This is a genomic window from Paenibacillus sp. CH40, assembly GCF_024213605.1.
GTDB lineage: Bacteria > Bacillota > Bacilli > Paenibacillales > Paenibacillaceae > Paenibacillus > Paenibacillus polymyxa_B.
In genome coordinates, this window is the sequence record NZ_JANAVQ010000009.1 from 115,343 (window position 1) to 173,013 (window position 57,671).

The following is a 57,671-nucleotide window of genomic DNA, read 5'->3' on the forward strand; positions in this document are numbered from 1 at the left end:
TAAAACAGTGCAGTTTATTACTTATTTACTGCACCTACAGGATATTGCCGCCGAGACGGGCATCCGCTCCAGTTCGCTGCTGATTTGCCCAACTTCGGTGCTGGGCAACTGGCAAAAGGAACTCAGCCGCTTCGCCCCTTCGCTGAAGGTGATGCTGCACTATGGAAGCAAGCGGGAGCAGGGAGACTTGTTCCGCGAAGAAGTCGAGCAGGCCGATGTCATCCTGACCTCCTTCGCTACGGCAACCCTGGATCAAGAGCTGCTGCAAAGCATGACTTGGGATTCAGTCTGCCTGGATGAAGCGCAAAACATTAAAAATGCGCAAACCAAGCAATCCACAGCCGTGCGCAGCTTTCCTGCACGTCATCGGATCGCTTTGACCGGGACACCTATTGAAAATCGCTTGTCCGAGCTATGGTCCATTTATGATTTTATCAATCCAGGTTATCTGGGCAGTTCACGCGCCTTTAGCAATCGCTTCATTAATGCTATTGAGAAGGAACATAACGAGCAGCGCACGTTAGATTTGCAAAAGCTGGTTCAGCCTTTCATGCTGCGACGCAAGAAGAAGGACCCAGCTATACAGCTTGATTTGCCTGACAAGAATGAGATGAAAACGTACATTCATCTGACCTCTGAGCAGGGCGCGCTCTATGACCAGATTGTCAAAGAGTTGATGGAACGGATGCAGAAGCTGGAAGGGATTGAACGGAAAGGAGCCATTTTATCCGCCCTTACCCAGTTGAAGCAGCTTTGTGACCATCCTGCCCTCTTAACCAAGGAGGCACTCCCGAATGCTGCGGATTCCGGTTATAGTCAGTCCGATCTTGAAGCGGTCATTAGCCGTTCATCCAAGCTGGAGCGCATTCTGGCTATGGTCAAGGAACTGCGGGAGGAGGGCGAGCGCTGCCTTATTTTCACACAGTATATTGGTATGGGACAGATGCTTCAGCGGGTACTCGCTCAGGAGCTGCAAGAGCCTGTGCTCTATCTGAACGGTAGCACATCCAAAACTGCGCGTGACCGAATGATTGATCAATTCCAATCTCACACGCTCCCCTCTGCCGAGCAGCCGTCCGTGTTTATTTTGTCTCTCAAAGCCGGGGGGGTAGGCCTGAATCTAACGGCTGCCAACCATGTCTTTCACTTTGATCGCTGGTGGAATCCAGCTGTTGAAAATCAGGCCACAGACCGAGCCTACCGGATGGGACAAACGAAGGATGTACAGGTCCACAAATTTATCTCGTTGGGCACGCTGGAGGAACGCATTGATGAAATGCTGGAAAGCAAGCAGCAGCTTAGCGACCAAATCATAACCAGTACCGAGGGCTGGATTACTGAGCTGTCTACAGACGCGTTAAAAGACCTCTTTACGCTACGACGCGATTGGGCATGATAAGGACCCAAATCGAACGATAATGTACATGGAGTGTCATTTTGAGTTCGGTATATACCTATTTATAAGAAGTCGTAGTTTATAACACAATCCAAAACTCCTTTGTGTGCATTTACTATCTCATCACAACAAAGGAGTTGATTTGAAGTGGCCATTCGTCCTCCGCAAACATTGAAATCTACGGGCAGAAAGGTTCCTGTTACGAGATATCGCAATGTGAGCCCTACACAAACTCTGCGCCGTTTTACAGTCATTTGGGCTAACAATGATGGTGTGCCTTTTAACACGTCTGGATTTTTCGCAACACTGCGCCGTTTAGATGGAACCTTTGTGCAAGCTGCAGGCTTCGACCGCTTTGGTACTGCCCGATTCAGCAGAGTCCGCACACCTACGAACCAGCCTTATATTCTGCGTACTTTTAGAGATGATGGAGTATTATTCCGCGTTAGATCCGTACCTGCTGGCGTATCCTCGTTTGTCGTTATTGGTTAAGTTCGTACCGAACGCAGCCTAGACGTAGTTAACAAAAAAAGCAGCCAGCAACAGAGCTTATCTGTACTGGCTGCTTTTTTATATGGCCTACCTATTCGGAATCTTCTTCCACTATTGCATTTTTCGTAACGGACGTATTGTACACCGTTTTGAGCCAGTTTTCACTCGACCAGTTCAGCTTACCTGCACCCGCTCCATCCTTGGCCTGCAATTGAGCAACCAGATTGGCAGGGTCTTCGGTTGTATAGCTGTATGGCAACGTTGTGAACCCATTCCAAGAGAAGTCCTTGGTCTTGGCAGGATAAGGGGCTAACGGGCTATTCGCATCGTCACTGCCTCCTCTGAATACGGTACCGTTGTTCGAAAAGATAACGTCCTCGGCTTTGATTTTACCTGTGTAATCCGCTTTGTTAGGATCTTTTTGATTATTACGCACTGGAGAAAATACATCAATTAAATACGATTTTTCTAGCAACACCGCGCCGTTTTCTGTTGAAATTGCACCATTACCCACGACATCAAAATGGTATCCTTTTGCAGCAATTGCTTTAGCCATATCAGAAGTAATTCTTTTTTTGGCTCTGGCCAATCCGGCATCGTCCATAACGATGTTATATGCATGAGCATTACCACCACGCAGACGAGGCATGCGATCCTGGATATCCAGATAGTAATTATGATGCAGCGTCACCTCCAGGTCTGCATTGTCGGAAGCCATTTCCGTAGCACCGATTAGATGAGCCTTCTTTTGTCCTGCTGCAATATCAATGATATCTTCTTTACTCATGCCTACTGCACTGCTTCTCAGATACGCGTACATAGGATAGGAAGACTTGTCTGCTTCCATCGCGTTGACTTGTTGGGTTACCCAGCTGTTGGAGCTGCGGTCATCTCCTTTGAACAAAGACCAGGAAATCGTAACTCCGTTACTACCTTTTTTCACATCTACCAAACCATCATAGGCTTTGTTAAATGTACAGTGGTCGATCCATACCTTGGAACTTGTACCTTCGATGGTAACATAATCCCAGTCATTCTTATCATAGTTCCCTTTGGTTGCTTCATCCCACTCCCAAAGCTCATCAAATTCGAGGTTACGGAAAATCAAATTAGAGCTTCTTTTGATGACAAAGCCAGCATGTTTGATTTTCGCACCATTGGCAGAGAAAATCGTAACCCCATTCATATTTTCGATATAGACTTTGCTCACACCTGTCTTTTTCAGAACAGGATGCGTCTGTACAGGGTTGTTGGCACTAAAAGGCATTACTTTGGCAGCACTAGGAATTTCATTCCAACCGAGATCAAGATCGTTCATAATCTCAATCACTTTGACTTTGCTGCCTTTCTTCAGTGCTTCGTTGAGATCTACAGCATTGTATACCTTTTTGTAGTTGGCATCGGTATCCGCAATATTGCCACCACCGGTGTTACCATACGAAAATCCCGTCAAATTATAGTTATTTTTGGAGGTTACATCAGGGTCCACCCCAGGAGTCGGTTGTGCTGTATCTGGTGTCGGATTCACAGGCGGTGTTCCTGGATCTACCTCAGAAGAAGCACCGGATACCATCACATTATCGAATTGGGCAGCTGCTTTGGAGGTTACCAAGCCAATGGCTCCAGCAGTGAGGCTGGTGTCTGTTGCGGACAGCTCCAGTTGATCATTGACATACATTTTGATTTCTGAACCGGATAGTTCCAGCTTAACTCTGTACCATGTATTCGTATCCAGTTTGTATTTTTTATGGGTAGCCAATGTCTTCATAGAACCTTTGACTTTTTTTCGAATCTCAAGAGCTCCGTCTTTTTTGTTGTACAACGAAGCTGCATAGAAGTTGTTGGAATCTGTGTATCTACCTGCAACGTAGACTCGATTGGAGCCATTAAAATCATTTACATATACATCTGCTTGCACGCTATAGTTCGTCCATGAGGCATTACCTTTGACGGAATGGCTTTCGCTTCGACTAGATTGTTGGTATGTAGATCCATTCCCATCCTTGACCACAGACCAGTTCCCCGATCCTGCGGTCCAGCCTTGAGCTTCCCCTTGTTCAAAATCATCACTTATCTGTAAATTCCCATCCGCATGTGCATGACCCAGCAACGGTAATGATAAAGACAGTACCAACGTACTGCTTAACATTACACTTGCACATTTTTTTAACAAACTCGACTTCATATAACAGTCTCCTTCTCGATTAGATTCATGAATACTAAAGCAAAGGTTGCACCGTTTATCGGACATGACATGCCCAACGGTATATAACGTACTGATGAAGGGAATAATATTCCAACACCAATGAGGGCCCTAAGCGCTATACTCCAATAATTATAGACACTTAAATAAATATTAAAATATGTCTAATTACTTATCTTTTGTCTTAATTTCTCTATTAATTTTGCATCCTGTTTCGTGAACACGCTAAATGCTATTTCATAAAATCACAAAAAACGATATTTTTTTATTTTTGAATAAGACATACGGTTGTCATATTGGGAATGGTACATATAAAGGGTGAGTATCATCCATATCATTTAAAGGAGCGATGAGATGTCCAGTTACGAATACGCCTCCAAATCAGAGTTAAAGGAAGCCATTCATACTTCCTACTTACGATTTGACGGTGAGTTCCAGGAGATCGACGAGAGCCAAAAGGATATTCGTATCCCTGAAGTAGATAAAACACCCGCAGAAATGATTGCCTACCAGCTCGGATGGCTTCATCTTGTCATGACATGGGACAGGGACGAACGGGAAGGAAAAACCGTGATCATGCCCACCCCCAATTATAAGTGGAATAGACTAGGTGAACTATATCAATCATTTTACAAGACCTACTCCCACCAATCTTTACGTGAATTACGCGATATGTTCAAGTTGGCTGAGCAAAAGTGGCTGGATTGGATCGACACACTTAGTCATGAAGAGCTCTTCACTCAAGGCGTTCACAACTGGACAGGGACTAATCCGAACTGGCCCATGGTAAGATGGATTCATATCAACTCGGTGGCACCGTTTAAAACATTCAGAGCCAAGATACGGAAATGGAAGAAATACAAAGTCCAACAGTGATGAAAAAAAGTGTGCATTGTGCTACAATACTTGAGTTGTATCGGGATACATTTAGGGAAGGGTAAGTGAAACGCCATGCTTATTATTGGTATTGCCGGCGGTACAGGTTCCGGTAAATCGACGGTAGCACGCGCCGTCGTTGAGCGTCTGGGATCTAATAAAGTGACTTTCATATCTCAGGATAACTATTATAAAGACCATTCACATCTGAGCTATGATGAACGTGCTTTGGTCAATTATGATCATCCGTTTGCCTTTGACAACGAATTGCTTATTGAGCATCTCCACTGTCTGAAAAAAGGACAAGCGACACAAGCGCCAGTGTATGACTTTACAGTTCATGCCCGCTCCACGGACGAGACGGTAGAGCTTCTGCCAAATCATATCGTTATGTTGGAAGGTCTGCACGTACTGTCAGACGAAAAACTCCGCAGCCTGCTTGACATCAAAGTATTTGTGGATACTGACCCTGATGTGCGCATTCTCCGTCGGGTTCTTCGCGATATTGAGGAACGCGGCCGCACCATCCATTCGATCCACGATCACTATTTGACTACCGTTAAGCCGATGCATGAGGCATTTATTGAGCCTTCCAAGAAATACGCTGACCTGATCCTTCCTGAGGGAGGACACAATGAGGTTGGTATTCAACTGCTGTCTATTTTGACTGAGAAATATTTAGCAGGAGATCGGACATGGGGTACTGTTTAAATTGAGAGATCGAGTACCCTTGTCGAGGACGCGCGTATTTGAGCAGGGAAGTCATCATGCCCTGCTTGTGCGAGCCTCTCGTTGGTTCAATGATATATTATATCGTTGTAACTTGCAGAAAGGTGCGATGCAATCCATATTTAATATCGTTCAAGATAATATTCGCCACTTCCTTCGGGGCAGTGTTTGGTGAATATTCATACCACCATTTGACTGTTGTCATTGCGGACGATGCAAACAAGCGAGCTAATAATTCTTGCTTTTCTAAAAGTCCCTTGTTCGTAGACTCTTTTTCAATGCTATTTCCGCAAAAGCATTCCCTCGCTCTCTTTTCAAACAAGCGCACCATATCTTCATAGACATATAGCTCCAGGTTCTCATTCCATAATAAAAGATACCAATCTTTATGATTATACATAAATTGAAGCTGTTTTTGTAAAGCATTCAAGGCTTCATCCATTTTGTTATTTTCCAGATTAAGAGAGGTTAAGTTAATGTTTTCTGAAAGTTCTTCCAATGTTGATTTCACTAACAGCTCTCTCAATCGGTATTTATCCTCATAATACTTGTAAAAGGTGGAGCGATTAATCCTTGCCGCAGTTATGATATCTTTTACAGAAACAGATGAAAAGGGCTTCTGACGAATACAGAAAGAGAACCCATATTTTATATTTTCGAGTGTTTTAATCACACGCAAATCAGTTGTTTTTAGCTCATTCAATATTGCTCACACTCCAATTCATTAATTTGGCTCTGATTTAAGCAACAAAAGCTAAAGTATTGTTGTTTAAACAACATTCGGCATAAAACTTAGTGATATTTTTCACTCTTTTTCTTTCATATAATATTTAGTATAAGACACTGGCTCTAGCACATCAAAACGGCTTCGAGTGTCTATGTATATAATGATGAAAAGAGGAATCTTTGATGTCTAACAATTCTTTATGTAAAGTTTTGGGAATTGAAAAGCCAATTATTCAAGGACCTATGGCTTGGGTTTCAACAGCTCCATTAGTTGCCGCGGTTTCTGAAAGCGGAGGTCTTGGTGTACTGGGAGTAGGTTTTGCCCCCTTAGATTTTATAAGAGACCAGATTATTGCTACAAGAAATATGACTAGTAAACCATTTGCGATCAATGTAATTATGAATCATACCTTATTAGATCATGTAACAAAGGTTGCCTCAGAGGAAAAGCCTCCTGTAATTTATGCAGATACCTTAGTAGGTCTTGATTTGGAATTATCTCAAAAATACTTTTCTATATGGAATGAATTAGGAATAAAAATAATCGTAAAAGCCAGTACCATTCAAGATGCAATTACTGCCGAGAAAGCCGGTGCGGATGCAGTTATTGTAAAAGGCTGGGAAGGCGGCGGGCATACTACTTATGAAGCAACAACGGTTCTTGTTCCGCAAGCAGCGAACTGCTTAACTGTACCCGTGGTAGCCTCTGGCGGTATTGCAGATGGAAGAGGAATGGCAGCAGCTATCGCCCTCGGTGCTGACGGCATTGAAATGGGAAGCATTTTTATGTGCGCAGAGGAAACAACAGTACATCCAAATGTAAAACACGCTATGTTAAAAGCTGGTGATATGGAGACTGTAATCACAGGATATTCTACAGATGAGCCATGCAGACAATTGAAGAACAAGCTTTCAGTGGAAATGACTGAGATTGAAAACAATTATAGCAAAAAAGAGGCGGCAGTAAAACTAAAAGAAGTTGCCGAAAGTTCTTTGAAAAAGGCAATGCTGGAAGGCGATGTTGAAGAAAAGGGCGCTGTTATGGTGGGACAAATCGTACCCTTAATAACTGAGATTAAGAGCGTAAAAGACATCATAAGTAGTGTATTAACAGGATATCATGAGACAATAGCGAAGATAAATAAATTTGAAGTTTGATTGAAAAATGAAGGAAGCGGAAAGGCATGTATGCTTTTCCGTTTCCTTCATTTTTCATGTCAGGATTTTGCAAAATCCCCATGTATATAGCGCCTTCTCCATGTAATACTCATCGGGGCTTCAACCGATATGTTATATGAAAGGATGAGTTTGAGATATCCTTGGAATCCCCGTGTGGTTTATGTTAGCATGTAAAGATTAAATGCTTTAGATTTAAGTTAAGTTGGAAGCGTTGTCAAATATGTGCCTCAGATGATATGACGTCCACGTGATGGAGGTCTTTTTTGAATTAGGATTTTTGCAAAATCCTCGAATAGGTATAATTACGGAGAGTGCTGCCATGAATGAGCTATGCAACATTTTGATTGTGGATGATGAGATATTGGTACGGCAAGGGATTAAACACCACTTGTCGTGGGAACAGTATGGATTTCGAATTGTAGGTGAAGCTTCTAACGGTAAAGAAGCATTGGAGCTAATTGAAACCTTGCGCCCTCATATAGTCATTACAGATATCGTAATGCCGATCATGGATGGCGAGGAGCTGACGCGCATAGTCAGACAGAACTATCCAGATATCGAAGTCATTGTACTTAGCAGTTACGGCGAGTTTAATTACGTGCGATCCACCTTTCAGCAAGGGGTTGCTGACTATATTTTAAAGCCCAAGCTAGACACGGATGAGCTGCTCCAGGTGCTCCAGAGAACCGCTCGCAAAATTCCATCCATTCAATATCAAGCAGATGCCGGGAATAGTCAAATTACGATAGATCATGTGATCGAAAAGCTGATCTCCGGGTATAGCATGGACTATGACGCCGAGCTGCTCAAGCAAGCATTTCCTTATGCCCGTTTTGCGCTCATAGGTATAGAACAGCTGGAACAGCAGGATAAAGGGCGCTCCATCTCTGCCTCGGACCTATTTTCCAAGCTTACGGATCGAGTATCCTCTGCCTGTGAGTACATCGTACTGCGACAACTGCCATCTGATCTCTATGCGGCTATGTTTTTAGCCAATCTTGATCCACGGGAAGTAGACGCCTGGATGGCTGCGGTTAGGGAAGTTGCTCAGGAGACAAAGCGGGTGGATCCACAGACAGGCTGGGCAGTTAGCCATTTATTTGATGACTTCAATCAGATTAGTGACGTCTATCAGAATGAACTGCCAAAACTGCTGAGTTACCGCTTTTATTTTCCAGGAACAGCGCTGCTAATAGAAGACGAACTCCCTCCGCCTGTACAGGTGAACAGCTCGTTCAACTTAAAACAATTTACAGAAGAGATGAAGCGTGAGCATTTTGATACAGCTTTTCAGGATTTGAGATCCTATGTAGCTGCCATGTCCGGTAACTATACCTCTACCGCTTTTGAATTCAAATCGCTTCTCGGAAATATCGTGTTCAACATTACGATTTTGCTCGGGAATCAGGGGTATGATATGAAGGAGCTGGATGCGGCGAAATATTCCTATTTCAAAACAATTAATGATGCCCCTCATGTACATGAAGCCGTGCGCCTTCTGGAGACTTTTTTGGAGGAAGCGAACAGACAGATCATGGCTAAAACACAGCAAGGAAGTAGTGCAAGCATGAAAAAACTGCTGGAGTATATTGAGGAGCATCATGCTGAAACGCTCAATTTGACGACACTTGGGCAATATTTTCACTTTAACCCTTCCTACTTGTCCAGTTATTTTACGGCACACCATACAGAAGGTTTTAGCGAGTATCTCAACAAAATTAGGGTTGAAAAAGCCGCGGAGTTACTACGGTCGGGGACGATGTCCATTTCGGATATTAGCAGCACGGTAGGCTATTCGGACCCCAGCTATTTTACCAAAGTGTTCAAAAAAGTGAAGGGTTACTCGCCCAGTCAGTACCGCCGGGAGCATCTCTATTAGAGAGTAAGCCACATCTGCCAGTAGAAAAGAGATTGCATATGAAAAGATATATCCATAAGATCAAATATCAAGGTCTGTTCTTCAAAATCTTTATTGTTATGGTGGTCAGCATCACTGCGGTGTCCTTGCTGACCTCTTTGGTGACGATTCGGATGTCTGAACGACTTTTTGCTGAGACATTCAGTATTACAAATGCCAAGGTACTCAGCCAGATTCAATCCAGCTTTGAATCCTTCAATGATTCTATCGTGAATGCCGTAACCCATGCTTCGGAAAATGGAACGGTCAAGAACTATCTGACTGGCGGTCAATCTGACTCGATTAACTCGGCGAGGATTTACTTCGGAATGGCACAGCAAATGAAGCAAATTAAATCGAACGTCGATGCCTATGATGTCGGTGTCGCTGTAACAGGTCTGAATGGCCGGAGCTTTTACTCCGACTCGTCCTATTGGCCTGTAACTGCGGAAGAGCTTAAGAGCAGTGCTATTACAGCCCGAAGTGTAGCACGACCGGCACAGCTTATGTATCAATTGGATACTGAATTGTTGCAGCAACAAATGAATAGTACCCCGCAAAAGCCAACACCCTATATCATCGCCTCCAAACCATTTATGGAGCGGACCAGCGGCACCCTGTACGGCATGATCTACATCGCTATCCGAGAGCCTGAATTTCGCCGTTTCTATAACAATTTCACGAGCAACGGCAATGATGTGCTTATTTTGGACAAGTCGGGACTGATTGTATCGAGCAACCGCCAGGATCTGATCGGACAACGCTCCAGTGAGCTGCTAGGCTATGCCACAAAAATCAACGAACAGGGACTTAACTACATTAATGCGGATGTGATGAGTAAGGAGAGTATCCTCCTTTCCAACTATATCCCTTCATTTGATTTTTATCTGGTGAACATGATTGACAGACAAGCCGCCATTGGGCAAATTATTGACGTTAAATCCGTTGTATGGATCTGCATTGCCATCGTACTGATTGCTTTGGTGATCGTTTTTCTGATATCCCGTCGACTGATTCGTTCGCTGACTCGACTGGTGAAGCAAATGTCGACCATACGCGAGAAAAATTTCGATAATTATATCCCGGTAACGGGCAGCTATGAGGTTAGACAATTAAGTCATGCTTACAACTACATGCTGGATGAACTAAATGACTATATCCGTAAGCTTTTAGAGACGCAAAAGGGTCAACGGAACGCAGAGCTTGCTGCACTACAACGGCAGATCAATCCGCATTTTCTGTACAATACACTGGCTTCGATCAAAATGCTGGTGCTCAAAGGAAACAAGGAGACAGCCGCCGAGACGATCAATGCGCTCATTTCCTTACTGCAAAATACAATCAGCAATGTGAGTGAAACGATCACCATCGAGCAGGAAATGGCCAACATGCAAAATTATGTGTTCATTAACCATGTACGCTACGGGCAGCGGGTACAAGTGAATTATTTTGTATCACCCGATTGTCTGGAGCACCATGTGCCCAAGCTCATCATTCAGCCTTTTATCGAAAACTCTTTTTTCCATGCGTTTAATGAAAAAAATGTAGGCCACATCTATATATTGGTGTCCAAAACGGAGGATACATTGATCTGTGAGGTGGTCGATGATGGAGACGGTATGGAATTGGACGGGCATACGGCGCAGGACGGACTGCCGAATCCCAAGAGCAAGCGCCAACTGTTCACAGGCATCGGCATCCAGAATGTACACAACCGCATTACCCTTTTATATGGAGAAGAATACGGCGTGACCATCTCCAGTAAAAAAGGCGAGGGCACCAAAGTCAGAATGACCCTGCCATTGATCGTAAAACCCGCCCCTCCTACCCCATAAAAAATATAGGCTGAACTAAACAAAGAAGGTGGAACAAGAACGGAGTGGGCGGAATGGTGCTGTACAAGCGTAGCGGTCGCCTTTGTATCCGGATTTCAACCTTATATAATTTGAATAAAGAAATCTGGATACAACAGCGATGGGAAGCACCATCCGGCCGCGCAGTGGCGCTTCGTGAACAACTTTAGTTCAACCTAAAAAAAGTACCTAAACCAAAACAAAATACAAATGTAAGCGGTACCTTTTTTGATAAATCATAATAATAAGACCAATCCGTATAAAGATATTCCTAACACCAACAAAGTATGGATGGTACACTAGATTTATAAATAAGGTAACCGCTTTCATTTGAGAGGTTTAGAACTAGCAAGCAACATATAAAAAAAGAGTAGGGGTTGAACAAAATGAAAAAAATGACTTTCCTTCTGCTGATTGCAAGCTTGATCTTGCTATCCGCGTGCTCCAGCAATTCCGAGAAAGCAGCTACTACCACAGATTCAGGCAAAAAAGAAATCACCGTCTGGGCTTGGGACCCGAACTTTAATATCGCAGCCCTGAAGCTGGCAAAAGATCGCTACGTTGCCAAACATCCAGATGTAACCGTAAACATTGTTGAATATGCCCAAAACGATATCGTACAAAAAATGAATGCCGGTCTTAACTCTGGTTCTACCAAAGGACTGCCGAACGTGGTTCTGATCGAGGATTATCGGGCACAGAACTTCCTGCAAGCCTATCCCGATTCTTTCCATGATATGAGCAGCACGATCAAAGCATCCGACTTCGCTGATTATAAAATCGGACCGACTAGCTACAACGGCAAGCAATACGGTGTTCCATTCGACTCCGGTGTTATGGGACTGTATGTAAGAACGGATTATTTGGAACAAGCCGGCTACAAAGTAGCAGACCTGACCAATATTGATTGGGACAAATTTATTGAAATTGGTAAAGCCGTAAAACAAAAAACAGGCAAAGAAATGCTGACTCAAGATCCGAATGACCTCGGTCTGATCCGTGGTATGATCCAAACCGCAGGTTCATGGTACCTGAAAGAAGACGGTAAAACACCAAACCTGGCTGGTAATCCAGCGCTGAAAGAAGCGCTCTTGACGTACAAATCCTTGTTCGACGCCAACATTGTTAAAATGAATGCCGACTGGAGTCAGTTCCTGGCCGCATTCAACAGCGGTGCAGTTGCTTCCGTACCTACAGGTAACTGGATTACACCTTCGATCAAAGCAGAAGCTTCGCAATCGGGTAAATGGGCCGTTGTTCCTTTCCCTAAGCTGAAAAATATACCTGAATCCGTGAATGCTTCCAGCCTCGGCGGCAGCTCCTGGTATGTCCTTAACTCGGACGGTCAAGATACCGCTGCTGATTTCCTAAAAGAGACATTCGGAACAGATCCAGAGCTGTATCAAGATATGCTGAGCAAAATTGGAATTGTTGGTTCATTGAACGCAGCTTCCAGTGGTAAAGCTTATGACGTGGAAGATCCGTACTTCGGTGGGGACAAAGTATACAAGAAATTTGCAGAATGGACTAAACAAGTTCCAAAAGTCAATTATGGCCTGCACACGTATGCCATTGAGGATATCATGACCGTTGAAATTCAAAACTATCTGAACGGAAAAGATGTAGACGCAGTTCTGAAAGATGCTCAAGGACAGGCGGAAGCACAGCTTAAATAAGACATTCCATCTAGCCAAGGCTAAACAATAAAACGATAAGCACTTAAAACCTTGGGCTTGCGAGTTCAAGGTTTTATTGCTGCACAGGGAGTTGACATGGTATGAAGACAGCCGCGCCCAAAATAACTACAACACGTCTCAAAGCAGGTATGACAGGATGGTTGTTCATATCCATCGCAGTGATCATGATCGCCGCTTTTTATTTCTATCCGATGATTCAGGCGCTTATCTTGTCCTTTAAGACAGGTACAGGGTCTAATCTGAGCTTTAACGGCATTGATAACTACAAGCGACTGTTCACCGATAAAATGTTTATAACCGCCGTAAAGAATACGTTTATCTATTTAATTTTCCAAGTACCTTTGATGGTCATCCTGGCTCTGTTCATTTCGGTATTGTTGAATGATAAAAACCTGAAATTCAAGGGCTTTTTCCGCACAGCCATCTTCTTGCCGTGTATCACATCCCTTGTAGCATATTCGGTTGTCTTCAAGTACCTGTTCTCGTCCGACGGTCTGGTAAACTCCTTATTGCTGAATCTGCACGTGATTGGCACGCCCATCCAATGGATTACAGATCCTTTCTGGGCCAAGGTTACGATTATTATCGCGATCACATGGCGCTGGACTGGTTATAATATGATCTTTTACCTGTCCGGTCTTCAGAACATTGACAATTCCATCTACGAAGCGGCCCGTATTGACGGAGCTTCTCCGATCCGACAGTTTTTCAGCATTACGGTTCCACTGCTTAAGCCGATTATCCTGTTCACTTCGATTACATCAACGATTGGTACACTTCAACTCTTCGATGAAATTATGAATATTACCAAGGGTGGGCCAGGGAACGCAACATCTTCAATTTCGCAATATATTTACAATTTGTCCTTCAAATATTCATCCGACTTTGGTTATGCGGCGACCGTATCTTATTCCATCGTCATTATGATCATTATCTTGTCGATTATCCAGTTCAAAGTGGCAGGTGAGAAAAAATGATGAAAACAAAAAGAGCATTTACGTACGCCTTTCTGATCATTGTGTCGTTCGTTTCGATTTTCCCGTTCCTCTGGATGCTATCCAGTTCCACGAACCTGTCGGTCGATGTGACCAAAGGCAAGCTTCTGCCTGGCTCCCATTTGATGGATAACATGCACAATCTGCTCGAAAAAGTAGACATCGTTACCGCACTAAGTAACTCTGCAAAAGTCTCTATCTCAACTACGCTGCTGGCTATGCTAATCGCATCACTGGCCGGTTATGGCTTTGAAATTTACAGAAGTAAAGCGAAAGACGTTGTCTTCAATATCCTGCTGATGTCTATGATGATTCCGTTTGCGGCGATCATGATCCCGCTCTATCGGATGTTCGGCAGCATTTCTAATGTCATACCATGGATCGGTATTGATACACTCTCTTCTGTCGTCATTCCGACCGTAACTACGGCATTTCTGATCTTCTTTTTCCGTCAAAGCACCAAGATGTTTCCAAAGGATCTACTGGAAGCAGGTCGTATGGATGGATTATCCGAGCTGGGTCTGTTCTTCCGGGTGTATATGCCTACGATGAAAACAACCTATGCCGCTGCCGCGATCATCACATTCATGTCCAGCTGGAACAACTACCTCTGGCCTCTGATTGTGCTGCAAACGCCGGAGAATCAAACGATTCCGCTGTTGATCTCGAACCTCGGCTCCAGCTATGCACCGGATTACGGTGTCATCATGATCGCCATTGTCCTGTCCACACTGCCGACTGCACTGGTATTCTTCCTGATGCAGAAACACTTTGTAGCGGGCATGGTGGGTTCGGTAAAATAACAGATTTCTGTGTACGTTCTTCATTTCATTTTAAAAATAAGGAGTGTTCGCCTTGACCATGCATACCCCTAGTCTGGACTGGCTGACCGACGTAACCAAATTTGCTGTACATCGGCTGCCCGCCTATTCCGATCACAAATATTACGCTACGCTTCAGGAAGCGGAGCAGCAAGCTGATATGGCTTGGCGTCATAGCCTGAATGGGAGCTGGAAGTTTAACTATGCAACGAATCCAGCCAGCCGTCCGGTAAAATTCTATACCCCAGGCTTTGAGTACGGCGGCTGGAGCGATATTCAGGTGCCGGGTCACATTCAGACGCAAGGCTTTGGCCAAATGCAGTACGTGAATACGATGTATCCGTGGGACGGACATTCGGACGTTCGCCCACCCCATATTCCGGAGGATCACAACCCAGTCGGGAGCTATATCAAAAGCTTTGTTTTGCCGGAAAATATGGCTTCCGACGCGCAGCCTGTGTTCATTTCTTTCCAAGGCGTTGAGTCGGCTTTCTATGTATGGTTGAACGGACAATTTGTCGGTTACAGCGAGGACAGCTTTACACCGTCTGATTTTGAACTGACACCGTTCCTGCAAGCAGGCGAAAACAAGCTGGCAGTAGAGGTATATCAAAGAAGTACGGGAGCGTGGCTAGAGGATCAAGACTTTTGGCGTTTTTCCGGTATTTTCAGAGACGTATATCTCTATACCATCCCTACGGTTCACGTACGTGACCTGCATGCCAAGGCGGATCTGGATGCTTCCTACACACAGGGTCTTCTGGAACTGAAATTGACCTTGGAAAAGCCGGCAACGGCCTATGCAACTGTCGATGTGAAAGATGCTGCCGGCCATGTTGTAGCTTCTTTAAAAGCTGACTTTACGGATGGCACAGCTTCGCTGTCAGCAACCTTGGAGCAAGTGCAGCGTTGGAGTGCCGAGAAACCCTATTTATACACGTTGTTCATTCAAATTTATGATGCCAGTGGATCGCTCGTGGAAGTCATTCCACAAAAAATTGGCTTCCGTAAATTTGAGCTGATCAACAAGGTCATGCATTTGAACGGCAAACGCATCGTCTTTAAAGGTGTGAACCGCCATGAATTTAACGCTCGCACCGGACGTGCGATTTCCCGTGAAGATATGCTGTGGGATATCCGGACGCTCAAGCAGAACAATATGAACGCTGTTCGCACCTCTCATTATCCAAATCAGACTCTGTGGTATGAGCTATGCGATGAGTACGGAGTCTATGTAATTGATGAAATGAACTTGGAAACACACGGTTCCTGGCAAAAACTCGGCGCCGTCGAGCCATCGTGGAATATTCCCGCCAATCTGCCTGAATGGCAGGATATCGTCATGGATCGCGCCATTTCCATGCTGGAACGGGACAAAAACCATGCATCCATTCTAATCTGGTCCTGCGGCAATGAGTCGTATGCAGGTGAAGTGCTGCGCAATGTCGCCAACTATTTCCGAGCCACCGACCCGAGCCGTTTGGTGCACTACGAAGGCGTGTTTCACAACCGTACGTACGATGATACCAGCGATATGGAGAGCCGGATGTACGCCAAACCCGCAGATATCGAGCAATATCTGAACGACAATCCGCAAAAGCCGTATATCAGTTGCGAATACATGCATGCGATGGGCAATTCCGTAGGCGGCATGCACAAGTATACAGAGCTGGAGAACAAATACGAGCTGTATCAGGGCGGTTTTATTTGGGATTATATTGATCAGGCTGTTATGAAAAAAGATCGCTACGGACGCGAGTACCTCGCGATCGGCGGCGACTTTGACGACCGTGCTACAGACTATGGCTTCTGTACGGACGGAATTGTCTATGCAGACCGGAAGGTTTCGCCGAAGATGCAGGAGGTCAAATTCCTGTATCAAAATCTGAAGCTCACCCCGGATCGCAGCGGTGTAACCCTGCGCAATGAAAACCTGTTCGAGGGAACAGGCGACTATGAGTTAGTATATAGCCTGCTGCATGAAGGCCAAGAAATCGCACATAATGCCATTCATGTAGATGTAGCGGCTCAGACCGAAGCCTATATTCCACTAACGTTCCCTAATACGGATGGAAAGCCTGGTGAGTACGTTATTCACACCGCTCTGGTTTTGAAGGAAGCGACGCTTTGGGCTGAGGCTGGACACGAAGTGGCCTTCGGACAACATATTTTCATCGTGGAAGATCCAAATCCACTGAAGATCCCTACGGTCGGTGCCTTACGAGTGGTGTATGGCGATGTTAACATTGGTGTTCACGGTGCAGATTTCAGTATGATGTTCTCCAAAGGAGCAGGCAGCCTGACTTCACTTCGCTACGCCGGACGTGAGATGATCGCCATGCCTCCTGCCCCGCTGTTCTGGCGAGCGACCACAGACAATGATCGGGGAACCGCACTAGGCTTTGAAGCCGGTGGCTGGTTCGCTGCAAGTCTGACACGTAAATGTGTGGGCATCGAGGTCACGGAAGAGCAGACAGACCGTGTAACCGTTACATTCCGCTACACGCTGAGCATTCATGCAGACGTACAGGTAACGGTAGTCTACACCGTCTTCGCCGACGGTAGCCTGAACGTAAAATCCACCTATGAAGGTGTATCAGGACTGCCTAACCTACCGATCTTTGCCCTTTCGTTCAAGGTTCCGGCAGACTATCGCCATCTGGACTGGTATGCGATGGGACCGGAGGAGAATTACATTGACCGGGCCTATGGCGCTAGACTTGGCGTATTCCGTAACGAAGCTGCGGATAACGTGTCCGGGTATGTTGTACCACAGGAATCCGGCAATCGTACAGGCGTGCGCCGTGTCGATATTACTGATGATTCCCAGCGGGGCATTCGCATTACCGCACCTGCCACCGCACCGGTGGAATGCAACATTTCGCCGTATACAGCATTTGAGCTGGAAAGTGCATACCATCTGTATGAGCTGCCGAACGTGTATTACACCGTTGTCACCGTAGCTGGCAAGCAAATGGGTGTAGGCGGCGATGACAGCTGGGGAGCTCCAGTACATGAAGAATACCAAATTGCAGCCGATCAAAAGCTGGAATTCGAATTTACCGTGCAACGAGTATAAATAAGCACGCTCACTGTATAGACAAGTAGATATAACAAAAGCCCTTCCGCTGCTTCCCTCATGGAAAGCCGGAAGGGCTTTAGCATTTTATCATTCCAATCATACTGTCAGCAGAAAATAATGTCCTAGGTTGTCGTTGTTTCATTGAATCAACGTTTCCCGTTAGTTCATGGATTAATATCAAACTAAAATCCAAACTCTGTTACTCTTTCAAGCCACTCACGCATAAGTGACTCAAATAATAGAGCCTGTTCAATCTGAAGATTATGCCCTGCTCGATCTAAAACAGCGAAGGTTGCTCTAGGATAATTATCTAAAATTCTAAAAGCATCTATGTAACCAACGACTGCATCTTGTCGCCCAAGAGTAAATACTGTTGGTTTATCAAAAACTAATTTATCTATATTGGTGGAAAACCCATAGTTTCTTTGAATCTTGCTAAGAAAATCGTAGTCAGCGATCTTACAACCTGCCACTATCTCTTCAGAATACCTTTTCCAATTATATTCATTGAGAACGACTTGATTTGCGCTAAAATCACTTATTTGCTCTTCACTTAAGGTGCCCATAAACTCGCGATCACAATGAACAACAAAATGCTCGGGCAGTATTCTTCTTTTGTGTTCAGGAATAATTAATGGACAAATCAGAGCAGCTCCACCAATACGATCTTTATGTCTATTAATTATTCCCCTTGTAATATATCCACCGTACGATTCGCCTGCTATGAGATAATCTTCGTTTGGGACAAGAGTTTCAATAAAATTTATAACTGCTTCTAGCATATCATCTGAATTACATATTTGATCGTAATCCTTTGTTTGTCCCATTCCAGGCAGGTCAAGATAGATACGACGCCAATCAGAATTACCTTCAAATATCGGTTCCATGCACCCACTCATTAACCGATGGTCTGGTGTAAAACCATGGATCATTATAATCGGTTTGCCTTTACCAATTTCCTCGTAATATATATTGGCATTCTTGACTTTACAATATGGCATATAGACCCTCCAAAATTGAGTTATTTATAATATTCTTACACCAAAGAAGAATTTACATTGTTTTATCAAGCAAACCAGATCTCCGGTTCGTTTTGATTATATACTCATATATAACACATGTAAAGAACGCTTGTTCCCTTTTCTTGTTGCTGGAGTTAAACTAACCTGCCCGTGAGCTTAATGAAGCAACGTCCCTTTAATACTTTATTTTCCCAGTCTAGAACTTTAGCTAGCTCGTAGCAAGATTGACATATGTCTTCGAGAAATCAAGGTTCTTCAAGTCTCTTTGATCGATCAAAAATTCCAAATACCCTGCGTCCCACCAGCACATACCGACCTCGTCCAAAGAAGATACCGAGAGCAGAACATGCCAATTTTCCGAAGCCTGATCGTGCTTTTCCCGATTCGTCTGATATTCTTGCAGCTGAGGCAACACCTCGGATCGTAAATGCTCCGCATAATCCGTACTCCCCCTATGCATAGCTTGCTCGATTTCCTTATGAATCTGACTCTCACTCTTATGCCAGTTAAACAGAAGACCCTCCAGCCCGTTTCGGCGTAGATAAGCATCCCGCCGGGTATTCCCGGCAAAAGATTGATGCTGCCCCCACACCGTGTCGCTATGTTCATATAGAAGCTCATAAAGCTCTTCGTACTGATCTACAAGAATATCTCCTAGCTCACCCTCCGATGGTAGCGTCAGGATCGGATGAAAAGAAATTGCATACGCGGTGAAACCCCGTTGCTCCGCCAACACCTCTACGCGCCCAGTGGGCGGTAATGTTTTCTGCAAAACGCTGCTGTCACCGTTATAGTAAAAGATTTTATGGTCAATATCATAGGCGGGCTCATCCAGCCCAAGAAAAAAGTAAAGTATGCCCTGATGAGGCAATCCCTCAAATGGTGAAAAAGGTAGCTCGCCCAAATTAATTTGAGCAATAAATGTATAATATTCCCCGTCTGAATTACAAGGCCACTCTATTGTGGGTGGCAGATCTGGATAGCCGGCGATCCGACTATTGCCAATGTGTTCGTAGTTTTCCTCATGCTCCACATGAAATTGTATAGCAACTTGAGCTTCCTGATGAATCTCTTCTTTTAAATCTTCATCCAGTGAATGCCCTTCCAGTATTCGAGTCAGTTCATCCTTTAATGGTGGTTGTAGCATCTCGCTCGCCCCTTTTTCATGAAGTATTATGTATTGCTTGCTCTCATTTGATCTCTTATATCAGATTACCAAATTACAGTCTGACAAGCTATTTCTCTGGTGACAGGTTGGTCAGTCCTCGGTCAAATCATCGATCTTCGCTGCAAGTGAATGGTGGATATATTCAGCTCTGCCTTTACGATCCAAGCGGAAATGCACTAGACATTGTTCATAAATGTTTTGTGATAGGCATTCCGGTATTGGGAAGGAGTCATATGGGCTCTCTTTTTGAACAAACGCATAAAATACTTCTCATCGCTATATCCTGCCTCTTCGGCAACCTGTTTAATGCTCATATCTGTACGGGAAATCAACTCTTTGGCTTTGTTAATACGAATACTGTGTATGAACTCCAAGGGGCGCATGCCTGTATTTTGCTTGAACAAACGAGAGATATAATCCTTGTTGTAATTGAATTTTCGAGCTAAATCCGTCACGGTCAGCGGCTCTTCGGCATGAATACGGGTCCACTCAATAATTTTGTTAAAACTCACATTCCCCTGTGAACTGACAGGATTGGAAAGCAAGCGGCTGAGCGCCAGTTCAGATATCTCGATCAGTAGCGAGGTGAACAAATAATTTGCGCTGTGATACGTAAGATAATGTGAGTTGGCTACATGCAAAATCTGATTGACAATAATATGAATCCGATCTCCGTTGTCTGCCTGTACACATTGCGGTAAATAGATATCACGCATCACACCATGTCGCTGCAAACGTCCATCCAAAGCACTTGTTTCCTGCTTCATTTCCTCATTAGATAATACATTCGGGGTTATGGGAACATCGAAATGAAACCAATAAAATTTCACGCCTGGCAATGACTCCCTATATCCTTTATGCGTACGACCGGGGTACAGCAATAGAATATCTCCCTCGCCTACTTCAAAATCTTCCCGTTCCTCCCGTATATATACCGTCTCTTGGACGCCTAGAATCAGCTCAAAATTCTCAATGGAACGACTCATATGCTTCCAAGGCACCTCGGAAACAAACTCGCCTGCCGAGATCAGTTGGACCGGAGCATCTACATTTACTTTCAGATAGGTCATGTTATCGCCTCTTTAGATTCATGTTCGGATTTGTCCACCCATTGTATGGTTAAGCTACTGACATACCGCGATTGCAATGCTAATGTAGTGGAGAAATATACACTTTCATCTTAGCTAAGGAGCGATGATTTTGAAAGCTAAAGCTTTTGACTTGCATAAAGTAAGAATTGATTCCGGTCCACTTTTACATGCGATGGAACTGAATACGGCCTATCTGCTGAGTTTGGAACCCGACCGTTTATTATCGCGCTTTCGTGAATATGCGGGACTGAAGCCCAAAGCGGCTCACTATGAAGGCTGGGAGGCGCGTGGCATCAGCGGGCATACACTCGGTCACTACCTGTCCGGCTGTGCGCTGATGTTTGCCTCCACAGGCGACGAAAGACTGCTGGAACGCGTGGACTATGTGGTCGACGAACTGGAAATATGCCAAAACAGTCATGGAAACGGATACATTTCCGGCATTCCACGTGGGAAAGAGATTTTTGAGGAAGTAAAAGCCGGAGATATCCGCTCCCAGGGCTTTGATCTGAACGGCGGTTGGGTGCCACTATATACCATGCACAAACTTTTTGCGGGCTTGCGTGATGCACATCTGCTGGCGCATCATCCCAAGGCCCTGTCTATAGAAATCAAACTCGGCAACTGGCTGGAGGATGTACTCCAAGGGCTGGACGATGATCAGGTGCAGCAGGTGCTGCATTGCGAGTTTGGCGGTATGAATGAAGTTCTAACGGATTTGGCGGAACATTCGGGAGAAGAACGCTTTCTGAGCCTGGCGGAACGCTTTTATCACGGAGAGGTGCTAAATGATCTCGCGGATAGCCAAGATACGTTGGCAGGGCGACATGCCAATACGCAAATCCCCAAAATCATTGGCGCTGCACGGCAATATGAAATGACGGGCAAACCGCAATATGCGGACCTGTCTCGCTTTTTCTGGGATCGGGTTGTTCACAAGCATTCCTACGTGATCGGCGGCAATAGTTATAATGAACATTTTGGTGAACCCGGGAAGCTGAATGACCGTTTGGGCGAAGGTACCTGTGAAACTTGTAACACCTACAATATGCTGAAATTAACAAGACATATGTTCGAGTGGGATGCCTATGCAGCCTATGCCGACTACTATGAACGAGCGATGTTCAATCATATCCTGGCTTCACAGCAGCCTGTAGATGGACGTGTGTGCTATTTTGTATCGCTGGAAATGGGAGGACACAAGTCCTTTAATTCTCAATATGAGGATTTTACATGCTGTGTCGGGTCCGGTATGGAAAGTCACTCCATGTACGGCACTGCGATTTATTTTCACACGCCAGAAACGATCTATGTCAATCAATATGTCCCTTCTACCGTGACATGGGACGAGATGGGCGTGCAGCTCAAACAAGACACTCTCTTTCCGCAAAATGGACGGGGAACGCTACGCGTCATCAGCAAGGAGCCCAAATCCTTCGCGATCAAGCTAAGATGCCCGCATTGGGCGGAGCAAGGGATGATAATTAAAATCAACGGGGAAGAGTACGTCACAGAGGCTTGTCCTACCAGCTACGTTGTAATTGAACGGAAATGGAACAATGGGGATACGATCGAGTACGACATTCCTATGACCGTGAGAGTCGAGGAAATGCCGGACAATCCGCGCCGAATTGCATTTATGTACGGCCCGCTTGTACTGGCTGGGGACCTTGGCCCTGTTGAACAGGAGTCCAACGAGGAACGTCTGCTTGCGTCTGTTCTGATCGGATCGGCCGATTCCCTGACAACGAAGCTGATTGCTGACGGGAACGAGCCTAATACGTTCCATATGACCGACTTAGGCTATATCGGAGACTTGGAGCTTCGTCCGTTTTATCAGATGTATGATCGTTCATATACCGTCTATTGGGATCTCTTTTCCCAGGAGGAATGGGCAGCAACAGAGGCAGAATATCGTACCGCGTTAGCGTATCAGCTAAAGCTGGAACGACTTACAGTGGACGTTGTGCAGCCTGCCGAAATGCAGCCTGAACGGGATCATGCCTTTACTGGCGAGCATGTAGGTCTGGGGTCCATCTATAACCGCAAATATCGCGATACCTGGCCAGGGGGCTGGTTCTCTTTTGTCATGAAGGTGCTTCCGGATGAGCCTGTCCAATTGGCGGTCACTTATTTGAAGGACTTGAGCCGTCCCCATAGTGACTTTGACATTACTGCGGATGGTCAGATTTTAGGGGAAGGCAAGCTGGCGTCCGAGGAAATGAATAAATTCGAGACATTTGCTTATGAGCTTCCTCTATCTGTGACAAACCACAAGAATGAAGTGACGATTCAATTCAAAGCCCATCCACAAGGTAAGGTGGCGAAAGTGGCTGGATTGCGGATAATCAGACATTCTATTGTATGATCAAATTATCTATATAAATCTACTATAGCGCCACTACGCAGTCGGATGGGGCTTTCCATCGCCACCCCCCGGATTTCTGGAATAAAACCCTTCATCGGTGGAAATCCGGGGGTGGTGATGCTTCCGAAGCGAGCTTTCCTACGGAAAAAGCTTTGAAAGCAACCGCTTCGCTTGTACAACACCATTCCGCCTACTCCGTTTTAATTGTTCATTTTTTAAAGTAAGCTTATATAACAACAAGCAGACGCTCCTATAAGCTGTCTGCTTGTTCCGCTTACCGCCTTATAACTTCGAATCATCGTTATTGCTTCATGTTCACTTCACAGCATGTTCATTTCACGGAAACTGTCTCTAATCTTGCGTAGCTCTTGCTGTGCCCTGCTGTATCGCGAAGCGTAGGTCCAGGCAAGAACCTGATGATAATGCGAAGGTGTTTCAATCGTGGTCACGTTATACATAATTGGAGTACCTTCCACTTCCCCTTTCAGGGTAAATTCGATGGCAGGGTATCCATTTACCTCGATGTCGGAAGGGTTCCCCAATTCAGGGGCCATAATTCCTGATACCAAATGATCCTCAATGATTCCTTTATAATCTTGAAGAGTCATACTACTGTCAAAGTCGCTTTTTGGTTCTGACAATACAATTAAATATCTTTCGGTAAATTCATTTTTAATGGAGATGTCCGCGTCCTCATTAATCCTATCATCTCGTGACCAATTCCACGGAGCCGTAACCGCAAACTGACTATCCTTACTGGTAAATACCTCAGGCTTCACGATTTGAGTAATGAGCGTAGTAATTAAAGATACAGCAAAGACAATCGAAATGATCGTCATCAGGATGATTACCCCGGACAAAATTCCGGTTTTTTTTCTGCTCACTGTCCCCAAATCCCGTACCTTAACCACATATGTATTCGCAGCCATATCTCCAATCCGTTGTTTCCGAGGTGTCACCAGCACACATATACCAGCGGGCAGCCCGAAGAAAAGTAGCGGATTCGTATCCACCAAATGTATAAGGGTACGGATCAAGGATTTCACAATGCCCGGCGGTTTCCCTTCTCCATTTACGACCTGAATGCGAAGTACAAACTTACCCAGCGTATAGCCTGTAAGTCCTTCCGGCAATAAATAATAGCAGAAGGAGCCCATCAGGAAGAGCATCACTACCATGCCCATATTTGGGGTCCCTACTTCAGATACTTTTTTCGCTGTAAAATAAACCAGCCCTCCATACCCAAAGACGATAAGAATGAAGTCAATCATCCAGGCCGCCCATCTTCTGAAGAAGATAGAGGCTCCGTATGTTTCTGATAATACCGCCATCTTATCCGGTTCTCGTCGATGGTAGTTGCCATTCGTCGCATATGGTCCCGGAGCTACTGTAGATGGATTGTTCGTTACATCTTGTTCTTCCAAATGATACACCCCTGATGTCAATTTAATCCCAGTTAAGTATAACATCCTTTTTCATCCAGCGGAGCAAGCCTGACAGTGCACTGGAGTAAATCGAATCCCGCCGATGAACAAACCACACCTCTAATTTGCGATATTTTTCAGGTAAACGATGGGAAGCAATACTTCCCGCCTCCTCTGCCTTTGCAATCGACGATTGTGGCAGCATGGACACTCCCAGGCCAGAGGCTACACCACCCAAAATGACTTCCAACGTTCCGAACTCCATAACCTGATACGCAGCCACACCTGCTTCGCTCAGAAAGCTTTCCGCTCTTGTACGATGCGTGCACCCTACGTCGAAAAACAGCATAGGCTTGGCAAGCAGCTCGTTCATGTCCTTTTTCCCTGGTTCCGAGATGAGCACCAATTCCTCTTCAAAAGCTGCAACATACTCTATATGCGGATCATCGACGGGGCCATAGACGAACGCTCCATCTAATTCGTAATTCAATACCTTTTGTACGAGATCATGGGTGCTGCCTGTCATAAGCGATAGATGGACATCAGGATATTGAGCGTGATACTCCGTCAATAAAGAAGTCAGATGCGTAACCGCCGCCGTCTCAATTGATCCCAGTCGCAAAGGTCCCGCAGGCTGGTCTGAATATTGAGTGGACTTTACAGCCTCGTCCAGCAAGGTCAGTATGGTATCCGCGTATTTCAGCAGGTTCTCTCCTGCCGGCGTTAACGTCATTCCCCGATTAGATCGACGAAATAGCGGTACGTTCAGTTGTGCCTCAAGCTGCTGAATCCGCGAGGTCACATTGGACTGTACATAATTCAAAACTTGCGCAGCCTTCGTGATACTGCCCTTGCGAGCGACAGCCTGAAAAATTTTCAAATCACTGCTTTCCATGTATACGTCACCTGCTTGGTATGATCATTTATGATACTCACATTCGATTTTGTTCATTTTACCGGACGCTTGCCGCTCTGTACAATTCAATGTACATGCAAATACATCTAAACTCGAACCACGGGAGGTTTTAAAATGAAAGCCGTAATTCATGCCAGCAAAAGCGGCCCTGAGGGCCTGACATATAGAGATATTACGGACAGACAGCCGGGACACAACGAAGTGAAGGTAAAACTCAAAGCCGCAGGCTTGAATCATCGGGATCTGTTCCTCATGGCGGATCGAACAGCCAACGATGCTCCACTCATTCTGGGGTCGGATGGAGCAGGCGTGATCGAGGCTGTGGGTGATGGTGTCCCAACCTCGCTAGTAGGTACTGATGTAATTATCAATCCATGTATCGGATGGGAGAATACGCATCATGTTCCCTTGGTTCCAGCCATTCTGGGCGGACCTTCAGACGGAACATTCGCTGAATCGGTTATCATCCCCGTCCAAAATGCGGTCAGCAAGCCAGCATACCTTTCATGGGAAGAAGCAGGGGTGCTGCCTTTGCCTGCTTTGACCGCTTACCGCGCGCTCTTCACAAGAGGCCAATTACAGCAGGGTGAGCACGTCCTTATTCCCGGTATTGGCGGTGGTGTAGCCACGTATGCCATGCGTATGGCTTTAGCGGCAGGCGCGCGGGTCACCGTCACGTCACGCAGCGAAGCAAAAAGGCAGGCTGCCCTCGCTCATGGCGCTAATCATGCATTCGACAGCCATAGCGAATGGAAAGAAAGTATGAACGGAGACACCGTGGATCTGGTCCTTGACAGTATCGGTCCTGCTACGTTCGATAAATATTTGGATATCCTCAAGCCGAACGGTCGGATTGTTACATTTGGCGCAAGCTCAGGAGATCAAGTAGAGATTCCGCTGCGGTCTATATTTTTCCCTCAAATCAGCATCATCGGCACCTCTATGGGCAGTGGCGAGGAATTCGCAGCTATGCTTCAGTTCATGGATCGCCATGCACTCCATCCGATTATAGATAGCGTATTTTCTTTACAAGACACAGCACAAGCCTTCCACCGTATGCAGCAGGGAGCGCAGTTAGGCAATATAGGGATCAGGATAGAGTAAGGAGTCTGAACGAAGTAAGAAAGAAAAAAAATCCACTACCGTAAAATGCCTTCTCCCAGAAGTAAATTTATGGTAGTGGACCTATTCAGTCGATTAAACGATGCTGGACCCATTTGTTGCCGCGGAAGCGCCAAAGGAAAACGAGTCCCCGCACGCCCCATTCAATATCCATGGCCAGCCAGACACCAACAATCCCCAGGTTGAACACAATGCCCAAAATATACCCGAGCACCACCCGGCACAACCACATGGATAGCATTGAGGTGAGGGACGTAAATTTTGAATCACCTGCTGCCCTTAGTGCAGAGGGTGTAATAAAGGCAATGGACCAGAGCGGAATCTGGGCCAACGTATTAATCAGTATGACAACAAAAATGTCATCTACGATTTCAGCAGGCGGATGAAACAGCCCCACCATCGGCTCAAACAAAGGCATCAGTATGAGCCCCATTACAATAAACGAACAAGACGACAGCCAAATAAACGATTTGGTAAACTTCCGGGCATCCTCGACATTTCGACGTCCCATACATTGACCGACCACGGTTACAATCGTAAGAGCCAAAGCATTCGCAGGGATTTGGAACACGTTAGCTAGGGATGAGCAAATGGCATTCGTCGCCAATGCATTGGTCCCCAGACTCACAATGAAAATTTGGGTTAAAATTTTGCCCCCATTAAAAAACATCTGTTCCGCTGCAAAGGGAAGTCCGATAAACAGAATCTTTTTAAGCATAGCCAGATTAAAATAAAGCATATCTCTAAGCTGCACACGCAAGTCGTCATCTACTCTGACCAAATAAATCAATGCGCACACTGCCCCTGCATATCTGGACACATTGACGGCAATCGTCATGCCCAGCACACCCATATCTAATACATTAATGAATACCACATTGAGGAGCACGTACGAGAGGTTCATGATGAGCGAAAGAGCCAGCGATGCCCTCGTCTTCCCGATCCCTCTCAGCGCTCCACACACCGCCTCAACGATTGCAATCCCCACAAAAGACATACAGCTTCCCAGCAGATATACCTTACCGTTGGCTAATACATCAGGCGAGGCGGAACCAAACAGAACACTTAAAATCGGATTGTACAAAACGATCATAAACAAACTGATACATAAGGCCAACAAGGAAACGGAGGAAATGGTGCCGGATGCGGCTTTAGAGACCATGAGGTCGTTACCGCTCCCCTTATACTGTGCCACGACAACCGTTCCCCCGGTAGACACTGCAACAAACACATTAATCAGAAAAATATTCAAAGAATCGATCATATTTACAGCACTGACTGCCGCCATCCCCGACGAGCTAATCATTGCCGTGTTCACCAAATTAAGACCCACGATAAAAGCCTGATCAATCAGAAGCGGGATAAACAGCGCAATAATCTGTCGATAATCAATAGACTCTCCTGAAAAATGCTTCTTCAGAAAGCCATGTGTTCTCATCCTTACACTCAGTTGACTCATATCATCACATTCTTTTTCTCAAATTGAAAAAAACCCTTCAACAGAAGAGCCTTCATGGCGAAAAAATGTATAAAGTTGCAAGGCTAGATGTGTCTAGTTCTTGATTCTGTACACTTTTCTCTACATAGAAGTATTACTCCAAAAGAAAATCCTGTCAATGGTCTTGCTCACATTTGAATATAAAATAACAGAAAAACCTGCTCAGCTCAGTGAACAGGTTTTGGAGCAGCATTATAATGTTTTAAGATGTCATTAAAACATTGTTAAGAGAATGTCTATGATCTTCTCGCAATTAAATCTTGTTGAATAGAAGCTTCATTCTTTTCGAATTTTTTATAAAAAAACATAGGAATGATTCCGATCAAGAAGACGATAAATGGCAGCCAGATAAAGCTAAACTGAATGCCAGACAACGCCGTAGGAGTTTGAACTTGCCCAGCGATATAACCGGTGCTGCCCATGATCCATGCTGGCAATAATCCGCCGATTCCGCTACCCGCTTTAATACAGAATGCGCTTCCAATCGAGGTCAGGAAACCACTTGCCCGAATACCATTTTTCCATTCCCCATAATCGACTGTATCTGACAACATCGCAAACGGCATAGAACATGCAAAGCCTGATCCTAACGCACCAATAATCCAGCCGATAATAATGAGGGTTAAGTCTGTACTGCCCATTAAAATCACGACTTGCCCCAGCGCAGCTAATATCAATCCGATAATCATAATCGCATTTTTACTTAATTTTCTGGCGAAAAACGGAATCAGAACCATCGAGATCAACTGCAAGGAGGTCAGTCCATTGATTAAAGGCACTAAGTCCTTACTGTCCAGATTGTATTGCAGATAAAAGATTAGCGTTGCTGAACGAATATTCAAACCGATCCAGTAACACAAGTTGGCAGCTACAACGAGCATCCAGGGCCAGTTTCGTTTGATGGCTGTAAAGCTTTTAGCAATGGGAACAGATTTCGTTTTCACTGCTGCATTTTCTCGCAAATCGGCAAACGCTATGAAAAACATAATAATCGCCATGATTCCAAATAAAACGAGCGTTAAGGAAAATCCTTTTTGATCATTCCCCTGTCCAAAGAAAGCGACCAAAGGTAATGTAAACGTCGTAGCAATGAAGAAACCTACGTTCCCCCCGACCATGCGGAAGGAGTTCAAGACTACGCGTTCGTTAGAGTTGGTGCTCAGATTAGGCAAAATAGACGTAATCGGCGTACTGATCCCTGTGTACAGGATGCCGGCTATGATGTACGTAATGGCGGCATATGCAATTTTGCCCGACTCACTCCAATTGGGTGTCGTAAACGTAAGGACCATGAACACAGCGAACGGGATCGCTAACCATAGAAAATAGGGTCTGCTCTGTCCGTATTTTGACTTGGTTCGGTCAATCAGGATGCCCCAAATCGGGGCATCAATGGCATCGATAAAACGGGTGATAAATAGTAATGTCCCGGCAATCCCGATAGAAAGTCCGAATACATCTGTATAAAAATATAATAGATAACTGGAAATAACACAGTATAGTAGATTGCCTGCTGTATCCGTTAATGAATAGCTGATTTTACGATGAAAAGGAACGGTACTGGCTGCCTTTTCCGGTGGTTCCGTACTCACAATTCTCGTACTCATGATCTTTCCTCTCCCCATGCGAATGAATTATGATTCATAAACCCATACACGCATTTCCCCTTTGGCCCGATTGCACCAGGCGTAGTAAGGAATGGCGGTAATTTGTTGAGGAACAAATTCAGGAGGCTCCGAGCTATATAATGCATTCGAATTTTTTACCCGGTATCCCTCTATGGTCAGCTTTACAATGCCACCCAGCAGGTTTTCGCTGAACTCTTCCGTAATGAGGCTATCCTTTGTCAATCTTAATCCTGCCAAATTCGCTCCATTATCCACTTCTTCCAGGCAAAACACGACTGGTCCGCGTTGGAGAGCAATTTGCTGCTGGTTCATGGAGACCAGCGGATTGCTCCGAATGCGCTCAACCGGCATAGCCAAATGCAGAGTTACCACATCTCCGTCCTTCCAAGTACGCTGAATCTCGATATAGCCTTTTTCCAGACGGTCTAATGATATGGTTTCCCCATTCACCTTCACCTCTGCCTGCTTGCACCACCCAGGAATCCGTAGTGCCCATTTGAAGGAAGTCGGCTCTGTTACGTGGATCGAAAAGGTTAGATCCGCGTCCCATGGATAATGATGAGTTTGTGTAATTTCAACCTCATGACCAGATAAAGTCATGTTCACCTTGCTGGCAATGTACAGATGCGTATACAACGTATCGTCCGTTTGGGTATACATATTGTCCTCAACTGATGCAATCATTCGTGCCAAATTGGGCGGACAGCAGGCGCAGAAAAACCATTTTTGCCGTTCTGTTTTTACATGTTCCTGATCTTTTCTGGATTTTTGAAAAGGATTAACCTCCAGCGGATTCACGTAGAAAAACCGTTTCCCATCCAGATCCATCCCACTAATCGTTCCGTTGTATAGCGCACGCTCCAGAACATCGGCGTATTTCCGGTCTGGCGCTAAACGCAGCATACGATTGGCCCAAAAGGCCAGCCCTACAGAGGCGCAAGTCTCACAGTACATGCTGTCATTGGGAAGATTGTGATGGCAAGTGAATGCTTCCGCGTTTACAGTAGAACCGATCCCTGCGGTGATGTACATTTTGTGATTCGTTACATCATCCCACAGCGTTTCACAGGCTTGTAACAGGGAAGCATCCCCTGTTTTCGCGGCCAAGTCCGCCATCGCAATATACAGATACACCGCTCTTACCGCATGGCCGACTGCCTCTTTTTGTTCCCGCACAGGTTGGTGTGCTTGCTGGTATTCGAAGCCTAAGCCAAAATTAATATTGTTATCATCATTCCAGGTGGGCTCTGTTTGAATATGTTTTCTCTGTTCTTGTTCCTCTGCAAAGTAAATGGGATGCTGTCCCCGCTGTTCAATAAAATATTGCGCTAATTTGAGATATTGATCCTTTGCAGTTACGTCGTATAATTTGATCAAGGCCAACTCAATTTCTTCATGTCCCGGATAGCCTTTCCGTTTACCTTCTTCCGTACCAAAAACCTGCTGAATCAGGTCTACGTATTTCTCCATAATGTGAAGAAACTTCGTTTTGCCCGTCGTTTCATAATAAGCAACAGCCGCTTCTATAAAATGCCCTGCACAATACAGCTCATGATTGTCTCTTAAATTGGTCCAGCGATTGTTGGGTTCCTTAAGCAGATAGTACGTATTTAGATATCCATCCTCAGCTTGAGCTCTTCCCAACAATTCAATCACTTCATCAGCCCGCTCTTCAAGCGCAGGATTCGGATGATCCCTTAAGCTAAAGGCAACCGTCTCCAGCCATTTGGCAAGGTCACTGTCCTGGAAAACGGTTCCATAATACTCCCCACTGGATTCCCCGGCTGCAATCCTAAAGTTTTCAATCGCATGACTGGGTTCTGTATCTGGTAATTCATCATTTAATGCTTTCCACTGATAAGGAATAACCTCTTCCGCCACAACCTGCTTATACTTTTTCCAAAATAAATCGTCAACGATGACATGCTTAACTGGCTTTGCCGTTTTCATTGGATAAACATCCCTTCCTGGAAATAGAACGCTTTCATTTTTGAGAAAATAAGGATAAAGTAATGATAATATCGTACAAGCTAACCTGAGCTCCCCTTGCTACAGTCCTTATTTTATCAACCTGAATTTATAAAAAAAATCGCGATCTTTAACTAAAACTTATACGATTTCACACACAAAGGAGCTGGCTTCCATGAGCAAAACAGACTTTCTATCATTCCTTGTTCCTCCGCTGCCTTATTTCATTGAGGGGAATTTTACTACATATCAAAAAGGGGATTGGCATCCGAATAGGTATAATCTGGGTTATTTTGACGTAATAATCATTAAAGAAGGATTGCTGCACATTGGCGAAGAGGACGAAGTGTGGAAGGTAACTGAAAATTACGCTCTCATTCTTGAACCGGATAAACATCATTTTCCCATTGAGGCATGTACAGAACAAACCTCCTTTTACTGGTTCCATTTTCAAACCAATAGCATGTGGTGCGCACAATCCTCACCCAATCCTATTATACCCAGCACCCCCATTCCCGAGCTGCACTTTCATTCAGAACATACGACCATTCATTTGCCCAAAATTCAAAAAGTGGTGAATCCACATGAGCTATTTTCGAAATTAGACTATTTACTAGCCTCTACTTTAAAACCTAGAAAACTGGCACTATGGGAGGCCCAACAGACGTTTGCGAATGTTTTCCAGAGTTTGGAGTATGACCAGAATAATAAAGACAGCTCCTCTAAGTTGGCGGAACAAATCGAAATATACCTAAAACAGAATTACAAAAATACAATCACCAATAAAGATTTGGAGACCCATTTTCACGTACATCAGAACTATCTCGCCAGATGCATGAAGGTCGCTTTCCAGCGCACACCGCTTGAGTATTTAATGGATTATCGACTGGATCAAGGGCGCAGTCTTTTGCTACAAACCGACTGGTCTGTCCAACAAATTACGGAGGAAACGGGATTCTCCCAAGCAAGCTATTTCTCCAAATGCTTTAAAGAAAAATTCGGAATGTCTCCAAAGAATTACAGACAACAATACTGGAAACCAGTCCATTGAATGCTTACACCTCCTTTACATTCTCTTTACATTTTCATTGTATCCTTTTGATATTCTCGCTTTATACTGAGTCGGTTATATCATTTTCACTTCAGAAAAGGGGCATACATATGAAGTCAACTAAACTAGCATTATTAGCCATTTTAACAGGGATTCTGGTATCACCAGAACTGACCCATGCGGCAGACATTCAGCCATCCGGGTATGCACCACTACGAGCACAGGCAGATAAAATGGGGGCGACAATTACATGGGACAGTGATGACCAGTCTGTTTTGGTCAAATTGAAAAATGGCATTGTCGGGACCTTTACAGTGGGTGAGAAGCAATATCGTTTAGCTGGACTAAGCGGAAAAGCGGACCGGGAAATTAAAATAGTGAATGGAAATGTATATCTTCCTACAAAACTTATTACAGCGCTTGAAGCAGAGAACAGCAAATATGCAGATCCTAAGGACGCAGTCCCCACCTATAAAGTGATCCCTTCTGCTGAAACAGAAGCTGTGGAGGATGGAGAAGACGCAGCCGACGACCCTGCAATCTGGCTCAACCCGGCCGATCCAGAGAAAAGTAGAATTTTAGCAACCAATAAAGGCGGCGGGATTTTAGTCTATGATCTGGAAGGCAAGCAACTGCAAAACATGAAGGTCGGAAAAATGAATAACGTGGATCTTCGTTACGGTTTCACATTGGGCGGCAAAAAAATTGATATCGCAGGGGCAACCAATCGAACCAACAACACGATCGATATCTTTTCCATTGACGGTGCATCAGGAAAGCTGACCAACGTGGTTGGCAAACCTATTAAAGCATCTATGAAAGAAGTGTACGGATTCAGCTTATACCATAGCCTCAAGACAGATAAATTTTACGCGCTCGTGTTGGGCAAAGAGGGTGAATTTGAGCAATATGAGCTAACTGACGACGGAAGCGGCAAAATTGCAGGTAAGCTTGTCCGCCAGTTCAAGCTGAATACGCAATCCGAAGGCATGGTTGCTGATGATGAATATGGTACGATCTACATCGCTGAAGAGGATTACGCTATTTGGAAGTATAGTGCGGAGCCAGACGGTTCAACCGAGCCGCTGCGACATGTGGATATTGCAGATGGGCGCAGACTTCACGATGACATAGAAGGACTTACATTGTATTACGGTAAAGATGGCAAAGGGTATCTCATGGCCTCCAGTCAAGGAAACAGCAGCTATGCGATCTATGAACGACAAGGCGACAATGCATATATAAGCAACTTTACGATCAGCGCGAGCCCTACCGTTGACGGTACGTCTGTCACAGACGGTATTGATGTTCTTGGCTACGGATTAGGCAAGAATTTCCCGCATGGTATCTTCGTTGCACAAGATGACGAAAATCTTCAAAATGGAAAAAAGTTGAATCAGAACTTTAAAATGGTACCTTGGGAGCGAATCGCTACGGGAGCCCCTACCCCGCTAACGATAGACGATGGCATCAACCCGCGTGAATTGGTAAACAGAAGCACGCAGTAATGCCCTTCGGGGAAATCAACTCAACATTCCGACTCTATTCATAGAAAAAAAGAGGTGTTCCAAAAGCCACAAACCGGCTACTTGGGACACCCCTTTTTGTTTTTAAGCGAGAAAAGGTTTAAGATCCAGCACCAGCACATTTACCGAGTTGGCCGGTAAGTCTAAGAGGACAGAATCCGTCTGAAGCGTGATCTGCTGTTCGGTAGGCACTACCTTCTCATCATTCTTCTTGTTCACGTTAGGTACATGAACAAGCGAGGAATCGCCAGTTAGTGTAACCAGCTTAGCGATGGACTCAACACTCAAATCTTGTAGATTCAGCTGTATTACCTTATCCACGTTGTCGGCATTCACCAGCTTCACGTATACATGCTCAGCATCTTGGGTTACCGAGTTGAACACGTCTCTGTTGTAAGCCTCCAGCTTGTAGTCCAGCACTTTGCTGGTTGTCTCGCCGTCGGTGTATGAGCAAATCAGATTACTGCCCGTTTCACCGCCGTAGTTCACTGTTATGGTGTAGTCCGTGTTGTCAGCCAACTCTTCATAGCTAGCTGCTCTCAAGTTACCTGCCGCTGTACTGGAAGAGTAATCGCCCAATGTGTAGCCTTCTATGCCCTGCTTGTAAACCTTCACGCCGGTAGCCTTGCCGCCATAGCCGATTGCGTATTCAACGACGTCCTTTTTCTCCGCAGAAATATCAGTGAGACCCGCACCCACATAAAAGCCGTCCGTGCCGGAAATACGGGAGGCGACCACCTCTACCTTGTAATTGCCCCAGCTATCGTTCAAGATGTACAAACCATTCAGACCGCTATCCTGAGCTTTGAGCACAAGCCCCTTGCCTTCCTCTACTGTTGAGCCCACGGAACCGGGAATGACCTGCCAGGCCGAATCCAATCCCTGGGTAAAGTCTTGATCCAGCAGCACACTGCCGTCCTGGTTGGAAGTAACAGTCACACGCTTAATCATAACCTCGGCATTGCCTGTTGCAATTTCAATTCCACCCTGAGGAATGAGGTCCGTTGGCTTGCCGTTTTTGTAAGTAGAGAAAGAGGTGCTCAATACTTTATTCCCCAAATATTTAGCATACATTTGCTGTACATAGTAGTTCGGCGTAAACCACACCGTTTCGTCATCGAACCAGATGCAGTCTGGCGTCCATCTGTAGGTTCCATCTGTCAGCACCTTGTTAAACAGCGGTGCATAGGCAGCCAACCGAACGACATCGGCGTTATTTTCGAAGCCCGTCATCACTGCTGCCTCTGCTACAGCGCCTGCCAATGTATTTTTATCCGTTGAGGCGTACTCCCCGACAAAAACCTTTGATGTTGCTTTCCAATTTATACTGCCGTCCGCATTATAAGCTCTGTAGTAGTAGTTATAGCGGTCCACGTTATTCAGCAGGTACTCGTTAGAACGATAATAGTGCTCATCTGCAATGGTGTCCATGTAGTCTTTTTGCTTCTCATACCAGGTTACCATTTCTTCCGTCACCTGGTTACCATCTGCAAAAGCAACCTTAGCCGAACCGGTCATATTACCGCTTAAGAACTTCCAGCCCTGCTGATATGCATCGTCGTCTGCTTGAGCGCCAACCGTGGAGATGATGTGTAGCTCATAACCCGGATAGTTTTTCTCCATGTACTCATCAATCGATGTCTTGAACACTTCAAAGTTGGCAAAAAACTCTGTGCCCCAGTTCTCGTTACCTACACCCAAATAACGCAGATCGAACGGTGCTTCATGGCCCATTTTTTTACGCATAGCAGCCCATTCATTATGTTCAAAATCCACACTAATCGCAAAGTCGATCAGATCCGTAAAGTTCTTAATATAGTATTCTCTCAATGCGCCTCCAGCGGGATGAGCATAATCCGAGCGGGCTTGGCAGAGCACGCCGCAGGCCATAACCGGAAGCGGAGCTGCATTCAGGTCTTCTGCCAACTGGAAATATTCCATATAACCAAGACCCATGGTCATCATATAGCCCCATACATTAAAGTTTTCCTTGCGCAACTCGATATCCCCAATCGATTCCTTCCAATCGTATACGTTTTCCCATATAAATGAACCCTCGGAAATACAACCACCTGGAAACCGCAAAAACTTCGGATGCATGCCAACCAGTGCGTTCACCAAATCTTTTCTCAGTCGGTAGTTAGGATTACCCTGGAAGTTAGCATGTGCCGATGGGGATTGCTCTTCCTCTCCTGCGCCCCATACATCTTGTGGGAATAAAGAAACCATATCAACCGAAATGTCCCCTTTAAATGTAAGCGCCAGCTGCCCGAGAACCGTAGCTGAGCCTGTCAGTACAAGCTTGGAATCGATGCCGTACTTCTTCCACGTGTTGTCGCCTTCCACCTGTATCGTAACCGAATCACTAATAGCCTTTTCATTTGAGTCTTGCAGTTGCAGTGTGATTGTGCCCGCTGAATCGGCCTTCGCCCAGATGGTAAACTCATATTTGGCACCCTCTTGGATGGACATGGCACAATTCTGGTTAGAATCGGAAAAGCCCTTGTTCCGAATCGTTGCACCATCTGCTACCGTCACATAATAAGAGTTCACTTCTTTGTCTTTTGCGCCTAAAAACTCATTTAATCCACCGCTATGCTGTGGAGTCATCTTATCCGTATCACCAGACCAGGCGAACAACGGGTTGCGGTTCCGTCCTGTAGAGCAGCCGCATTCACCGGAAGCATGGGAATACGTATCGAACTCGAAAGATTCAAAGGAGCGATTCTGAACGAGTTCTGCATAAATCCCGCCATCTGCTGCGTTATTGATATCTTCATAGAACAAGCCGTACATCACTTCACTGACATCCACTACTTTCTTATTTCCATGAATGGTCAGCGTGTACGGAGGTAGCTGTTCAGGAAGAACGGATACCTCAAAGCTTTCTTCAATCTGGCTTAAGCCCTTCGTCAATAAAGCTGTGACGGTAACCCCTTGTGCAGAGGTAATCGCCTGAATCTGGCCATTGTCAGAGAGTATACCAGGTTGGCTGGATTTCCAGGTTACTTCTACTCTTCCGCCCATCAGAACCGTTGGCAGAGTTATGTCCTTGGTTACAATCGTCGTCGGAAAGGACAAATATTTATCTCTGGCAAGCTTCACGATCTCTTCATCTGTCAACGAATCGCACATGACCTCAATGACTTCATCCGCCGTCAGGCCTGCTTTATAAATTCGAAAATCTGAAACGGAGCCGGCAAAGTCTACATCCGCTGCATGCTGGGAGCGACCGATAAAATTGTTGCTGTAGTTGGACGAGTCTGTAAACGTTTCGAACCATTTACGCAGCTTGGCATAGTTGCCGCTGGAAGTTTGACTAATGGAACCGTCCGCTACCACCTCACCATTGACATATACCACCGGACCCGCGCTGCTTAATGTGCCGCCTTCCGTGCCGATCACAGACAGGGCTATGTGCATCCACTCATCCCTGACAAAACCTCTTCCCGGGTCTACGGACAAATCTGCCTCGGTGAAAAGGGTTCCGCGCAGATTCCGTGTCATGAACATATAGGGCCCTGTATGGGCTTTACCAAAGTCAAAAACACGTTCCCACATATCTGTGAATCTGCCGAAGTTGACCCAAGCAGTAACCGTCACACCGGTGTTATCGCTTACATCTTTGAATAGATCGGGAGGAAGCTGGATATACGATGTACCGTTGGGGCCTCCCTCAAGCGTCAAAGCTGCTCTACCGGTAGCATGGGAAATCGTAGGTGTTACTGTGCCTGAAGCAACCCCATCGTTACCTTGCCCTGAGCTATCTTTGCCGACGTTCTCTGCATCATCAAACTTGTAACGCGCAATGATTTGATCTTGGAATTTGGTCATCTTCGTTGCTCCTATACCTATAGTTTATTAATGTAATGACTAATTAGTTAATATAAATACATACTATATAGCTATAGTACCTTATCCTGAGTACCTTTTTCAATCCAATAAATCGGATTTATGAAGAAAATACTTGAATAAACTACATAAAAAAGCAGCCATCACAGAAGATACTCTGCGATAACTGCCTTTTGGCTTGCAGGATTGCTTGACCCAGTCGGAACTTTTCCGAAATAAAGAAGTTCGGCCGAAGCTATGCTATCCGTTCAATTTTTGTCCACAATTCGGACAGAAATTAGCTCCTTCGTTTTTTGTACCGCAATTCGGACAAAAATTGGGCTTATTACCGTCTCCAGATGGAGAGGGGGCAGCAGGTGTAGGCTGAGTCTCAGCCGAAGGCTTTGGGTTCGGGTTCAAATTTTTCATCATTTCATTTGCTATATTCATCCCCATCATCATACTCGCCATATCTGAAGCTGCACCACCGCCTTTTACATTACCCGATGCAATCCCGTCCGTCATCGTCACTTGCTGGTACTTTTGCAGATTACCGATCATTTCATGAGAAGCTGTCTTCGTGATCATATCTTGGATTTCTTGAGGATAATTGAAGCTCATCACATGAAAGCCAGTAATCGTCATACCATTGTCCATCACTTGCATATCCAGATCTTCTTGAATACCATTTGAAATGTCAGAGGCATTCGCCTGCAGATTAAACATGTCCTTTCCTTCTCTGCTGATCCACTTCATTAATAACTGATCCAATACTGAAGTAATGCGTATTTTCACATCCTCAACGAGATAACTGTCCTTCACTCCAGCAATTTTATCGATGAGCGTAACATAATCGTTCACTTTAAAATTAAATGTGCCATTGGCACGGATCGGCATACCGCCTGGCAGCTGGGGAGTCGGGATCAGCACTGGATTCTGCGTCCCCCATTTGACAGTAAACTCCTTCGTATTAACGAATAAGACCTCTACCCTCATGCCACTGTTAAAACCAAATTTAAACCCTTTTAAGGTGGACAGAAATGGAATAATGTCAGAGTCCATGTTATACGACCCTTCATTCTCAAAAATACCCTCTATTTTGCCGTTATTTACAAAAATCGCGTCTTGACCGGAGCGGATAATTAACTTACTTCCTTTTTTAATTTCACGATTACTCCACTTCCAGAAAATCATATCATCTCTAAATTCTTCCCATTCTACTACATTTGCAAATTGGTTTCTGAAGAATCCCATACTGTATCCATCCTTTCAGTTAAAATGATCCTCTGCTGCCGCTATGCGAATGACCGCCGCTGGTGGTTCCGCCTCCTCCGCCTGATGAACTGCTGCTACTGCTCTTTTCAATCTTCCGCTTCGTTGTCGTTGTGTGAGTGTACAGATCTTGATGTGCCAGAACCCCTGACGTGCTTGCATCCTCATAGGTCTGCCGATTTACCGTAACCCGACCGCCAGAATTGGAAACCATCTTACCCACGATCAACGCCGCCAATCCCAGCGCTACCGCCAAATGAAGCCATCCTTTAAAAAATATACTGTCTGGATTCACCCCTGGACGGATGGCCAAATATTTGTGCGCACTCAGAATATACTTTTGAAATGCCAGCCCATAGTTGCCGTTCGTCAGATCCGGGCTAATCTCATGGCGTATTTTAGTAAGCCTGTCATCATCCAGATACCGTTCTGCCTTATAAAATCCGGCCAAGTACACCTCTCTATTTCTCATATCCATCGTTAAAATGACCGCGTTCCCATGAGATCTGTCATACCCAGGGCCATGGTCATCATAAAAGTCCTGCGTCATTTTCATAACATCCATATTGTCGGGATTGAGAGTAGTATAAATAATAATGTCCGTTTCTCTTTTCGCTCCGTATTGATTAGCCATAGTGTTCAACACATCATACTCTTCCTGATTGAGCAGACCCGCTTCATCATAAATCAATGGCTTCATTTCTGTCGTTGCTGGTTCGCCCTTCATTTCCATCGGAACTGCCAGAAAAACAGCAAAGAACAACAAGACGGCTATAATGGCTCTATGCTTTTTCAATAGAATTCCCCTCCCATCATCAGCCAAGTGATTAATCTTAATGAGAAGAGAGTAATGCCGAAAATGCCTGCAAACCAAGCTGTTACTTTGAACTTGCTGATCGGAGGCTTACCGACTACCTTGCCCGTCTGTCCGTTCATAGCAAACGTATGCTCCAATTGATTGTAGTCATAGTGTATGACCCATACCGGGAGTAGAACATAATCTGCTTGTTTTAATGTAGTATCAATTTGCTTTTCCGTATAACTCACGGACGTATACTCCGACACCGTAGAATGAATATAAGCATCAATATATTCCTTCACTTTCTCTTTAACTCGCGGGAAGAGCTCTTCTTCGTTATAACTGTACTTCTCCGCAATATAACCTGCTAGATATGGCGTTTTAAAGGGTTTTAGCTGATCGTATGGAAAAGGCTCCAATTTATCCATCAGCTCGTCGTTCATTTTCTCCGCAGCATCAATCGGAACCTTTACATAATTCAAACGGATTTTCCGATATACATCAAAATGCTTCGTTTCCGTATATTCGTAGTCTCCGCTCGTATAGGTTCTCACTTGGGTACCTTCACCTTGAACCTCAATTTTATTATGTAATTCATATAACCAGAAGGGCACATACATCCCGGTTATTCCCTTGATTCGGTCTGCTATCATGAACCGATTCGGCGTCAGACGGCCATTCTTACACCATTTTTTGAAAGCATCTATGGCCTCCTCCTTACTGATCGAAAAAGGAATAACCTGCGCCGGAGCCAGCTTCCCGGTCAGTCGGTCTCCAAGAACCACGGCAGAACCACAAAAGCTGCACACCGTTGCACTCGTCTCCACTTCGGTCATAATCACTGCTCCGCAGTTATTACAATGATACTCATGGGCCTCATCTTCTGAAAAAATACGATTTATCAGAGGATCAGGAATAGATTCGATATTGTCCTCTCTTCCGCAACTATGACAGGATAACATCCCTGTCTCACCGTCAAAGACCATGCCGCTGCCGCAGTTGGGGCATTTGTATTCGATAACCGGCATCTGCTCACCTCTTCATGTAGATACTGTTATGATTCCTTATAAAGAATCCAGGTCGTCCTTCGTTCCTGCCCGAAGCTCGGCTATAGCCATCGCTTCATCATACGCTCTGTTCACCTGCTCTTCCATGACCTCAAAAGCAGAATTCTTGCTGCCCATAGAGTTCAAGGCTTGCTGTGCTTTGGCAACCGCCATCTTCCCTTTAAGTTCAGCGTGCCGCGCTTCTAGTTGCTCCATATCGGACACCAACTTCTCCTGCATTTGTTTCATATTTACGGCGTTTGTCGAAGCTAAATCATAGGATGTTTGTAATTGTTCCAATTTCTCCGCCTGCAAACCTTTTCTCTCCAGAAACTTTCGAGCTTCCTCTTCATTACCAGCTTCCACAGACTTACTGGCATAATGCTGGAGCTTTTTGATCTCGGCTTTGCATTCATCCAGTGCTCTTTTCGTCCTTCTCTCATCAGCCAACACTGAAGCCGTCTCCGCTTTCACCTTGCCTAGATCACTGTTCAAATTCCGCATATAATCGTCAATGGTTTTCTCCGAATCTCCCACCTTATCCATTAAGGCGTTAACATTCATTTTCATAATATCCCTAAACCTTGACAAAATCCCCATGATGACCTCCTTCGAAAGGACTACATTCAACCATATCATACATCAAATCCGGTAAAAAATGTTCATCATAGCTCTATATACTGGCCCATTGATCACTTTCAGATGTGTGTTCGTTTTATTATAAAAGCAAAGGGTCCAAAAACCCGCGACAGATTTTTGAACCCTTCTATTTATTGTTCCTGATTATAGTTCTTCATAGGACTTGGGGTCCTGTCCCCATATCCGTCCATCCTCACTGCTAAATGCCGAAATCACGTTCATTTCCTCTGGAGACAACTCAAAGTCAAAAATATCTAGATTCTCCGTTTGGTGTTTTAAAGAAGAGGCCTTAGGGATCGGGATTGCTCCAAGTTGGATATGCCAACGTAAAATCGCTTGTGTAGTCGTTTTATTATGAGCAGAAGCAATTTTCCCAATCTCTTCATTCTCCAGCATGCTGTGACCGCGCCCCAAGGGGCTCCATGATTCCGTCACGATGCCCTGTTCAGCATCTTTTGCACGCTGATGTTCCTGATTAAATAATGGATGCAATTCAACTTGATTTAAGCTCGGCGTGACACCTGTTTCCCGAATTAAACGTTCATTATGCTCGGGCAAGAAATTGCAGACCCCAATGGAACGGATATAGCCCCTTTTCTTCGCCTCAATTAACGCCTGCCAAGCTTCAACATATCGATCAATTTGGGGATTCGGCCAATGGATCAGATAAAGATCATAATAGTCCAGGCCTCCTCTATATAATGACTCTTCGATCGTTACAATGGCCTCTTGGTAAGCATGTCGGCGACCCGGTAGTTTGGAGCAAATCAACAATTCCTCTCTGGGCACAGAGCTCTGCTGGACCGCTTTCCCGACAGCACCCTCATTTTCATAGTTGAACGCTGTGTCGATCAGACGGTAACCTGCATCAATCGCGCCGGTAATCGCCTTGACTCCATCTGCACCCTTAATTCCAGCAGTCCCAAATCCAATGACGGGCACTTTAATGCCATCATTCAATACCTTCTCCGGAATTTGTTGGTTCATAATTACAGCCTCCTTTACTATTCTCATATAACATAACACCTCTTCAAAGCTCCGGCAAAATATAGCAATCCATTCCGTTCTCTGTATATGTATATACCCACTAGCTCGTAACTTCCCTACCAAGTTCTCTGTGTGCTAAATCAAAAAGCGCCTGATCCCCATTGAAATCATACCTGAAGTCAAGGGGGCAGGCACTTGTACCACTACCAAATCATATATTCCACTTCATGCTTGATGGCTTGGTTGTCCAACACAAAGTTGAAGTGTCTGTATTTTTATTTCAAGCCATTCCATACCCAGTTCTCTACCTCTGGTAGGTCAATACCCTCTTCGCGAATGAATTGATGATGTTTCTTAATCGTAGCATCCATTTCATCCACAGTGTTGGTGTACTTCCCAGCGTCAGGTAAGTTGAGAGCAGCTTCCTTCACTAAGTCAAAACGATCCATTTGATTCAATACACGCATATCAAATGGTGTCGTAATATCGCCATTCTCACGGTATCCATGTACATGCAAGTTATGATTATGACGATCAAAGAACAGATCTTTGATCAGACCTTCGTAACCATGGAAAGCGAAAACAACGGGTTTGTCTTTTGTGAAAAAATGATCAAACTCAGCGTCGGATAATCCACGCGGGTCTAGTTTTTGACTTCTCAGTTTCAGCAAATCTACCACGTTGATGTACCGAATCTTCAAGTCAGGCAGTTTTTCATGCAAAATAGAAATTGCAGCTAAACTTTCAATCGTTGGCTCTGTACCAGCAGAAGCAATGACAAGGTCAGGTTCTCCACCTTGATCTGTACTTGCCCAGTCAATGATCTTCAACCCTTTATCCACCAATTCTTTCGCTTCATCAGCACTAAACCATTGTGGACGTGGATGTTTAGATGAAACAATCAAATTGATCTTTTGACGATCATTTAAAATGGTGTCGAAAACAGCCAACAAGGAATTGGCATCCGCTGGCAGATACTCCCGAATAAATTCTGGTTTTTTATCAGCCAAATGACCTAACAAACCTGGATCTTGGTGTGTATACCCATTATGATCCTGTTGGAACACTGTTGAAGTTGCTACGACATTCAATGATGGGATATCTGCACGCCATCCTTGATCCGTTGCTTTACGCAGCCACTTAAAGTGCTGGGTGATCATCGAGTCAACCACACGCAGGAAGGCTTCGTAACTTGCAAAGAAACCATGGCGACCTGTTAATACATAACCTTCCAGCAATCCTTCAGCTTGGTGTTCGGATAATTGAGAATCAATTACGCGGCCATAGGATGATAAGAATTCATCATTAGGTTCAATAATTTGGTCCATCCATTGGCGTTTGGTTACTTCAAAAACAGGAGCCAAGCGATTAGACATCGTTTCATCCGGTCCGAAGATTCTGAAATTACGATTTTCTTCATTTAAGAGAACCACATCTTTAACGTATTTCCCTAAAACCGACATATCTTGCGCAATCACTTTACCAGGTACGGAATTATCCAGCGTATAGTTACGGAAATCCGGTAATTTCAAGTCTTTAATGAGGTTACCCGCATTCGCAACAGGGTTCATTCCCATACGTTTATCGCCTGTAGGCAGAATTTCAGCAAGCTCAGGGTTTAAACGACCGTTTTCGTCGAACAATTCCTCTGGTCTATAGCTATTCAGCCATTCTAACAAAGCAGGTGCGTGCTGCATATTTTTTTGATCAACCGGAATTGGAACCTGATGGGCACGGAATGAATTTTCATTCGGCACGTTGTCCCATTCCTTCGGACCCGTCCAACCTTTAGGTGAACGGAAGACAATCATCGGCCACGCCGGACGAGTAAGGTCATTATTTTCACGCGCATTCTTTTGAATGGCTTCAATCTTCTCGATAGCCGTATCCAGTACTTTCGCCATTTCTGGATGCATGAGATCCGGATTTTCACCTTCAACAAAGAACGGCTCCCAACCCAAACCTTTAAAGTATGAGGTCAATTCTTCTTTTGATTGACGAGACATAATCGTTGGGTTACTAATCTTAAAGCCATTCAAGTGCAAGATTGGTAGCACTGCACCATCCGTGATGGGGTTGATAAATCGGTTAGAGAACCACGAAGCGGCTAATGGACCCGTTTCAGCTTCACCATCCCCAATAACAACAGCCGAAATCAGATCAGGATTATCCAGAATGGCACCTACACCATGAGAAAGGGAGTAGCCTAATTCTCCACCTTCATGGATAGATCCAGGTGTTTCAGGAGCAGCATGTGAAGCAATACCGCCAGGGAAAGAGAATTGTTTGAACAATTTCTTCATACCTGAGATATCTTGTGTAATTTGCGGATAGATTTCAGTGTAGCTTCCATCCAGATAAGAATTTGAAACCATAACCTGGCCGCCGTGACCAGGACCTTCAATGTAAAGCATGCTCAAATCATATTTATTAATAACACGATTTAGATGTGCATAAATAAAGTTTTGGCCCGGAATTGTGCCCCAGTGTCCAATAGGCTTAACCTTCACATCTGAATCTTTTAAAGGCTCTCTCAACAAAGGATTATCTTTTAAATACAGCTGACCTACCGAAATGTAGTTCGTTGCACGCCAATATGCATCAAGTTTTTCTAAATATGTTTTAGATGAATAATCTGCTAACACGGGTGATAACGACATGGTGTCCACTCCCTAAGTAGTTTTGTTTGTAATTTATTTCCGGAAATTTCATCTACATGTACATCATAACGCTACGCTGATTAAATTCAACCTTTTTCACAAGTGATACGGTCCAATTTTGTGAAATTTTGAACATACTATGAAATATAAATTAAAAAGACAGTAAAAAAGCTCTTACATTAAAATATATAGAATTATTAACCAATAAAATTTGCAATAACGAGGCAATCGCAGACTCCAATCCTTTTCTCAAAACCATAAAAAAAAGACCGGAGAATTCTCCAGTCTTATCATTAGTGAACCGATACAAAGGTGTTAAATTTCAAATATTTGTAATGAAATCGCATATGAGAAAACTCAAATGGCGTACCGTTATCTAAAAAGAACACACCTTCCATAATACCTACAGGCTCATTTTCATTTAAATGTAGCAGCTTTTGATCATTCTCTTGAGACGGTTCTGCAAAAATGGATAAAAAAGATTTGGTGACGGCCAAGTTCCGTGAGTCTTCCAAATAATTAAAAATGGAACCCTCGATAATTGTCTGATTTAAATTCTGGACAATTTTAATGGGGATATAGCCCGTTTCAATCATAAAAGGATCATCATCAAACAGACGTAAGCGAACAATTTTGTAAACAAAATCATGAGTCTCCAAAAACAAATCGCGCTGTAACTCTTCTGTTGGCGGAATGACCTCAAAACTCAGTACTTTGATTTTTGGCTTTTTACCATGCATTTGAAAATTATCAGTGACCCCTAGATTAGAGCCTTCGTAGTTAAAGATAGATTCATTTCTTATGTATAATGGATTAATAAATGTCCCGGAACCTTGTTTTTTGAAAATGATTCCGACATTCTCCATTTTAGTCAGAGCACGTTTAATTGAACTACGACTAACCTGGTAAGTCTCACTAAGACTACGTTCATCTGGCAATCTCATATCTGCAAACTTTCCTGCAAAAATTTTCATCTTGAGATCGTCAATAATTTGCTTATAGACAAATTGTGTCATATAGTACTCCTCTTTCAGGTCTTCTATAACTCTATATAGTTTACCATAACTTGCCCATTTCATCTCATGTTTGTTTCTATATGCTGAGTGGGCTTTCAGCGGATAGGAAGTACCCTCACTTTTACTTTACATCTCTATGCATAATACCATGATTACACATACATAACACCACTGAACGTACCTGCAAAACAGCAGAAGATACAGAACCCCCACCTTAATATCGGTAATAAGACCAAGCCTGTTTCGAACCTGGAGGGATGTTTGACTAGACCAGGCTAAAATCCTTGAATACATTGTTATTATTTATCTTGTTCAAGCGTTTTCTAATAAGAATGGTGGGGGGAGATCATATTGGCTATCCGCTACAGCGTCATCATTCCAACCTATAATCGAGCCCAGCAATTGTTGCTTACACTCGCTTCATTTGAGACACAAACCTATCCAAAGCAACTATTCGAAGTCATTGTAGCTGATGACGGTTCTACAGACGGAACAAAAGAAATGGTCGAAGGCTTCAAAGCATCCTATCCTCTTATCTATGTGTCACATCAGGAACAACGCGGTCGATCTGCCGTTCGAAATTTGGGACTGCGCCGTGCAAAAGGGCTGTACATCATCTTCTGCGACGCTGACTTTGTAGTGTTACCGGAATTCATTAGGATCGTGAGCCGTTATCACCGTAAATATCCCAAGTCCGTGCTTTCAGGCATTCCTCACTCGTGGGACGATGCTTTTACCCACTATTACCCTGACTTTTCCCCTGAAGAAAAAGAACAATGTCGCAACATACTTACGCAGTCCAACTTATGGAATGCTGACTATGAAGCAGCGAACGAAATTACTCCGATCATAACCCCAGAAGATATCCTTCACCAAACGGGTGCACTGTCTAAAGTAGTTAGTCCCACAAGGGTTCCTCCCAATACGCAGAAACAATTTGCCTCAACGGACGTAGCCCCCTGGATGCTGCTGGTTACTCGTTGTGTAGCCATCAGACGCAGTCACTTGATTCGTATTAGAGGTTTCAATGAACGGTTTGTGCTGTATGGACTCGAAGACTGGGACCTTGGCTATAGACTACATCGCTTGAAAATCCCTTTTTATTGCATCAAAGAGGTGGTCGGATATCATCAGGAACATCCAACCTATCTTAGAGGTAACGTGTTAAATACGGAAAATCTGAGAATCATGTATGAAACCTACGGATTCAATGACTCCTCGTTAAATTTATTCGCCCTTATCCCTCCATCCGAGGATTTTGAGACCTACAAAAATACATTGCGGGTATTGCGCAGGGGATTCCGCTCTAGGTTAACACGCTCATCAGCACTGTTATTAAGAAGAACACTACGCATTGCAGCCAAGCAGTTCTACGATCAAAGCCATACTCATGCATACAAAAAATCATTACACTTGATAAAAAAGAAAGCAGCGAACCGGAAAAGTCGAGTCGCTCATGTGTTACGAGAAATGCTAGTGAAGTCTGAAAAGCTGGTGGAGTAGCAAGAGGCCGGAAGGACACGAAACACATGAATTTTTCCCGTAATAAAAAGACTCCTCCATCTGAGAGCAGGCCAAACTCGGCAAGCTGTCTTATGGAAGAGTCATATGCAACTTTTTCTTACTTTTGTTTTTCCGTTAATGTTCTCACTTTAATAGGATGCAGATTCGCCTCGATTTGAGCCCGCTGCGGTTCATACCACTCTGGCAGCATTAATTCCTGTCCCAAAGATTCAGCAGGTTCATCGTTAGCAAATCCCGGTGGGTCTGTAGCAATTTCAAATAAGATGCCGCCCGCTTCTCTGAAATATATCGCATTAAAATATTGGCGGTCTATGATTGGAGTCGGCTGATAGCCATAATGCTGGACTGCGTTTCTCCATTCTTCATGTTGTTCAAAATCTTTTGCACGCCACGCAATGTGATGTACCGTGCCTGCTCCACCAAAGCCTAAACCCATTTTGGCGAGCGGAACATCTACGATGTTGCCGATTTCTCCTACGGACTGATAACGGGCATATTCGGCGTCTTCAGCGATTTTCGTAAATCCGAGTATGCTCTCCAATGCATCCATCGTTCTCTGTGGGTTGACGCTAAATAGCACGGCGCCTCCAAACCCCTTAATTGCTTTATCAGCCGAAATACCACCGTAAGACCAAGTACTGTTCGCTCCCGCTTCACGTTCGACAAGCTCAAGACGTAGACCCTCATTATCCTCAAATTGAAGATATTGTTCAGAAAAACGGCTCGTTTTCGTAACTTGAATATCAAAGCTTTCCAAACGATGCTGCCAAAAATCAAGTGAACCTGGGGGTACTACATACGAGGTTATGCCCACCTGGCCACCTCCGATTTGCCCTTTGGAAGTTCCTGGTGCAGGAAAAAAAGTAATGATCGTTCCAGGACTTCCTGCCTCGCTACCAAAGTACAAGTGGTAAACCTCAGGAGCATCGAAGTTGATTGTTTTCTTCACTAACCGAAGTCCCAGGACGCCGGCATAGAAGTCGACATTTTCCTGCGGATTACCGGCAAAAGCTGTAATATGATGGATACCTGTAGTTTGAAGTGACATATGAAACCCTCCTTAATCGTAGAAACCTTTATTTTTATTGTTAATGACTTTTAATGACCTAAATATCATGTTTTATCTAAGTAATGCATCGATGGAATATGAACCTGCTCCTGTCAACGCAATACCGATTACAACTGCAATAAGAACTAGCGGATATTCATAGCCATTAGCTGTTGCCCAGATCCCGTTTGGGCCATGTACTTTGAAAATTGCTCCAAGCATAGTCACCGTAATCAACAATGCAGCCAGTGGAGTGAGTAGTCCTACAGCAAATAGAGCTCCTCCCAACAATTCCATCAACCCAGCAGACACTGCCATGAATACTCCGGGCTTAATGCCAATCGATTCCATCCAACCGCCCGTACCCTTTGGACCATAGCCGCCAAACCACCCAAAAAGCTTCTGTGCTCCGTGCCCCACCAATAACAATCCAACCACCAAACGTATCAGTAACAATCCACTTGCCAACATAAAAATCACCCTCCATATTATATTTATTTAAAGATTATTAAATTAGAGATATTAGACAAAATTAAACTTATTGTTTAGTGACTCGGGCCTGTTCTTTTCTAAGTTTTTCAGGAGTAACATCATCTCCATTCGGATCATAAATCGTAGCATTCAAGAGAATGCTTTGTACAGAGCCCCGAAAGATTTGAAGGTATTCTTTGCGAAGATCCGTTTGTTCCGTTTTTTCGATTTCAGTTAATCCGACTTCCTTTGCTTTTTTTGCGAGCTGATTAATTCTTTCTAAAATGGTGATCATGTATATACCTCCCTATTCAAAATTTTCTGGTTGTTTTATCTTTAATTTATTTATCTTGATTTAAAGATATAATACTTTTCTATCCGTGTCAATACTTTTTCGAAAAGAAAAGAAGATGAACGCTTGAGTTGCTTTTAAAGGTGAAAGAAAAAGCAGCCAGAACACTTAGAGACACCTTTAAGCTACAAGTTGTGTAAAACCTCTTCAACTCAATTAATAAAGCCATAATAAAAAGCCACCAACCAGAATCACTGGCTGATGGCTTTCTTGTCTTAATCAAATGGAGGCGAGGGGAGTCGAACCCCTGTCCGAAGATAACGACACATAAGCTTCTACGGGTGTAGTGACAGTTTTGATGTCACCCTAGAAACTCCCTGTCACCGGATTCCCTTCGGGTCAGCCTGATTATCTTCTTCAGCTCACCGCAGGCGGAGATGAGACAGCGTATTCCACTATTTGTTAGCCCCTATCCCAGTCACATGGACGATGCTGGGTAGAAGCACGCACACAGTTTCTTAGGCTGCGAAAGCGTAGTTGTTTTGTTGTTTGCCGTTTAATAGGCTTTAGCGTTGATGAAGCGGACGCGTCCCCACTACCCGCTACCCATGCTCGAACTATCCCCGTCGAATCCATAAACGCCCCCTTATTATAAAAGGGCTCCACGGATAAAACCGGAAATACCGGAGCATAAGCATGCATAATATCAAAAGCTGAATCCTAGGATTCAACACTCGAACAAAGTTAAAAGCTTTAAAACTGACTACTTCGTTAGTATACCATATTACAGGTCATTACGAAACGAAATGAAGCTATTTAAGCCTTATAAAATAGCACCATTACAGGAACAAGTAACTTCTCCACGTAATTTGTACCATACCCAATAATACAGCAACTTATCTTGCAATTTTCTGCTTCTCGCGCAAAGCACGTTGGATATCACGCTGTGCATCGCGTTTAGCGGCAGCATCACGTTTATCATACTGCTTCTTACCTCTACCCAGTCCGAGCAGAAGCTTGGCATAACCATTGCGAACATAAATCTTTAACGGAACAATCGTGTAGCCTTCCTGTTTGGACAATCCGATAAGCTTGCGAATCTGTTCTTTATGCAACAGCAGCTTACGTGTACGCGTCGGATCGGTAGGATTATTACGATTGCCTTGCTCGAAAGGACTGATATGCATATTGTGAATATGAATTTCGCCATTACGGATCGTAGCAAATGCATCACTTATATTGGAGCGACCATTCCGTAGAGACTTAATTTCTGTTCCCGTAAGCACCATGCCCGCCTCGTAGGTGTCCTCAATAAAATAGTCATGGGAAGCTTTTTTGTTCTGGGCGAGCACTTTCCCGTCTGCCTTCTTACCCATGAATACCACTCCTTATGAATAACGTAATTCACTCTTGAAATCCAGGCATCAAAATCCAGCTACAAAGAGCCACCTAGAAATATATTGTAACAAATTTCAGATGGTAAAAGCAAGAAAGGTCAAGCCTTCTACATTTCAAACTGCACTTATATCACACTTAAAACCAAGCGGCTTCCATCCAATACAGCAGACAGAAACCGCCCGTATAACCTATGCTTCAAGTCAGCTTCATTCACTGCAATGGAAGCTCCAGCCTTCAAAGTAAGTAAGCTCTAGCTACCTACTTCTTCTTTTTCCTCACAAAGCCCGCGGTGCTATTGCCGCCACTTCCGCCCTTATTCTTCCGCTTGCGCCGTGCTGCGCCTTCACCGTTTGGTCTGGCATCACTCCCTGGTGTAGCTGCTCCGCCGATGAAAATACCGCTGGCAGACGTCTTCTTCCGTCGCTTGCTTGCCCCGGATGCTGGCGAGTTATACCCGCCCTTGCCACTGCCAAAGCCGAAGTTGCTAGCTGAGCCGGCTCCAGCTCCGTTTCCGCCGCCGCGCCCGGAACGACCTGCGGTGCTAATCCCTCCGTTACCAGCGCCAGCTTCTTTTGGCTTCCCGGTAACATCACGACCGCCTTTACGCTCTTTGCCAGTCTTGTCCTTGCCGCCCTTGCGGTCACGCCCTTCTCGGCCTTTGCCTTTACCACGGCTCTCGCCACGCGCAAAGTCTCCACCCTGTCCTTTACCGCCAGTCCGTTCACGGCGTGGCCGTTGCTTCATATCGACAAGTTCAAAGTCAATTGTGTAATCTTCCATATTCACGCGCGCGACGCGAACCTTAACCTCATCCCCAATGCGGAACACCTTGGAGGTGCGTTCGCCAATCAACGCCATATGCTGCTCGTCAAAGTGATAATAGTCGTCCGTAAGCGCACTCAGACGCGTCAGGCCCTCCACTGTATTGTCCAGCTCAATGAACATCCCAAAGCTGGTTACACTGCTGATGATCCCCTCGAATTCCTCACCGACCTTGTCCAGCATGTATTCAGCCTTTTTCATCTGCTCTGTATCACGCTCTGCATCCACAGCCACACGCTCACGCTCGGAAGATTGCTGCGCAATATCAGGCATACGTGCAGTCAAATATTCCTGACGCTCGGCTGTTAAAGCCCCGCCATTCTCCAATACCTCACGAATGACACGGTGAATCACCAAGTCAGGGTAACGACGGATCGGCGATGTAAAATGAGAGTAATACTCCGCTGCCAATCCAAAATGTCCTGTCGACTCCGCATCATACTTTGCCTGCTTCATCGAACGCAGCATCATCGTGCTAAGCACGGTTTGCTCCTTCGTACCCTGAATGTCTTCTAGCAACGTTTGTAGCGCACGCGGATGAATGGAATTCCCTCTACCTTTGATCTGATGCCCAAAATTAGCTGCGAAAGCCATAAAGTTTTGCAGCTTCTCTGGATCTGGGTCCTCATGAATCCGGTACAAGAAAGGTACTTTGAGCCAATGGAAATGTTCGGCTACCGTTTCATTGGCCGCCAACATAAACTCTTCAATAATTTGTTCAGCTATCGTACGATCTCTCTTTACAATATCGACAGCTTTGCCTTCATTATCCACAATCACTTTGGCTTCATCAAAGTCAAAATCAACCGCACCTCGGCGCATTCGATTAGCACGCAGCTTCAATGCCAATTCCTTCATCGTGCTGAATACATCAATGAGATCCTTGTACCGTTCCATCAGTTCAGCATCTTCCTCTTCGAGGATTTTGCGAACGTTAGTGTACGTCATCCGTTCCTTCGTTTTAATCACACTGGTGAAAATATCATGCTTTACAACCTTCATATGCTCATTGAATTCCATCTCACAGGATAAAGTCAGTCGATCCACCTGTGGATTCAAAGAACATATTCCGTTCGAAAGTCGATGTGGAAGCATAGGAATGACACGGTCAACCAAATACACGCTACAACCGCGGTTATATGCCTCCTGATCCAGCTTGGAGTTCTCACGCACATAATACCCTACGTCGGCAATATGAACGCCCAGACGGTAGTTTCCGTTCGGCAAGCGCTCTACATTTACAGCATCATCCAGGTCTTTAGCATCCTCGCCATCAATGGTAACAATAATCTTATCACGCAAATCGCGCCGTCCCTGACGGACAATCTCTTCTTCCGTAATCGCGTCGGGAGCTTTTTCCGCTTCCTCTGTTACTTCATCTGGAAAAGCTTCTGGAAGCTGATGCTTGCGAATAACGGACAAAATGTCAACGCCTGGATCATCCTTATGACCCAAAACCTCCAACACTTCGCCTTCCGCCGCAGCTCGTCCTTCTGGATAGCTCACAATACGCACAACGACCTTTTGCCCGTTCACAGCTCCGTTGAAGCTATCCTTTGGAATGAAAATATCCCGGTTAATACGCTTATCATCCGGCAAAACGAAACCGTATGCTTCGTGGCTCTGAAACACGCCTACTACTTGAAGCACTGCGCGCTTCACGATCCGTACAACTTCACCTTCTAGTCGACCGCCCGCAGGTCCCTTCGAGGACACTCTTACCAGTACCGTATCTCCATTCATCGCACTCTTTAAATCATTGGCATGAATATATACATCCGGGTGCTCCCGGTCCTCTGGAATCAGAAAAGCAAATCCCTTGGCATGAGCCTGCAAACGCCCACGCTGCAAATCCATTCGTTCCGGCACACCATAACGGTTTGTGCGGGTCAGCAGAATTTTCCCCTCTTCCTCCAAGGCATTCAAAAGCTTAAGAAATTCACGGAAATCTTCCGCATCCTTAATATCAAAGTGCTGCTCCAGCTCCTGGTAAGTCATGGGTTTGTATGCGGTCTCGCGCATAAAATCGAGTAGTTGTTGCTCTGTTATCATAATATTGTCCACCTCGGGTGACCTTTAATTTTCAGTAATAAATCCGTATGTCCTTGTTCCTTGTTCCTGATACAAGGCTCTTAATATACTCATACCCTAGTATACACGAATTTAATCGACGGCATCCCTGCCTGTCCAAAATCTAAAAAAAGCCCCCGTTTCCCGCGAAACGAAGGCTTAAGGTACATATTTATCTTATTTTGCAAAAAATGCAACTAAAACAGAAACGATCATGAAACCCGCACCCAAAACAGCAGTTGCGCGTTGTAAAATCAAATCCATACCGCGAGCTTTTGTCTTGCCGAACAGATGCTCAGCACCGCCAGAGATGGCACCGGACAAACCTGCGCTTTTCCCCTTTTGCAGTAAAACAACCGCAATAACAGCAATCGAGAACACAACGAGCAGCACTTTCAAAAAGATTTCCATGAAAAATCCCACCTCCTGAGCTTATACATCTGTTTTGCAAAACAACACAGCCTCTTTTATGAAAACATGTACATATCATGTTATAAATAGCCGGAAATTAACGCAAAACACTATTTTTATTCTACCACAGCTTCCAGTAGATAACAACAGCTATAGCAAGTCACTCAGCCATTAAGCCTTTGCAAAGTTATAAATTCTCATACACATCCATAATAACAAAAAACAGACCTGCTCGCGGTGGCGAGTAGGCCTGTTTTATTCATGCGAAAAAGCTTTGAGCGTTCAGACTTCATGATCATAAACCATGAGTCAAGAGACGTCATCAGCATTTTTGCGCAATATTATTTTTTTAGGTTGTAGAAAGATTTCAGGCCGTGGTATTGAGCCAGTTCACCCAGTTGATCCTCAATGCGGAGCAATTGGTTGTACTTCGCAATACGATCAGTACGGGAAGGAGCACCTGTTTTAATTTGGCCTGCATTTGTTGCAACAGCGATATCAGCGATTGTGCTGTCTTCGGATTCACCAGAACGGTGAGAGATAACAGCTGTGTATCCTGCACGTTTAGCCAATTCGATAGCATCGAATGTTTCAGTCAGCGTACCGATTTGGTTTACTTTGATCAGGATGGAGTTACCGATGTTTTCATCGATACCTTTAGCCAGACGCTCTGTGTTTGTTACGAACAGGTCGTCACCAACCAATTGGATTTTGTTGCCCAATTTTTCAGTGAGCAATTTCCAACCTTCCCAGTCATCTTCGGAGCAACCATCTTCAATAGTGATGATTGGGTATTTATCAACCCAAGAAGCAAGCAGGTCAACGAACTCAGCAGAAGTGAAGGATTTGCCTTCGCCTTCCAAAGTGTATTTTCCATCTTTGAAGAACTCAGTGGAAGCAACGTCCATACCGAGGAATACGTCAACACCTGGTTTGTAACCAGCTTTTTCGATTGCTTCGATAATAGTGGACAGAGCTTCTTCGTTAGATTTGAAGTTAGGAGCAAAACCACCTTCATCACCAACAGCTGTGTTCAAACCTTTGGAGTTCAGTACGGATTTCAGGTTGTGGAAGATTTCTGCGCCTACACGCAGAGCTTCTTTAAATGTAGGAGCGCCTACAGGCAGAACCATGAACTCTTGTACGTCAACGTTATTGTCGGCATGAGCGCCACCGTTAACGATGTTCATCATTGGTACTGGCAATTGTTTAGCATTGAATCCACCCAGGTAAGTGTACAGTGGCAAGCCCAGAGCTTCAGCAGCAGCGCGAGCTACAGCCATGGATACAGCCAGAATTGCGTTTGCACCCAATTTACCTTTGTTATGTGTACCATCCAATTTGATCATCAGCGTGTCGATTTCTACTTGGTTCACAGCATCCAAGCCGATTACTTCAGGAGCAATAATTTCGTTCACGTTTTTAACAGCTTGCAGAACGCCTTTACCCAGGTAACGGGATTTGTCGTTATCACGAAGCTCTACAGCTTCGTGAGCGCCTGTGGAGGCACCGGAAGGAACGATAGCACTACCGATAGCACCGGATTCCAGATATACTTCAACTTCAACCGTAGGGTTACCACGGGAGTCGAGGACTTCGCGAGCGTACACGTCAGAAATAATAGTCATTTGTACTTAATCTCCTTTGTGAATCATGATTTATTGGTCAAGCCTATACTTATTAAATCAAGCTTACTTGCGGGATGCAATCATAGATTTTCCTGTCATTTCCGCAGGTTGCGGAAGTTGCATCAAATCCAGAAGCGTTGGAGCTACGTCAGCCAGTATTCCATGCTCACGCAAAACGATATTTTCGTCAGTCAAAATGAACGGAACCGGATTAGTTGTGTGAGCTGTGAACGGACGTCCCTGCTCATCAATTTCCATATCCGCGTTACCATGGTCAGCAATGATAATAACCACGCCGCCTTTGGCTTTAACCGCATCTACAACACGTCCAACACATTCATCCGTCGTCTCTACCGCCTTAATCGTTGGCTCCAGCATACCGGAGTGTCCAACCATATCCGGATTGGCAAAGTTCAGGATAATTGCATCATGCTTGTCGGCTTCGATTTCCTTAACAGCAGCATCCGCTACTTCATACGCACTCATTTCCGGCTGCAAGTCATATGTAGCCACTTTAGGCGAGTTGATCAAAATACGAGTTTCGCCAGGAAGCTCCACATCACGTCCGCCACTGAAAAAGAAAGTAACGTGCGGATATTTTTCAGTCTCAGCAATACGCAATTGCTTTTTGTTGTTTTGAACCAACACTTCACCAAACGTGTTATCCAGGTTTTTCGGTTCGTAAGCTACAAAGCCTTCAACCGTTTCGCTGAACAACGTCAGGCACACAAAGTGCAAATCTTTAGGCCATTTCGGGCCACGGTCAAAACCACGGAAGTCCGCGTTTGTAAATACCTGAGACAGTTGAATCGCACGGTCAGGACGGAAATTGAGGAAGATAACAGAGTCATTGCTTTCGACCAGACCTACAGGACTTCCGTCAGCCTTCACAATAACCGTTGGCTCCACAAATTCGTCGAACACTGATTTTTCATACGATTCTTTTAATGCTTCCATTGGATCTGTGTATTGAGGACCTTCTCCGTACACGATTGCACGGTAGGATTTCTCTACACGTTCCCAACGTTT

General features: G+C 44.7%; 42 protein-coding genes and 1 other RNA gene (2 of these 43 running past the window's edge). 16 read left to right on the plus strand and 27 right to left on the minus strand.

Annotation, left to right across the window (positions count from 1 at the left end; genetic code table 11):
- Together NLX73_RS21470 and NLX73_RS21475 are read left to right on the plus strand one after the other, a co-directional pair.
- Window positions 1-1,396 carry the final stretch of a DEAD/DEAH box helicase gene (locus tag NLX73_RS21470; protein WP_254327283.1) on the plus strand. It extends 1,568 nt beyond the left edge of the window, so only the last 1,396 of its 2,964 coding nucleotides appear in the window; its start codon lies off the left edge, out of view; the stop codon is at window positions 1,394-1,396.
- A gap of 147 nt (window positions 1,397-1,543) precedes the next feature.
- The gene (locus NLX73_RS21475; RefSeq protein WP_069290836.1) at window positions 1,544-1,888 is read left to right on the plus strand and encodes a hypothetical protein; all 345 of its coding nucleotides are present in this window, start codon (window positions 1,544-1,546) and stop codon (window positions 1,886-1,888) included.
- Between the two features lie 91 nt (window positions 1,889-1,979).
- On the opposite strand, the gene NLX73_RS21480 is transcribed toward NLX73_RS21475, so the two are convergent.
- Entirely contained in the window at window positions 1,980-4,073 is a 2,094-nt protein-coding gene (locus NLX73_RS21480) for a pectate lyase family protein (protein ID WP_254327284.1), read from the minus strand.
- 372 nt (window positions 4,074-4,445) lie between these two features.
- On the opposite strand from NLX73_RS21480, the gene NLX73_RS21485 reads away from it, so the two are divergent.
- On the plus strand, window positions 4,446-4,967 hold the full coding sequence (locus NLX73_RS21485; protein ID WP_254327285.1) for a ClbS/DfsB family four-helix bundle protein: 522 nt from the start codon (window positions 4,446-4,448) through the stop codon (window positions 4,965-4,967).
- Window positions 4,968-5,042: 75 nt separating this feature from the next.
- Window positions 5,043-5,678, plus strand: coding sequence for a uridine kinase (gene udk / locus NLX73_RS21490; protein WP_254327286.1), 636 nt, complete (start codon window positions 5,043-5,045; stop codon window positions 5,676-5,678).
- Between the two features lie 97 nt (window positions 5,679-5,775).
- On the opposite strand, the gene NLX73_RS21495 is transcribed toward udk, so the two are convergent.
- A complete protein-coding gene (locus NLX73_RS21495; RefSeq protein WP_254327287.1) occupies window positions 5,776-6,399 on the minus strand; it encodes a TetR/AcrR family transcriptional regulator in 624 nt (207 codons plus the stop codon).
- Window positions 6,400-6,605: 206 nt separating this feature from the next.
- Here NLX73_RS21495 and NLX73_RS21500 point away from each other — a divergent pair, with 206 nt between their 5' ends.
- The 7 genes from NLX73_RS21500 to lacZ all read left to right on the plus strand — a co-directional run bounded on the left by NLX73_RS21500 (window position 6,606) and on the right by lacZ (window position 17,943).
- Window positions 6,606-7,580 carry a nitronate monooxygenase gene (locus tag NLX73_RS21500; protein ID WP_254327288.1) on the plus strand — a complete coding sequence of 325 codons (975 nt, stop codon included), beginning with the start codon at window positions 6,606-6,608 and terminating at the stop codon, window positions 7,578-7,580.
- Window positions 7,581-7,920: 340 nt separating this feature from the next.
- On the plus strand, window positions 7,921-9,480 hold the full coding sequence (locus NLX73_RS21505; RefSeq protein WP_254327289.1) for a response regulator transcription factor: 1,560 nt from the start codon (window positions 7,921-7,923) through the stop codon (window positions 9,478-9,480).
- Between the two features lie 38 nt (window positions 9,481-9,518).
- Window positions 9,519-11,333 carry a cache domain-containing sensor histidine kinase gene (locus NLX73_RS21510; protein WP_254327290.1) on the plus strand — a complete coding sequence of 605 codons (1,815 nt, stop codon included), beginning with the start codon at window positions 9,519-9,521 and terminating at the stop codon, window positions 11,331-11,333.
- 404 nt (window positions 11,334-11,737) lie between these two features.
- Complete coding sequence (locus NLX73_RS21515; RefSeq protein ID WP_039274127.1) at window positions 11,738-13,027, plus strand: ABC transporter substrate-binding protein; 1,290 nt, start codon at window positions 11,738-11,740, stop codon at window positions 13,025-13,027.
- A 101-nt stretch (window positions 13,028-13,128) separates the two neighbouring features.
- Window positions 13,129-14,025: a carbohydrate ABC transporter permease gene (locus tag NLX73_RS21520; RefSeq protein ID WP_069081021.1), complete on the plus strand. Its 897-nt coding sequence runs from the start codon at window positions 13,129-13,131 to the stop codon at window positions 14,023-14,025.
- A complete protein-coding gene (locus NLX73_RS21525) occupies window positions 14,022-14,846 on the plus strand; it encodes a carbohydrate ABC transporter permease (protein ID WP_025722097.1) in 825 nt (274 codons plus the stop codon). Before NLX73_RS21520 ends, NLX73_RS21525 begins: the two co-directional genes overlap by 4 nt.
- A 52-nt stretch (window positions 14,847-14,898) precedes the next feature.
- On the plus strand, window positions 14,899-17,943 hold the full coding sequence (lacZ, locus tag NLX73_RS21530) for a beta-galactosidase, LacZ type (protein ID WP_254327291.1): 3,045 nt from the start codon (window positions 14,899-14,901) through the stop codon (window positions 17,941-17,943).
- 185 nt (window positions 17,944-18,128) lie between these two features.
- On the opposite strand, the gene NLX73_RS21535 is transcribed toward lacZ, so the two are convergent.
- From NLX73_RS21535 to NLX73_RS21545, 3 genes are all read right to left on the minus strand, one after another.
- Window positions 18,129-18,947, minus strand: a complete 819-nt coding sequence (locus NLX73_RS21535) for an alpha/beta fold hydrolase (RefSeq protein ID WP_254327292.1) — start codon at window positions 18,945-18,947, stop codon at window positions 18,129-18,131.
- 229 nt (window positions 18,948-19,176) lie between these two features.
- The gene (locus NLX73_RS21540) at window positions 19,177-20,115 is read right to left on the minus strand and encodes a YwqG family protein (protein ID WP_254327293.1); all 939 of its coding nucleotides are present in this window, start codon (window positions 20,113-20,115) and stop codon (window positions 19,177-19,179) included.
- A 197-nt stretch (window positions 20,116-20,312) separates the two neighbouring features.
- Window positions 20,313-21,206 carry an AraC family transcriptional regulator gene (locus tag NLX73_RS21545; RefSeq protein WP_254327294.1) on the minus strand — a complete coding sequence of 298 codons (894 nt, stop codon included), beginning with the start codon at window positions 21,204-21,206 and terminating at the stop codon, window positions 20,313-20,315.
- 130 nt (window positions 21,207-21,336) lie between these two features.
- Between NLX73_RS21545 and NLX73_RS21550 the strand changes: the two genes are divergently transcribed.
- Window positions 21,337-23,595 carry a glycoside hydrolase family 127 protein gene (locus tag NLX73_RS21550; RefSeq protein WP_254327295.1) on the plus strand — a complete coding sequence of 753 codons (2,259 nt, stop codon included), beginning with the start codon at window positions 21,337-21,339 and terminating at the stop codon, window positions 23,593-23,595.
- A gap of 320 nt (window positions 23,596-23,915) precedes the next feature.
- Here NLX73_RS21550 and NLX73_RS21555 read toward each other — a convergent pair whose 3' ends face one another.
- Both NLX73_RS21555 and NLX73_RS21560 read right to left on the minus strand, forming a co-directional pair.
- On the minus strand, window positions 23,916-25,064 hold the full coding sequence (locus NLX73_RS21555; protein WP_254327296.1) for an RDD family protein: 1,149 nt from the start codon (window positions 25,062-25,064) through the stop codon (window positions 23,916-23,918).
- Window positions 25,042-25,914, minus strand: a complete 873-nt coding sequence (locus tag NLX73_RS21560; RefSeq protein ID WP_254327297.1) for a LysR family transcriptional regulator — start codon at window positions 25,912-25,914, stop codon at window positions 25,042-25,044. The genes NLX73_RS21555 and NLX73_RS21560 overlap by 23 nt, the downstream gene beginning before the upstream one ends.
- Window positions 25,915-26,049: 135 nt before the next feature.
- Between NLX73_RS21560 and NLX73_RS21565 the strand changes: the two genes are divergently transcribed.
- Window positions 26,050-27,039, plus strand: coding sequence for a zinc-binding dehydrogenase (locus NLX73_RS21565; protein ID WP_254327298.1), 990 nt, complete (start codon window positions 26,050-26,052; stop codon window positions 27,037-27,039).
- 85 nt (window positions 27,040-27,124) lie between these two features.
- On the opposite strand, the gene NLX73_RS21570 is transcribed toward NLX73_RS21565, so the two are convergent.
- From NLX73_RS21570 to NLX73_RS21580, 3 genes are all read right to left on the minus strand, one after another.
- Complete coding sequence (locus NLX73_RS21570; protein ID WP_254327299.1) at window positions 27,125-28,516, minus strand: MATE family efflux transporter; 1,392 nt, start codon at window positions 28,514-28,516, stop codon at window positions 27,125-27,127.
- A 275-nt stretch (window positions 28,517-28,791) separates the two neighbouring features.
- Window positions 28,792-30,162, minus strand: a complete 1,371-nt coding sequence (locus tag NLX73_RS21575; RefSeq protein ID WP_250259900.1) for a glycoside-pentoside-hexuronide (GPH):cation symporter — start codon at window positions 30,160-30,162, stop codon at window positions 28,792-28,794.
- 27 nt (window positions 30,163-30,189) lie between these two features.
- Window positions 30,190-32,133, minus strand: a complete 1,944-nt coding sequence (locus NLX73_RS21580; RefSeq protein WP_254327300.1) for a glycoside hydrolase family 127 protein — start codon at window positions 32,131-32,133, stop codon at window positions 30,190-30,192.
- A gap of 193 nt (window positions 32,134-32,326) precedes the next feature.
- Between NLX73_RS21580 and NLX73_RS21585 the strand changes: the two genes are divergently transcribed.
- Window positions 32,327-33,202, plus strand: coding sequence for a helix-turn-helix transcriptional regulator (locus NLX73_RS21585; RefSeq protein WP_254327301.1), 876 nt, complete (start codon window positions 32,327-32,329; stop codon window positions 33,200-33,202).
- A gap of 110 nt (window positions 33,203-33,312) precedes the next feature.
- Window positions 33,313-34,710, plus strand: coding sequence for a phytase (locus tag NLX73_RS21590; RefSeq protein ID WP_254327302.1), 1,398 nt, complete (start codon window positions 33,313-33,315; stop codon window positions 34,708-34,710).
- A gap of 102 nt (window positions 34,711-34,812) precedes the next feature.
- Here NLX73_RS21590 and NLX73_RS21595 read toward each other — a convergent pair whose 3' ends face one another.
- From NLX73_RS21595 to NLX73_RS21630, 8 genes are all read right to left on the minus strand, one after another.
- Entirely contained in the window at window positions 34,813-38,562 is a 3,750-nt protein-coding gene (locus NLX73_RS21595; RefSeq protein ID WP_254327303.1) for an alpha-L-arabinofuranosidase C-terminal domain-containing protein, read from the minus strand.
- A 258-nt stretch (window positions 38,563-38,820) separates the two neighbouring features.
- Entirely contained in the window at window positions 38,821-39,813 is a 993-nt protein-coding gene (locus tag NLX73_RS21600) for an SPFH domain-containing protein (protein WP_254327304.1), read from the minus strand.
- A 19-nt stretch (window positions 39,814-39,832) separates the two neighbouring features.
- On the minus strand, window positions 39,833-40,627 hold the full coding sequence (locus tag NLX73_RS21605) for a TPM domain-containing protein (RefSeq protein ID WP_235306924.1): 795 nt from the start codon (window positions 40,625-40,627) through the stop codon (window positions 39,833-39,835).
- Window positions 40,624-41,658 (minus strand): TFIIB-type zinc ribbon-containing protein, encoded by a 1,035-nt coding sequence (locus NLX73_RS21610; RefSeq protein ID WP_235306923.1) that lies wholly within the window; start codon window positions 41,656-41,658, stop codon window positions 40,624-40,626. Before NLX73_RS21610 ends, NLX73_RS21605 begins: the two co-directional genes overlap by 4 nt.
- A gap of 36 nt (window positions 41,659-41,694) precedes the next feature.
- Window positions 41,695-42,276, minus strand: coding sequence for a PspA/IM30 family protein (locus NLX73_RS21615; protein WP_235306922.1), 582 nt, complete (start codon window positions 42,274-42,276; stop codon window positions 41,695-41,697).
- Between the two features lie 183 nt (window positions 42,277-42,459).
- The gene (locus tag NLX73_RS21620) at window positions 42,460-43,302 is read right to left on the minus strand and encodes an aldo/keto reductase (protein WP_250267174.1); all 843 of its coding nucleotides are present in this window, start codon (window positions 43,300-43,302) and stop codon (window positions 42,460-42,462) included.
- Window positions 43,303-43,577: 275 nt separating this feature from the next.
- The gene (locus NLX73_RS21625) at window positions 43,578-45,962 is read right to left on the minus strand and encodes a phosphoketolase family protein (protein ID WP_250267173.1); all 2,385 of its coding nucleotides are present in this window, start codon (window positions 45,960-45,962) and stop codon (window positions 43,578-43,580) included.
- Window positions 45,963-46,255: 293 nt separating this feature from the next.
- Entirely contained in the window at window positions 46,256-46,978 is a 723-nt protein-coding gene (locus tag NLX73_RS21630) for a GntR family transcriptional regulator (RefSeq protein ID WP_023986502.1), read from the minus strand.
- Window positions 46,979-47,329: 351 nt separating this feature from the next.
- Here NLX73_RS21630 and NLX73_RS21635 point away from each other — a divergent pair, with 351 nt between their 5' ends.
- Window positions 47,330-48,481 (plus strand): glycosyltransferase family 2 protein, encoded by a 1,152-nt coding sequence (locus NLX73_RS21635; RefSeq protein ID WP_250267172.1) that lies wholly within the window; start codon window positions 47,330-47,332, stop codon window positions 48,479-48,481.
- A gap of 118 nt (window positions 48,482-48,599) precedes the next feature.
- On the opposite strand, the gene NLX73_RS21640 is transcribed toward NLX73_RS21635, so the two are convergent.
- The 9 genes from NLX73_RS21640 to gpmI all read right to left on the minus strand — a co-directional run.
- A complete protein-coding gene (locus NLX73_RS21640; RefSeq protein ID WP_250267171.1) occupies window positions 48,600-49,550 on the minus strand; it encodes a ring-cleaving dioxygenase in 951 nt (316 codons plus the stop codon).
- 72 nt (window positions 49,551-49,622) lie between these two features.
- Window positions 49,623-50,021 carry a DoxX family protein gene (locus tag NLX73_RS21645; RefSeq protein WP_061830219.1) on the minus strand — a complete coding sequence of 133 codons (399 nt, stop codon included), beginning with the start codon at window positions 50,019-50,021 and terminating at the stop codon, window positions 49,623-49,625.
- A 67-nt stretch (window positions 50,022-50,088) separates the two neighbouring features.
- Window positions 50,089-50,316 (minus strand): DUF896 domain-containing protein, encoded by a 228-nt coding sequence (locus tag NLX73_RS21650; protein ID WP_190298397.1) that lies wholly within the window; start codon window positions 50,314-50,316, stop codon window positions 50,089-50,091.
- A 278-nt stretch (window positions 50,317-50,594) separates the two neighbouring features.
- Window positions 50,595-50,959, minus strand: a transfer-messenger RNA (tmRNA) gene (gene ssrA / locus NLX73_RS21655).
- Between the two features lie 250 nt (window positions 50,960-51,209).
- Window positions 51,210-51,689: an SsrA-binding protein SmpB gene (gene smpB, locus NLX73_RS21660; RefSeq protein ID WP_013308270.1), complete on the minus strand. Its 480-nt coding sequence runs from the start codon at window positions 51,687-51,689 to the stop codon at window positions 51,210-51,212.
- A 280-nt stretch (window positions 51,690-51,969) separates the two neighbouring features.
- Window positions 51,970-54,585 carry a ribonuclease R gene (gene rnr, locus NLX73_RS21665; RefSeq protein WP_254327305.1) on the minus strand — a complete coding sequence of 872 codons (2,616 nt, stop codon included), beginning with the start codon at window positions 54,583-54,585 and terminating at the stop codon, window positions 51,970-51,972.
- 195 nt (window positions 54,586-54,780) lie between these two features.
- A complete protein-coding gene (secG, locus tag NLX73_RS21670) occupies window positions 54,781-55,014 on the minus strand; it encodes a preprotein translocase subunit SecG (RefSeq protein WP_013308268.1) in 234 nt (77 codons plus the stop codon).
- 341 nt (window positions 55,015-55,355) lie between these two features.
- Window positions 55,356-56,642, minus strand: coding sequence for a phosphopyruvate hydratase (gene eno / locus NLX73_RS21675; protein WP_013308266.1), 1,287 nt, complete (start codon window positions 56,640-56,642; stop codon window positions 55,356-55,358).
- Window positions 56,643-56,705: 63 nt separating this feature from the next.
- Window positions 56,706-57,671 carry the 3' portion of a 2,3-bisphosphoglycerate-independent phosphoglycerate mutase gene (gene gpmI, locus NLX73_RS21680; protein ID WP_254327306.1) on the minus strand. 579 nt of this gene lie beyond the right edge of the window, so only the last 966 of its 1,545 coding nucleotides appear in the window; its start codon lies off the right edge, out of view; the stop codon is at window positions 56,706-56,708.

Coding starts and splice junctions, on each gene's coding strand:
- eno (WP_013308266.1), bottom strand. CDS start 56,642: ATGACTATTATTTCTGACGTGTACGCTCGCGAAGTCCTCGACTCCCGT.
- rnr (WP_254327305.1), bottom strand. CDS start 54,585: ATGATAACAGAGCAACAACTACTCGATTTTATGCGCGAGACCGCATAC.
- NLX73_RS21570 (WP_254327299.1), bottom strand. CDS start 28,516: ATGAGTCAACTGAGTGTAAGGATGAGAACACATGGCTTTCTGAAGAAG.
- NLX73_RS21485 (WP_254327285.1), top strand. CDS start 4,446: ATGTCCAGTTACGAATACGCCTCCAAATCAGAGTTAAAGGAAGCCATT.
- smpB (WP_013308270.1), bottom strand. CDS start 51,689: ATGGGTAAGAAGGCAGACGGGAAAGTGCTCGCCCAGAACAAAAAAGCT.
- NLX73_RS21520 (WP_069081021.1), top strand. CDS start 13,129: ATGAAGACAGCCGCGCCCAAAATAACTACAACACGTCTCAAAGCAGGT.
- udk (WP_254327286.1), top strand. CDS start 5,043: ATGCTTATTATTGGTATTGCCGGCGGTACAGGTTCCGGTAAATCGACG.
- NLX73_RS21560 (WP_254327297.1), bottom strand. CDS start 25,914: ATGGAAAGCAGTGATTTGAAAATTTTTCAGGCTGTCGCTCGCAAGGGC.
- NLX73_RS21645 (WP_061830219.1), bottom strand. CDS start 50,021: ATGTTGGCAAGTGGATTGTTACTGATACGTTTGGTGGTTGGATTGTTA.
- NLX73_RS21565 (WP_254327298.1), top strand. CDS start 26,050: ATGAAAGCCGTAATTCATGCCAGCAAAAGCGGCCCTGAGGGCCTGACA.
- NLX73_RS21510 (WP_254327290.1), top strand. CDS start 9,519: ATGAAAAGATATATCCATAAGATCAAATATCAAGGTCTGTTCTTCAAA.
- secG (WP_013308268.1), bottom strand. CDS start 55,014: ATGGAAATCTTTTTGAAAGTGCTGCTCGTTGTGTTCTCGATTGCTGTT.
- NLX73_RS21610 (WP_235306923.1), bottom strand. CDS start 41,658: ATGCCGGTTATCGAATACAAATGCCCCAACTGCGGCAGCGGCATGGTC.
- NLX73_RS21620 (WP_250267174.1), bottom strand. CDS start 43,302: ATGAACCAACAAATTCCGGAGAAGGTATTGAATGATGGCATTAAAGTG.
- NLX73_RS21505 (WP_254327289.1), top strand. CDS start 7,921: ATGAATGAGCTATGCAACATTTTGATTGTGGATGATGAGATATTGGTA.
- NLX73_RS21600 (WP_254327304.1), bottom strand. CDS start 39,813: ATGGGATTCTTCAGAAACCAATTTGCAAATGTAGTAGAATGGGAAGAA.
- NLX73_RS21575 (WP_250259900.1), bottom strand. CDS start 30,162: ATGAGTACGAGAATTGTGAGTACGGAACCACCGGAAAAGGCAGCCAGT.
- NLX73_RS21630 (WP_023986502.1), bottom strand. CDS start 46,978: ATGACACAATTTGTCTATAAGCAAATTATTGACGATCTCAAGATGAAA.
- NLX73_RS21650 (WP_190298397.1), bottom strand. CDS start 50,316: ATGATCACCATTTTAGAAAGAATTAATCAGCTCGCAAAAAAAGCAAAG.
- NLX73_RS21480 (WP_254327284.1), bottom strand. CDS start 4,073: ATGAAGTCGAGTTTGTTAAAAAAATGTGCAAGTGTAATGTTAAGCAGT.
- NLX73_RS21515 (WP_039274127.1), top strand. CDS start 11,738: ATGAAAAAAATGACTTTCCTTCTGCTGATTGCAAGCTTGATCTTGCTA.
- NLX73_RS21585 (WP_254327301.1), top strand. CDS start 32,327: ATGAGCAAAACAGACTTTCTATCATTCCTTGTTCCTCCGCTGCCTTAT.
- NLX73_RS21615 (WP_235306922.1), bottom strand. CDS start 42,276: ATGGGGATTTTGTCAAGGTTTAGGGATATTATGAAAATGAATGTTAAC.
- NLX73_RS21525 (WP_025722097.1), top strand. CDS start 14,022: ATGATGAAAACAAAAAGAGCATTTACGTACGCCTTTCTGATCATTGTG.
- NLX73_RS21640 (WP_250267171.1), bottom strand. CDS start 49,550: ATGTCACTTCAAACTACAGGTATCCATCATATTACAGCTTTTGCCGGT.
- NLX73_RS21535 (WP_254327292.1), bottom strand. CDS start 18,947: ATGCCATATTGTAAAGTCAAGAATGCCAATATATATTACGAGGAAATT.
- NLX73_RS21555 (WP_254327296.1), bottom strand. CDS start 25,064: ATGTTATACTTAACTGGGATTAAATTGACATCAGGGGTGTATCATTTG.
- NLX73_RS21540 (WP_254327293.1), bottom strand. CDS start 20,115: ATGCTACAACCACCATTAAAGGATGAACTGACTCGAATACTGGAAGGG.
- NLX73_RS21625 (WP_250267173.1), bottom strand. CDS start 45,962: ATGTCGTTATCACCCGTGTTAGCAGATTATTCATCTAAAACATATTTA.
- NLX73_RS21580 (WP_254327300.1), bottom strand. CDS start 32,133: ATGAAAACGGCAAAGCCAGTTAAGCATGTCATCGTTGACGATTTATTT.
- NLX73_RS21595 (WP_254327303.1), bottom strand. CDS start 38,562: ATGACCAAATTCCAAGATCAAATCATTGCGCGTTACAAGTTTGATGAT.
- NLX73_RS21545 (WP_254327294.1), bottom strand. CDS start 21,206: ATGACCTATCTGAAAGTAAATGTAGATGCTCCGGTCCAACTGATCTCG.
- NLX73_RS21590 (WP_254327302.1), top strand. CDS start 33,313: ATGAAGTCAACTAAACTAGCATTATTAGCCATTTTAACAGGGATTCTG.
- NLX73_RS21500 (WP_254327288.1), top strand. CDS start 6,606: ATGTCTAACAATTCTTTATGTAAAGTTTTGGGAATTGAAAAGCCAATT.